The organism is Variovorax sp. SRS16, from assembly GCF_901827165.1.
Classification (GTDB): domain Bacteria; phylum Pseudomonadota; class Gammaproteobacteria; order Burkholderiales; family Burkholderiaceae_C; genus Variovorax.
Window position 1 is genome coordinate 505,977 of the sequence record NZ_LR594668.1, and the last position, 54,494, is coordinate 560,470.

The 54,494-nt window shown below is 63.2% G+C and carries 58 protein-coding genes and 3 pseudogenes (1 of these 61 only partly in view); 19 read left to right on the forward strand and 42 right to left on the reverse strand.

The genetic code is table 11. From position 1 onward, the window contains the following. Both E5P2_RS34640 and E5P2_RS34645 read right to left on the reverse strand, forming a co-directional pair. Positions 1–173, reverse strand: partial view of a TRAP transporter substrate-binding protein gene (locus tag E5P2_RS34640; RefSeq protein ID WP_162571568.1) — the 5' portion only. 847 nt of this gene lie to the left of the window's left edge; the window shows 173 of its 1,020 coding nt (coding positions 1–173); its start codon is at positions 171–173; its stop codon lies beyond the left edge, outside the window. A 56-nt stretch (positions 174–229) separates the two neighbouring features. Continuing rightward, entirely contained in the window at positions 230–1,711 is a 1,482-nt protein-coding gene (locus E5P2_RS34645; RefSeq protein ID WP_162571569.1) for a mannitol dehydrogenase family protein, read from the reverse strand. 135 nt (positions 1,712–1,846) lie between these two features. Here E5P2_RS34645 and E5P2_RS34650 point away from each other — a divergent pair, with 135 nt between their 5' ends. From E5P2_RS34650 to E5P2_RS34665, 4 genes are all read left to right on the forward strand, one after another. Further along, complete coding sequence (locus E5P2_RS34650) at positions 1,847–2,617, forward strand: GntR family transcriptional regulator (RefSeq protein WP_162571570.1); 771 nt, start codon at positions 1,847–1,849, stop codon at positions 2,615–2,617. Between the two features lie 287 nt (positions 2,618–2,904). Beyond that, positions 2,905–3,681: an enoyl-CoA hydratase/isomerase family protein gene (locus tag E5P2_RS34655; RefSeq protein WP_162571571.1), complete on the forward strand. Its 777-nt coding sequence runs from the start codon at positions 2,905–2,907 to the stop codon at positions 3,679–3,681. Between the two features lie 24 nt (positions 3,682–3,705). After that, the gene (locus tag E5P2_RS34660) at positions 3,706–4,713 is read left to right on the forward strand and encodes a Bug family tripartite tricarboxylate transporter substrate binding protein (protein WP_162571572.1); all 1,008 of its coding nucleotides are present in this window, start codon (positions 3,706–3,708) and stop codon (positions 4,711–4,713) included. 117 nt (positions 4,714–4,830) lie between these two features. After that, on the forward strand, positions 4,831–6,057 hold the full coding sequence (locus E5P2_RS34665; protein WP_162571573.1) for an acyl-CoA dehydrogenase family protein: 1,227 nt from the start codon (positions 4,831–4,833) through the stop codon (positions 6,055–6,057). 82 nt (positions 6,058–6,139) lie between these two features. Here E5P2_RS34665 and E5P2_RS34670 read toward each other — a convergent pair whose 3' ends face one another. Then, positions 6,140–7,108: a Bug family tripartite tricarboxylate transporter substrate binding protein gene (locus tag E5P2_RS34670; RefSeq protein ID WP_162571574.1), complete on the reverse strand. Its 969-nt coding sequence runs from the start codon at positions 7,106–7,108 to the stop codon at positions 6,140–6,142. A gap of 202 nt (positions 7,109–7,310) precedes the next feature. Between E5P2_RS34670 and E5P2_RS34675 the strand changes: the two genes are divergently transcribed. Next, on the forward strand, positions 7,311–8,540 hold the full coding sequence (locus E5P2_RS34675) for a CaiB/BaiF CoA transferase family protein (RefSeq protein WP_162571575.1): 1,230 nt from the start codon (positions 7,311–7,313) through the stop codon (positions 8,538–8,540). 11 nt (positions 8,541–8,551) lie between these two features. Further along, the gene (locus E5P2_RS34680; RefSeq protein WP_174262743.1) at positions 8,552–9,157 is read left to right on the forward strand and encodes a glutathione S-transferase family protein; all 606 of its coding nucleotides are present in this window, start codon (positions 8,552–8,554) and stop codon (positions 9,155–9,157) included. Between the two features lie 74 nt (positions 9,158–9,231). On the opposite strand, the gene E5P2_RS34685 is transcribed toward E5P2_RS34680, so the two are convergent. From E5P2_RS34685 to E5P2_RS34705, 5 genes are all read right to left on the reverse strand, one after another. Next, entirely contained in the window at positions 9,232–10,986 is a 1,755-nt protein-coding gene (locus E5P2_RS34685) for a tannase/feruloyl esterase family alpha/beta hydrolase (RefSeq protein ID WP_162571577.1), read from the reverse strand. After that, complete coding sequence (locus tag E5P2_RS34690; RefSeq protein ID WP_162571578.1) at positions 10,983–11,816, reverse strand: amidohydrolase family protein; 834 nt, start codon at positions 11,814–11,816, stop codon at positions 10,983–10,985. The genes E5P2_RS34685 and E5P2_RS34690 overlap by 4 nt, the downstream gene beginning before the upstream one ends. Next, positions 11,813–12,385, reverse strand: a complete 573-nt coding sequence (locus E5P2_RS34695; protein WP_162571579.1) for a carboxymuconolactone decarboxylase family protein — start codon at positions 12,383–12,385, stop codon at positions 11,813–11,815. Before E5P2_RS34695 ends, E5P2_RS34690 begins: the two co-directional genes overlap by 4 nt. Before the next feature lie 108 nt (positions 12,386–12,493). After that, positions 12,494–13,462 (reverse strand): LysR substrate-binding domain-containing protein, encoded by a 969-nt coding sequence (locus tag E5P2_RS34700; RefSeq protein ID WP_162571580.1) that lies wholly within the window; start codon positions 13,460–13,462, stop codon positions 12,494–12,496. Between the two features lie 72 nt (positions 13,463–13,534). Continuing rightward, positions 13,535–13,729, reverse strand: coding sequence for a hypothetical protein (locus E5P2_RS34705; RefSeq protein WP_162571581.1), 195 nt, complete (start codon positions 13,727–13,729; stop codon positions 13,535–13,537). Between the two features lie 94 nt (positions 13,730–13,823). Here E5P2_RS34705 and E5P2_RS34710 point away from each other — a divergent pair. After that, positions 13,824–14,587, forward strand: a protein-coding gene (locus E5P2_RS34710) for an IS5 family transposase (RefSeq protein WP_162571582.1) whose coding sequence is annotated in 2 segments (ribosomal slippage) — positions 13,824–14,139 and positions 14,139–14,587 — 765 coding nt in all. Because the reading frame shifts where the segments join, the coding sequence is not laid out codon by codon here. A gap of 210 nt (positions 14,588–14,797) precedes the next feature. After that, on the forward strand, positions 14,798–15,055 hold the full coding sequence (locus E5P2_RS34715) for a hypothetical protein (RefSeq protein WP_162571583.1): 258 nt from the start codon (positions 14,798–14,800) through the stop codon (positions 15,053–15,055). A gap of 61 nt (positions 15,056–15,116) precedes the next feature. Here E5P2_RS34715 and E5P2_RS34720 read toward each other — a convergent pair whose 3' ends face one another. From E5P2_RS34720 to E5P2_RS38465, 3 genes and pseudogenes are all read right to left on the reverse strand, one after another. Continuing rightward, entirely contained in the window at positions 15,117–16,628 is a 1,512-nt protein-coding gene (locus tag E5P2_RS34720) for a diguanylate cyclase domain-containing protein (protein WP_162571584.1), read from the reverse strand. Between the two features lie 46 nt (positions 16,629–16,674). Next, the gene (locus E5P2_RS34725; RefSeq protein WP_162571585.1) at positions 16,675–17,199 is read right to left on the reverse strand and encodes a hypothetical protein; all 525 of its coding nucleotides are present in this window, start codon (positions 17,197–17,199) and stop codon (positions 16,675–16,677) included. Between the two features lie 185 nt (positions 17,200–17,384). After that, positions 17,385–17,510 (reverse strand): annotated as a pseudogene (locus E5P2_RS38465) (hypothetical protein); the annotation flags it as partial. 93 nt (positions 17,511–17,603) lie between these two features. Between E5P2_RS38465 and E5P2_RS38050 the strand changes: the two are divergent. Both E5P2_RS38050 and E5P2_RS34735 read left to right on the forward strand, forming a co-directional pair. Next, positions 17,604–18,164 carry a hypothetical protein gene (locus E5P2_RS38050; RefSeq protein WP_232081005.1) on the forward strand — a complete coding sequence of 187 codons (561 nt, stop codon included), beginning with the start codon at positions 17,604–17,606 and terminating at the stop codon, positions 18,162–18,164. A gap of 16 nt (positions 18,165–18,180) precedes the next feature. After that, positions 18,181–18,624 (forward strand): hypothetical protein, encoded by a 444-nt coding sequence (locus E5P2_RS34735; RefSeq protein WP_162571587.1) that lies wholly within the window; start codon positions 18,181–18,183, stop codon positions 18,622–18,624. A gap of 46 nt (positions 18,625–18,670) precedes the next feature. On the opposite strand, the gene E5P2_RS34740 is transcribed toward E5P2_RS34735, so the two are convergent. The 24 genes from E5P2_RS34740 to E5P2_RS34855 all read right to left on the reverse strand — a co-directional run bounded on the left by E5P2_RS34740 (position 18,671) and on the right by E5P2_RS34855 (position 42,257). Continuing rightward, positions 18,671–19,240: a hypothetical protein gene (locus E5P2_RS34740; protein WP_162571588.1), complete on the reverse strand. Its 570-nt coding sequence runs from the start codon at positions 19,238–19,240 to the stop codon at positions 18,671–18,673. A gap of 78 nt (positions 19,241–19,318) precedes the next feature. Further along, complete coding sequence (locus tag E5P2_RS34745; protein WP_162571589.1) at positions 19,319–20,980, reverse strand: hypothetical protein; 1,662 nt, start codon at positions 20,978–20,980, stop codon at positions 19,319–19,321. 23 nt (positions 20,981–21,003) lie between these two features. Next, the gene (locus tag E5P2_RS34750) at positions 21,004–21,582 is read right to left on the reverse strand and encodes a type 4 pilus major pilin (protein ID WP_162571590.1); all 579 of its coding nucleotides are present in this window, start codon (positions 21,580–21,582) and stop codon (positions 21,004–21,006) included. 74 nt (positions 21,583–21,656) lie between these two features. Further along, positions 21,657–22,781 carry a hypothetical protein gene (locus E5P2_RS34755; protein WP_162571591.1) on the reverse strand — a complete coding sequence of 375 codons (1,125 nt, stop codon included), beginning with the start codon at positions 22,779–22,781 and terminating at the stop codon, positions 21,657–21,659. 3 nt (positions 22,782–22,784) lie between these two features. Then, positions 22,785–24,503 carry a GspE/PulE family protein gene (locus E5P2_RS34760; protein ID WP_162571592.1) on the reverse strand — a complete coding sequence of 573 codons (1,719 nt, stop codon included), beginning with the start codon at positions 24,501–24,503 and terminating at the stop codon, positions 22,785–22,787. Beyond that, entirely contained in the window at positions 24,503–24,973 is a 471-nt protein-coding gene (locus E5P2_RS34765) for a hypothetical protein (protein ID WP_162571593.1), read from the reverse strand. The genes E5P2_RS34760 and E5P2_RS34765 overlap by 1 nt, the downstream gene beginning before the upstream one ends. A gap of 16 nt (positions 24,974–24,989) precedes the next feature. Further along, positions 24,990–26,321 carry a type 4b pilus protein PilO2 gene (locus tag E5P2_RS34770; RefSeq protein ID WP_162571594.1) on the reverse strand — a complete coding sequence of 444 codons (1,332 nt, stop codon included), beginning with the start codon at positions 26,319–26,321 and terminating at the stop codon, positions 24,990–24,992. Between the two features lie 8 nt (positions 26,322–26,329). Next, positions 26,330–28,219 carry a hypothetical protein gene (locus E5P2_RS34775; protein WP_162571595.1) on the reverse strand — a complete coding sequence of 630 codons (1,890 nt, stop codon included), beginning with the start codon at positions 28,217–28,219 and terminating at the stop codon, positions 26,330–26,332. Beyond that, on the reverse strand, positions 28,216–29,100 hold the full coding sequence (locus E5P2_RS34780) for a toxin co-regulated pilus biosynthesis Q family protein (RefSeq protein ID WP_162571596.1): 885 nt from the start codon (positions 29,098–29,100) through the stop codon (positions 28,216–28,218). Before E5P2_RS34780 ends, E5P2_RS34775 begins: the two co-directional genes overlap by 4 nt. A gap of 21 nt (positions 29,101–29,121) precedes the next feature. Beyond that, entirely contained in the window at positions 29,122–29,640 is a 519-nt protein-coding gene (locus E5P2_RS34785) for a lytic transglycosylase domain-containing protein (protein WP_162571597.1), read from the reverse strand. A 129-nt stretch (positions 29,641–29,769) separates the two neighbouring features. Continuing rightward, on the reverse strand, positions 29,770–30,510 hold the full coding sequence (locus E5P2_RS34790) for a TraX family protein (protein ID WP_162571598.1): 741 nt from the start codon (positions 30,508–30,510) through the stop codon (positions 29,770–29,772). Beyond that, complete coding sequence (locus tag E5P2_RS34795) at positions 30,507–31,127, reverse strand: TrbM/KikA/MpfK family conjugal transfer protein (RefSeq protein ID WP_162571599.1); 621 nt, start codon at positions 31,125–31,127, stop codon at positions 30,507–30,509. The genes E5P2_RS34790 and E5P2_RS34795 overlap by 4 nt, the downstream gene beginning before the upstream one ends. A gap of 7 nt (positions 31,128–31,134) precedes the next feature. Further along, positions 31,135–32,730: a P-type conjugative transfer protein TrbL gene (gene trbL / locus E5P2_RS34800; RefSeq protein WP_162571600.1), complete on the reverse strand. Its 1,596-nt coding sequence runs from the start codon at positions 32,728–32,730 to the stop codon at positions 31,135–31,137. Then, positions 32,724–32,960: an entry exclusion lipoprotein TrbK gene (gene trbK / locus E5P2_RS34805; RefSeq protein WP_232081006.1), complete on the reverse strand. Its 237-nt coding sequence runs from the start codon at positions 32,958–32,960 to the stop codon at positions 32,724–32,726. The genes trbL and trbK overlap by 7 nt, the downstream gene beginning before the upstream one ends. Then, on the reverse strand, positions 32,957–33,730 hold the full coding sequence (trbJ, locus tag E5P2_RS34810) for a P-type conjugative transfer protein TrbJ (protein WP_269475718.1): 774 nt from the start codon (positions 33,728–33,730) through the stop codon (positions 32,957–32,959). Before trbJ ends, trbK begins: the two co-directional genes overlap by 4 nt. Next, entirely contained in the window at positions 33,730–35,121 is a 1,392-nt protein-coding gene (locus tag E5P2_RS34815) for a TrbI/VirB10 family protein (RefSeq protein WP_162571601.1), read from the reverse strand. Before E5P2_RS34815 ends, trbJ begins: the two co-directional genes overlap by 1 nt. Positions 35,122–35,123: 2 nt before the next feature. Further along, on the reverse strand, positions 35,124–35,597 hold the full coding sequence (locus tag E5P2_RS34820; RefSeq protein ID WP_162571602.1) for a conjugal transfer protein TrbH: 474 nt from the start codon (positions 35,595–35,597) through the stop codon (positions 35,124–35,126). Continuing rightward, positions 35,594–36,499 (reverse strand): P-type conjugative transfer protein TrbG, encoded by a 906-nt coding sequence (trbG, locus tag E5P2_RS34825; RefSeq protein WP_162571656.1) that lies wholly within the window; start codon positions 36,497–36,499, stop codon positions 35,594–35,596. Before trbG ends, E5P2_RS34820 begins: the two co-directional genes overlap by 4 nt. 247 nt (positions 36,500–36,746) lie before the next feature. Beyond that, positions 36,747–37,475 carry a conjugal transfer protein TrbF gene (locus tag E5P2_RS34830; protein ID WP_162571603.1) on the reverse strand — a complete coding sequence of 243 codons (729 nt, stop codon included), beginning with the start codon at positions 37,473–37,475 and terminating at the stop codon, positions 36,747–36,749. Further along, complete coding sequence (locus tag E5P2_RS34835; RefSeq protein ID WP_162571604.1) at positions 37,472–40,033, reverse strand: VirB4 family type IV secretion/conjugal transfer ATPase; 2,562 nt, start codon at positions 40,031–40,033, stop codon at positions 37,472–37,474. Before E5P2_RS34835 ends, E5P2_RS34830 begins: the two co-directional genes overlap by 4 nt. Further along, positions 40,030–40,341 (reverse strand): conjugal transfer protein TrbD, encoded by a 312-nt coding sequence (locus E5P2_RS34840; RefSeq protein WP_162571605.1) that lies wholly within the window; start codon positions 40,339–40,341, stop codon positions 40,030–40,032. The genes E5P2_RS34835 and E5P2_RS34840 overlap by 4 nt, the downstream gene beginning before the upstream one ends. A gap of 3 nt (positions 40,342–40,344) precedes the next feature. Next, complete coding sequence (locus E5P2_RS34845; protein WP_443083583.1) at positions 40,345–40,698, reverse strand: TrbC/VirB2 family protein; 354 nt, start codon at positions 40,696–40,698, stop codon at positions 40,345–40,347. A gap of 57 nt (positions 40,699–40,755) precedes the next feature. Beyond that, positions 40,756–41,715, reverse strand: coding sequence for a P-type conjugative transfer ATPase TrbB (gene trbB / locus E5P2_RS34850; protein ID WP_269475719.1), 960 nt, complete (start codon positions 41,713–41,715; stop codon positions 40,756–40,758). A 179-nt stretch (positions 41,716–41,894) separates the two neighbouring features. Beyond that, positions 41,895–42,257 carry a transcriptional regulator gene (locus tag E5P2_RS34855; protein WP_162571606.1) on the reverse strand — a complete coding sequence of 121 codons (363 nt, stop codon included), beginning with the start codon at positions 42,255–42,257 and terminating at the stop codon, positions 41,895–41,897. A gap of 249 nt (positions 42,258–42,506) precedes the next feature. Between E5P2_RS34855 and E5P2_RS34860 the strand changes: the two genes are divergently transcribed. The 4 genes from E5P2_RS34860 (at position 42,507) to E5P2_RS34875 (ending at position 46,181) form a co-directional block, all read left to right on the forward strand. Beyond that, positions 42,507–43,124, forward strand: a complete 618-nt coding sequence (locus E5P2_RS34860; RefSeq protein ID WP_162571607.1) for a type IV toxin-antitoxin system AbiEi family antitoxin domain-containing protein — start codon at positions 42,507–42,509, stop codon at positions 43,122–43,124. After that, the gene (locus E5P2_RS34865) at positions 43,121–43,966 is read left to right on the forward strand and encodes a nucleotidyl transferase AbiEii/AbiGii toxin family protein (RefSeq protein ID WP_162571608.1); all 846 of its coding nucleotides are present in this window, start codon (positions 43,121–43,123) and stop codon (positions 43,964–43,966) included. The genes E5P2_RS34860 and E5P2_RS34865 overlap by 4 nt, the downstream gene beginning before the upstream one ends. A 295-nt stretch (positions 43,967–44,261) precedes the next feature. Continuing rightward, positions 44,262–45,293 carry a tyrosine-type recombinase/integrase gene (locus tag E5P2_RS34870; RefSeq protein WP_162571609.1) on the forward strand — a complete coding sequence of 344 codons (1,032 nt, stop codon included), beginning with the start codon at positions 44,262–44,264 and terminating at the stop codon, positions 45,291–45,293. Between the two features lie 342 nt (positions 45,294–45,635). Continuing rightward, the gene (locus tag E5P2_RS34875) at positions 45,636–46,181 is read left to right on the forward strand and encodes an H-NS family nucleoid-associated regulatory protein (protein WP_197908655.1); all 546 of its coding nucleotides are present in this window, start codon (positions 45,636–45,638) and stop codon (positions 46,179–46,181) included. 231 nt (positions 46,182–46,412) lie between these two features. Here the strand turns inward: E5P2_RS34875 and E5P2_RS34880 are convergent, their stop codons facing one another. Then, positions 46,413–46,754: a hypothetical protein gene (locus E5P2_RS34880; protein ID WP_232081008.1), complete on the reverse strand. Its 342-nt coding sequence runs from the start codon at positions 46,752–46,754 to the stop codon at positions 46,413–46,415. Positions 46,755–46,838: 84 nt separating this feature from the next. Continuing rightward, positions 46,839–47,177, reverse strand: a complete 339-nt coding sequence (locus E5P2_RS34885) for a hypothetical protein (RefSeq protein ID WP_162571611.1) — start codon at positions 47,175–47,177, stop codon at positions 46,839–46,841. A gap of 59 nt (positions 47,178–47,236) precedes the next feature. Between E5P2_RS34885 and E5P2_RS34890 the strand changes: the two genes are divergently transcribed. Beyond that, positions 47,237–47,398, forward strand: coding sequence for a hypothetical protein (locus E5P2_RS34890; RefSeq protein WP_162571612.1), 162 nt, complete (start codon positions 47,237–47,239; stop codon positions 47,396–47,398). A gap of 34 nt (positions 47,399–47,432) precedes the next feature. Here the strand turns inward: E5P2_RS34890 and E5P2_RS34895 are convergent, their stop codons facing one another. Then, positions 47,433–47,759, reverse strand: coding sequence for a hypothetical protein (locus tag E5P2_RS34895; RefSeq protein ID WP_162571613.1), 327 nt, complete (start codon positions 47,757–47,759; stop codon positions 47,433–47,435). Positions 47,760–48,347: 588 nt separating this feature from the next. On the opposite strand from E5P2_RS34895, the pseudogene E5P2_RS38325 reads away from it, so the two are divergent. The 3 genes and pseudogenes from E5P2_RS38325 (at position 48,348) to E5P2_RS34915 (ending at position 49,828) form a co-directional block, all read left to right on the forward strand. After that, positions 48,348–48,856: pseudogene (locus E5P2_RS38325) on the forward strand (helicase C-terminal domain-containing protein). 278 nt (positions 48,857–49,134) lie between these two features. Further along, a pseudogene (locus E5P2_RS34910) lies at positions 49,135–49,496 on the forward strand (type II toxin-antitoxin system RelE/ParE family toxin). 5 nt (positions 49,497–49,501) lie between these two features. Beyond that, the gene (locus E5P2_RS34915; RefSeq protein ID WP_162571616.1) at positions 49,502–49,828 is read left to right on the forward strand and encodes a helix-turn-helix domain-containing transcriptional regulator; all 327 of its coding nucleotides are present in this window, start codon (positions 49,502–49,504) and stop codon (positions 49,826–49,828) included. 208 nt (positions 49,829–50,036) lie between these two features. On the opposite strand, the gene E5P2_RS34920 is transcribed toward E5P2_RS34915, so the two are convergent. Beyond that, on the reverse strand, positions 50,037–50,372 hold the full coding sequence (locus E5P2_RS34920) for a hypothetical protein (RefSeq protein WP_162571617.1): 336 nt from the start codon (positions 50,370–50,372) through the stop codon (positions 50,037–50,039). Between the two features lie 125 nt (positions 50,373–50,497). Between E5P2_RS34920 and E5P2_RS34925 the strand changes: the two genes are divergently transcribed. Next, positions 50,498–51,043 carry a hypothetical protein gene (locus E5P2_RS34925; protein ID WP_162571155.1) on the forward strand — a complete coding sequence of 182 codons (546 nt, stop codon included), beginning with the start codon at positions 50,498–50,500 and terminating at the stop codon, positions 51,041–51,043. 115 nt (positions 51,044–51,158) lie between these two features. Here the strand turns inward: E5P2_RS34925 and E5P2_RS34930 are convergent, their stop codons facing one another. The 3 genes from E5P2_RS34930 to E5P2_RS34940 all read right to left on the reverse strand — a co-directional run bounded on the left by E5P2_RS34930 (position 51,159) and on the right by E5P2_RS34940 (position 54,032). Further along, complete coding sequence (locus E5P2_RS34930) at positions 51,159–51,518, reverse strand: HVO_A0114 family putative DNA-binding protein (protein WP_162571618.1); 360 nt, start codon at positions 51,516–51,518, stop codon at positions 51,159–51,161. Further along, positions 51,515–51,871 (reverse strand): toxin-antitoxin system TumE family protein, encoded by a 357-nt coding sequence (locus tag E5P2_RS34935; protein WP_162571619.1) that lies wholly within the window; start codon positions 51,869–51,871, stop codon positions 51,515–51,517. Before E5P2_RS34935 ends, E5P2_RS34930 begins: the two co-directional genes overlap by 4 nt. Before the next feature lie 751 nt (positions 51,872–52,622). Beyond that, positions 52,623–54,032, reverse strand: a complete 1,410-nt coding sequence (locus E5P2_RS34940) for a replication initiation protein (protein WP_162571620.1) — start codon at positions 54,030–54,032, stop codon at positions 52,623–52,625. Between the last annotated feature and the right edge of the window lie 462 nt (positions 54,033–54,494).

A 54,494-nucleotide genomic window follows, 5' to 3' on the forward strand; every position in this document is an offset into this window, starting at 1 on the left:
GCCTCGGCAGCCTCCTTGATGCGCAATGTGCCCGGATGGTCGGCCGGAAAGGCGGTGCCGTACTTGAGCTTGATCTCGCCGTCGGCCAAGGCGAATCGGTGCAGCGTGACGGCTGCGCCTGCAGCGGCGAGCGTGGTGGCGAATTGCCGGCGGGTGGGGGCGAAGGATGTCATGACGATGTCTCCGTGGGGTCTTCGAGTGGCGAGGTGCGAGGTGCGAGGGGTTGAAGTCAGCCGGCCAGCAGCGCGGTCATGCCGCCGTGGCGCAGGGTGGACAAGTGGCCGGCCAGTCGCTCGGCGAAAGCGGGCGGCCAGGGCTGGGTGCCGAATACGGGGCCGTGGGCCAGCGCGGCGTTGGCTGCGTCGACGTCGTTGGCGGCCTGGCGCACACGCGCGGCGAGCGCGTCGGCACCGGGGTCGCTGATGACCAGTGTGGTGCCGCTGTCGCTGCGGCCTGTGGCCAGGTAGTGCAGCCAGCTCGCGAGGGCGCGCTCGAGCTGCGGACGTTCGACGCCGGCGGCCAGGCTCTCGCGCAGGGCCGGCAGCCAGCGCACCGGAATTTTCTGCGTGCCGTCCATCGCGATCTGCTGCGTACGGTGGGCCAGTGACGGATTCTCGAAGCGCTCGAGCAGGTCGTGGCAATAGGCCAGCACGTCGTAGCCCGGCGGCGGTGCCACCGTGGCGTGCAGATCCTCCAGCATCAGGCGGCGCGCGAAGCGGCCGGTCAGCGGATGGGCCATGGCATCGGCAACGGTGTCCAGTCCGCACAGCTGGCCTGCATAGGCGAGGGCCGAATGCGTGCCGTTGAGCAGGCGCAGCTTCATGGCCTGGTAGGGCCGCACGTCGCTGGTCAGCAAGGCCCCGGCATCCTCCCATGCGGGCCGAAGGCCGGCAAAGCGGTCTTCGATCACCCACTGGGTGAAGGGCTCGCAGACGATCGCGGCTTCGTCACGCAGCCCGAGGCGCGCGGCAGCCCAGTCGAGCGAGGCCGGCGTGGCAGCCGGCACGATACGGTCGACCATGCTGTTCGGGCAGCCGATGTCCGATTCGATGCGGCGAGCGAGTCGGGCGTCGAACAGGTCGGCGTACTGCACCAGCAGCCGGCGCAACGTGTCGCCGTTGCCGGCCATGTTGTCGCAGCACACCAGCGTCAGGGCCGAGCCGGTCGGGCGGCTGCGAATGCCGGCTGCCAGCACGCCGAGCGTGGTGCGGGGCGATTCCGGATGCGCGATGTCATGGCGCATGTCGGCGTCGTCGATGTCGAGGTCGGCCGTGGCCGGGTGCTGGCTGTACCCCTTCTCGGTCACCGTGCTGGTCACGATGGACACCGAAGGATCGGCGATGGCCGCCATCACCTGCCCCAGATCCCGCGGCGCGAACAGGGCGCCGCGCAGCGCACCGACGACCCGCATGCGCGCTTCGTCGCCGTGCCGTGCGGTGACGGAATAGAGGGTGTCCTGCCTTGCCAGCACGTCCGAGACGCGCGGATCGCGCAGGCTGACGCCGAGGATGCCCCAGCGCAGGTCGCCTTGCGCGATCACGGCGTCGGTGTAGAGCGCCTGGTGGGCCCGGTGGAATGCGCCGAGGCCGAGATGCACGATCCCTCGTTGCAGGCGCGTGCGCTCATAGCCGGGACGCGCCACCGCGTCGTGCGCAAAAAGCAGGCTGCTCGCCGAAAGGCGCGGGCTGTCCTGGATTGCGCTCGAACTCATGCAAGGGTCTCCGTTCTTACCACAGTACCATGGTAGTCATGGCACTTTGAGAAAGTCTAATGGGCGAGCTGCGCCCCAAATTAGCGGGTAAACCCGGCATTCCGCCAGGTATTTTTGTGCACTACCATGGTGGTCATGATTGCCACGTCCCCACCCGTGCCGCCCCGCCACCGAGGCAAGGCGGAGCCGGCACCCGCCGAAGGCCCCTTGGTCGCGGCGCTTGCCGGTTTTCAACTCGATCCGGCACGCTCCTACACCGCACAGGTGCACGACCTGCTGTTGCAGGCCATCGTGCGCGGCACGCTCCCTCCGCGCACCGCACTGTCCGAAGCCACGATCTCGAAGTTGATCGACGTCAGCCGCACGCCGGTGCGCGAGGCGCTGGCACAGCTGGCCGACGAGCAGATGGTCCTGATCTACCGGCAGGTCGGCACGATCGTGGCGCCGGTACGCATGCAACTGCTCGAAGAAGGTCGTTTCGTCCGCAGCACGCTGGAATGCGCCAGCCACGTACAACTGGCGCAGACCATCACGCCCTCGCAGCTCGAAGAGTTCGGGCAGATCGTCCAGCGTCAACGCAGCGCAGTCGAGAGTGGGGAGGTCGACAGGTTCTCAGAGCTTGACGAGTTGATGCATCGCCGCCTGTTCGAGTTCGCGGGGCGTGGACACGTCTGGGAGATGCTCGAACCCATCAAGCGGCAGTTCGACCGGGTGCGCTGGCTGCTCCTCGGCCACGTGGGCGGTCATGCGGAGCGTGCATTGCAGGAACACGAGCAGATGCTGGCGCAAATGGCATCACGCGACGTGGCAGGCCTCGGCGCGAGCGTGTCGTCCCACATCAACCACATCACCGCACACCTTGCGGCGCTTCGCGAACTGGCGCCTGAAAGCTACTTCTCAAGTTGACCGGCGGCTATAGCGTGGGCGGATGGAAAGGTGCGTGACCGCTATGCGGTTGCGGATTCAACCGGTCGTCGCCCCGCTTGCTTTCAGGCATACATGGCAGTACTGGTTCTAGTTCTAGACAGCCAGTTTTGGCGCCGGACAGCGCGCTCCCGCCGCTTCTGCCAACACGTGACTTGCTGAAAAGCGCATACCAGCTCTGTGGGAGCGATGGCTTCGTCGTGGCTGGCCCGTCACTAGACTGGCAGCACCGAACAAGACGAGCGCGTCTCGCGCCGGAAACGGAGACCATGAACGACCTGACCCAACTCAACTACGAACTGAACAACTTCGTAGCCACCCTCACGCTCAACAGCCCGCCAGTGAATGCGCTCACGCGCACGCTCAACGACGAACTCACGCTGGCCCTCGACCGCATCTCCGAGATGGACGAAGTGCGCGTCGTCGTGCTGACCGGCGCGGGCAAGGTGTTCTGTGCCGGCGCCGACCTCAAGGGCCGCGCGTCGGTCATCAAGGGGCCAGGCGACCTGCCGGCACACTCGAGGCGGACGCGCGAATGTTTCCATGCGATCCGGGAGTGCGCCAAGCCAGTGATCTGTGCGATCAACGGCGCCGCGCTAGGCTCCGGGGTGGCGATGGCCGCGTCCAGCGACATCCTGATCGCATCGGAAAAAGCATCGCTCGGCCTGCCCGAAGTCGACGTGGGGCTGCTCGGCGGCTGCCGTCATGCGATGCGTTTGTTCAGCCACTCCCGCTTGCGGCGCATGATGTTGACAGGCATGCGCGTGCCGGGCGCGGAGCTCTATCGCCTAGGCATCATTGAAGAATGCACGACGCCGGATGATCTGATGCCCAGGGCGCTGGAGATCGCGGCCACCATCGCGTCCAAGAGCCCGGTGTCGACACGCATGGGCAAGCACACACTGAACGTCATCGAGGACCTGAGCCTGCGAGACGGCTATCGCTACGAGCAGGACATGACGGCGCTGATCGGCAAGACCGACGACGCCAGGGAAGCGCAGCGCGCGTTTGCGGAGAAGCGCCCTCCGGTCTTCACGGGACGCTGAGCCATGGCGGCTACGGGTTCACCCATGCATCCCCGCGGGCCGCGCAACCTGCACCCGACCCGGCGCGGTCTGCTGTTGGCTGGCGCATCGTTCGGGTTCTCGGCGCTGGCCCTGCCCGCCCGTGCGACCGGGTATCCGGAAAAGCCGGTCCGCTTTGTCGTGCCGTTCCCCGCAGGTGGCGCGACCGACCTGATGGCGCGCACCTTGGGGCAGAAGCTTGCAGAGCGAATCGGCCAAGCCGTGATCATCGACAACCGCGCGGGTGCTGGCGGGGGTATCGGCGCCGAAGCAGCGGCAACTTCGGCCCCCGACGGCTACACGCTGCTGTTCGCCACCATGGGCTCTCTCACCATCAACCCGAGCCTGTACCAGAACCTGCGCTATGACCCGGTCAAGAGCTTCGAGCCGATCACCCTCACACACAGCACGTCGAACCTGCTCGTGGTCAATCCGAATGTGCCCGCCAAGTCGGTGGCCGAACTCATCGAGCTTGCGCGCAAGAAGCCTGGCGAGCTGACCTATGCATCGGCGGGCAACGGCACCACCAGCCATCTGTCGGGTGAGCTCTTCAAGAGCCTCGCCAAGGTCGACCTGACGCACGTTCCCTACAAAGGGAGCGCGCCGGCGATGACCGACTTTCTCGGCGGCCGCACTTCGATGATGTTCGACACCGCGTCGAATTTCGTCGAATACGTCAAGAGCGGCAAGGTACGCCCGCTGGGACTCACCGGCCGCAAGCGCCTGCCGATCATGCCGAACGTGCCCACCATCTCCGAGACACCTGGCATGGGCGACTACGAAATGTCGCTCTGGCTCGGCGTACTTGCACCCGCCGGCACGCCGGCCAACATCGTCGTGAAGTTGCATGACGAGATCGGTGCGGCCATGTCGTCGCCTGACATCGTCCGGAAGATGGCCGATGCCGGCATCGAAGTTCGTCTCAGCACGCCGAAGGAATTCGCGTCACTGATTCGCGCGGATACAGCGAAGTGGTCAGAGGTGGTAAAGCGCTCCGGCGTACGCCTCGACTGATGTCCGATCACCAGCCGTCTCGTCGCGCGCGAGACGGCTTCTTTCCATTGGCAGCGTTCTAATCTTGAACAGCAAGCGTCAGGACCGGACGCGGCCCTCAAGACTGAAGGACACACCATGTTTGCCGAACCCTCCCCCAAGACACAGGACCTGCTGCAGCGCATGCGGCAGTTCTTCGACCAGCACATCTATCCCAACGAGGGACGCTACCACGAGGAGATGGACGCCTTCCGTCGCTCGGGCAATGCCTGGCAGGTGTCGCCGCTGATCGAGGAACTCAAGCCGCTCGCGCGCGCCGCCGGCCTCTGGAACATGTTCCTGCCGCACGAGCATCGCGGGGTGCCGGGCATCTCGAACCTGGACTACGCACCTCTGTGCGAACTGATGGGCCGTGTCTCCTGGTCAGGCGAGGTGTTCAACTGCTCGGCGCCCGACACGGGCAACATGGAAACGATCGAGCGCTACGGCACCGAGGCGCAAAAGGACCAGTGGCTCGAGCCGCTTCTCGCCGGCCAGATCCGCTCCGGCTTCCTGATGACCGAGCCGGCCGTGGCATCCTCGGACGCCACCAACATCCAGTGCACCATCACGCGCGAGGGCGACGAGTACGTCATCAACGGCCGCAAGTGGTTCTCGTCCGGCGCGGGCAGCCCGCGCTGCAAAATCTTCATCGTGATGGGCAAGACCGACCCTGACGCGCCGCGCCATGCGCAGCAGTCGATGGTTCTGGTGCCGCGCGACACGCCCGGCGTGAGCGTGTTGCGCCACCTGTCGGTGTTCGGCTACGACGACGCACCGCACGGCCACATGGAAGTCTTGCTCGAGAACGTGCGCGTTCCAGTGCGCAATATCCTGCTTGGCGAAGGCCGCGGTTTCGAAATCGCCCAGGGCCGCCTTGGCCCAGGACGCATCCACCACTGCATGCGTTCCATCGGCGCCGCGGAGCGCGCGCTGGAGATGATGTGCGATCGGCTTCGTTCGCGCATCGCCTTCGGCAAGCCGCTGGCCGAGCAATCCGTCTGGCATGAACGCATCGCCGAGTCGCGCTGCATGATCGATCAGGCGCGGCTGCTGACGCTGAACGCTGCTTACAAGATGGACACGGTCGGCAACAAGGAAGCGCGTGCCGAGATCGCCATGATCAAGGTGGTCGCGCCCAACATGTCGTGCAAGGTGGTCGACTGGGCGATCCAGGCCCATGGCGCGGCCGGTCTCAGTCAGGACTTCTGGCTCGCCGAGGCGTATGCGCACCAGCGCACCGTGCGCATCGTCGACGGTCCGGACGAAGTGCACCGCAATGCCATCGCCAAGCTTGAATTGGCCAGGTGGCCTGTGGCGGCGTAAACGACAAAGGCTTCAGCGCTCAAACGAGCGCTGAAGCCTGCGAATGAAATGGCCAACTCGGCCGATCCACCGGCCGCTGCACTCAATCCATCTTGGCGCCCACCGCCTTTGCCAGCGCGCCCCAGCGCTCCGACTCGGCGGAGATGAACGCTCCGAATTCCTCGGGCTTGCTGCCGACGACTTCCACGCCTTGCAGGTCAAACTGCAGCTTCAATTCTGGCGAGCGCAACGCAGCGTCGAGGGAGGTGTACAGCTTGTTGATGATCTCGGGCGCTGTGCGAGCCGGGGCGAGCATCCCGTACCAGTTGTAGGCCTCGGCCTTGGGAAAGCCCAGCTCGCCGACCGTGGGCACATCCTTGAGCACTGGAATGCGCTTGGCATTGGTCACAGCCAGCGCGCGCAGCTTGCCCGACTGGATGAAGGGCAGCACCACCGGGATGTCGACCATCATCATGTCGACCTGCCCGCCCATGAGGTCTGTCAGCGCAGGTGCCGCACCGCGATAGGGGATGTGGGTGATGTTGAGCTTTGCTTCGCGCTTGAGCAGCTCGGCTTGCAGATGCGGCGTGGTGCCGCTGCCGGCCGACGCATAGTTGATCTTGCTGGCATCGCCCGTGGCCGCCGCCTTCAGGTCTGCGAATGTCTTGAACTTCGAGTTGGCGGACACGACCAGCACTGCGGGTACCTTGAGCGCCTGGGTCACGGCCACCAGATCCTTCTGCGGGTTGTAGGGCATCGACGGCACGATGTGCGGCACGATGGCCAGCGCGCCGGCAGAGGAGAACAGCAGCGTGTAGCCATCCGCCGGCGACTTGGCAACCGCATCGGCGCCAAGCAGGCCGCCGGCGCCGCCCTTGTTGTCGATGATGATGGACTGGCCGAGCGATACGCTCAGCCTGGAGCCTAGCGCACGCGCTGTCTGGTCTACAGGGCCGCCTGCGGGAAAGGGCACGATCACGCGGATCGGCTTGGTCGGGTAGGCCTGCGCCCATCCTGAAGTTGCGGCCAATGCAAAGACGAGCGCCGCGGCAGATTTGAAAAGTCGATTCATGGTCAGTGTCTCCGGTTCGTAGTGAATGAACTTTAGGAACATGGGCGAAGCCTGGCACCGGTCTCCGGCGCATACCTGCTATGCGGCCTGATCCTGTGCAGGTCGCAGGTATGCGGCGCGGCGCATCACAGCGTTGTCGCCGAGGGCGTAGTCCGGAACGCATCGCAATTCCAGAATCGTCTTCAACCATAGGAGACTTCGCATGACCACCGCCAAGGGCCCGCTGTCGCACGTCAAGGTGCTCGACCTGAGCCGCATACTCGCCGCCCCCTGGGCCAGCCAGATCCTCGCAGACCTCGGCGCCGACGTGATCAAGGTCGAACGGCCCGGCGCCGGCGACGACACTCGCACCTGGGGCCCGCCGTTCCTGAAGGACGCAGAAGGCAAGGATACGAAAGAAGCCGGCTACTACCTCGCCGTCAATCGTGGCAAGCGCTCGATCACCGTGAGCCTCGAAAAGCCCGAAGGGCAGAAGATCGTCAAGGCGCTGGCCGCTAAGGCGGACATCGTGCTCGAGAACTACAAGGCGGGCACCTTGAAGCGCTTCGGGCTCGACGAGGCTTCGCTGCGCGAGATCAACCCGCGCCTCATCTACTGCTCGGTCACCGGCTTCGGCCAGACGGGGCCGCGGCGCGACCAGCCCGCGTACGACTTCCTGATCCAGGCCATGGGCGGCCTGATGAGCGTGACCGGCGAGAAGGACGGTCGCCCGGGCGGCGGGCCGCAGAAGGTCGGCATCCCGATGGTCGACCTGATGACCGGTATGTACACCGCCGTTTCAGTGCTGGCCGCTTTGGCACGGCGCAACGAAACGGGCGTCGGGGACAACATCGACATCGCGATGCTCGACGTGCAGGTCGCCACATTGTCCAATCAGGCGATGAACTACCTGGTCTCTGGCGAGGTGCCGCGCCGCAACGGCAACGCGCACCCCAACATCCAGCCGCAGGACGTGTACGCCTGTGCCGACGGCGATGTGATCCTGGTGGTGGGCAACGACGGCCAGTTCGCGAAGCTGTGCGAGGTCTTCGGACGGCCGGACTGGATCGCCGACGAACGCTTTGCCACCAATGCACAGCGGGTGCGCAACATCGGCGAACTGTCGGGCATGCTGCGCGACGTGTTCGCCGAGTGGAAGCGCGACCGGCTGATCGCAGCGCTCGACAAGGTGGGCGTGCCTTGCGGCCCCATCAACACCGTGGCGGACGTGTTCAAGGAACCGCAAGTCAAGGCGCGCGAGATGCTGCGCTACGTGCCGCACCCGAGCGGGGTCGACGTGCCGCAGGTGGTCAGTCCGATGCGCTTTGCCGAGTCGCCGCTGCAGACACAGGCCGCGCCGCCGCTGCTCGGCCAGCACAGCGATGACATCCTGGCGGAGCTGGGCTACAGCCCGGCATGCGTCGAATCATTGCGTACTGCGGGAGCGATCTGATGACGGCAAGGATGAAACTTCACTGGTCGCCCAAGTCGCCCTATGTGCGAAAGGTGATGATCTGCGCGCACGAACTTGGCATGTTGCCCAGGCTCGAACTGGTGCGCTCGGTTGCGGCCATGCTCAAGCCCAACGAGGCCATCATGGTGGACAACCCGTTGTCGAAGATCCCGACGTTGGTGCGCGAAGACGGCTCGACGCTTTTCGATTCGATCGTGATCTGCGAATACCTGAACGATCAGGCCGGGGGTTCGCTGTTCCCGATGCAGGACGAAGCACGATGGCAGGCGTTGCGCTGGCATGCGCTGGGGGATGGCCTGCTCGATGTGCTGATCCTGTGGCGCAACGAGCGCGAACGCGAGCATCCGTTGCAGGCGCTGGCGGATGCCTTCGAGCTCAAGACCCGCGCCGCACTGAAATTGCTCGACGCAGAGGCCGACGCGATCGGCAGCGCGCCGTTCTCCATCGCGCACGTGACGCTTGGCTGCGCCCTTGGCTATCTCGACTACCGCTTCCACTCACTGGGCTGGCGTGCGCTGGCGCCCCGTCTCGCCGACTGGTTTGCAATCTTGCAAGCCCGCCCCTCCTTCCAATCCACGGAACCTGCCGATGGCTGATCGATACGCCTCACGCTGTGGCGATGCAGCGTTGATCCAGGCCCGCCATGGCTGGCGGTCTCGGCGCCTGCCTTCTATTCACAGCGAAAGTTGGCGGCATCGTTGATGTCCCCGGTGCCCTTGTAGCGGGCCTGGCGCGGATAGGTGCACAGCGGTCGGCTGCGTGCATCGACATTGAAATAGCCCGGATTACTGGCCTTGGCGACAACGCTCTCGGGCGCCGTGCCCCCCTCTACCCATTGCACCAGCTGCGGCAGCATGTCGAAGCTGTCGGTGGCGGGGCCGCCGCGGCAATGGTTCATGCCCGGTACGACGTACATCCGAGCGAAGTCCTGCGCATTGCCGCCCGACTGCCTGGCGACGCCCTCGTACCAACGCAAGGTGTCGTTGATCGACACGGAAGAATCGGCGCCGCCGTGGTAGACCATGAGCTTGCCGCCTCGTTTCCGGAAGGACGACAGGTCGGTGGTGTCCGTGAAGTACATGACTGCGGATGACGGTGCATAGACCGGCGTGGCGCCGGGCGCGGACGTGCTGTAGATCCTCGCCGGATCGGTGTCGAAGTCGTAGGCCAGCGAGAAGGGCAACGCATCCGCGCCGGTGAATGGGAGCTTCGGCGCGGAGGTGTAGAGGACCGAGATGGCGGAAACGTACGAAAGCTTGATCGCGTTGTTGGCTGCGGCGTTCGCCGATCCGAGCCACCAGGAGCGCCACGTCTGGTTGTAGCTGTTGTCCTTCGCGGACACACCGCCCATGCCCGGGTCCCAGGGCCAGCTCGCGTAGAGCTGCCGGCCCTTCGAATCGACGGCACCGGCATAGGCGGTCTCCAACGTCTCGATCTGATCAGCCGACAGGCAGCTGTCGGTCTTGGTCTGCGCGCATTGCATCGCCAGCAATTGCGTGTGAACACGTGGCCCGGTGCAGGCGGGCAGGTTGACGACGATTCCATCGGAGAGCCCGTCGAGCGCATCGCATGCCTTCAGCACTGCATTTCGCACGAGCAGCAAGTCGAGGTCGCTGAAGGTGAGGCCGATGGCTGGTTGCCCATCCGGAAGTGTCTTGCCCGTGCGCCGGGCCAACCCGGCAAAGAGTTTCGTGGTGTAGATGCCCGCCAGCGGCCCCAGCGGCAAGTGCAGCGTCGGATCGCCGGCAATGATGCCATCGTAGTGTTCCGGAAAGCGCTGCGACATCAGCAATGCTTCCCGACCGCCTTCGGAGCAGCCCTGGAAGTACGCATAGCGCTGCGGCTGGCCATAGTAGGTCCGCGTCAGCAGCTTGCCGACGCGCGTGACCTGATCGTAGGCCGCGTAGGCGAAGGCCATCCGCGCTTGTGGATCGAGGCCGAAAGCCGCCGTGCCGCCGGCGTCAGGTCGACTGTTGAGTGCGTTGTCATGGCCGGCGTCGGTGCCGATGGTGGCGTAACCCTGCGCCATCACGGCGACAGGGTCGACCAGCACACCGTTGGTGCCTCCACCGCCGCTCATGTAGAAGCGCCGGTTCCAGTCTTGCGGCATGCGCAGCCGGAACCGCGTGGCGTAGTGCTGGCCATCGACGCCGACCCGGTCATCGATGTCGCCATCGATGCGGCAATGCACCGGCTGCGTTGGCGTGGCCGCTTCGAACACCGCGGCAAGAATGCGCGTGTTGGGCGGCAGGGCGACGCCCGTTGCCAGCGCGCTGCATGCCTGGGGGGTGTTCACGGCCGCGCCGTCCGCAACGACGTCGCTGCTGCGGCTGCAGGCGCTCAGCGCCAGCGCGGCTGCAACGGCAGTGGCGAGGACCGACAGCGTGGCCTGCGGAAGATGCGTCGTCGCGATGGGCGCGTTCATCGGTAAAGGCTTTCCGGGTTGATGCGCAGCACCTTGTCCGCGACCGCTGCGCTCCCCGCCCAGTCCTTGAACATCGCAAGCAATTGCGCGGCATCGGGCGCGGGGGTCACGCGCAGGTGCGGCCAATCGCTCCCCCAAACCAAACGCTCGGGGTTGACTTCGATCATCCTTTGCTGGAACGGTCGCCCCGCTTGTCCGTCGAGCAAACCGAGTAGGTTGCGGTAAGCGCAAAGCTTGACCCAGACTTTGCCGGTTGCGAGCAGGTCGAGCAGCGTGCGGAACCCCGCATCGTCGACGCCGGCGTTCACGTCGAAGCCGCCCATGTGGTCGATCACGATAGGTATGGGCAAATTCAGCAACTGTGGCGCGATGGCCGGCAAGGCTTTGCAATCGGTCCAGAGTTCCGCGTGCAGACCCGCATCTGCCAATTCCGGAGCCAGCGCACACAGGTCGTCAAATGACGCGCTCCCTGGGAAGTTGGTGCTCGGGCCGCTGCGATGACTGAAGCGTGCGCCACGCACGCCGCGCTCACGCAAGCCGCCAAGTGCCAGTGCATCATCAGGTTGCACCACGACCACGCCCCGCAGGGCGGGCTGCGCGGCCAAGGCATGCAACAGCAGCGAGTGGTCTTTGCCATACGCACTTGGATGCACCAGCACGCCATGGCCAAGATCAAGTCGTGAGAGCAGCGCCAGATATGCTGACTCGATGGCTTCAGGCGGCGTGTAGCTGCGCTCGGCCGCCAGGGGGAAGGAGTCGTAAGGACCGAACAGGTGGGCATGGCAATCCCAACCCGCGACGCCACTGCCAGCGCTTGCCGAGTCGATCATTGCAATGCTGCTTTTTGAGGCAACGGGAACGCGGGCGGCACGCCTTCCGGCAGCGGAATCTCGTGGCAATTGAGCGTCATCGCGACCATCGTGTAGTAGCCGACCAGCGCCGTCAGCTCAACCACGGTGCGCTCGCCGAAGCGTGCAAGAGCGACCGCGTAGGTCGCGTCGGATACGGAGTTGTGGCGATTGAGCTCGACGGCGTAGTGGTAGACGGCCGCGTCGTCTGCCGACATGCCCGGCGGTTCGGTCTGCGCGAGAAGCGCTTCAATGATCGGGAGCTCGATGCCGGCCTTTTCTGCCTCGGCGCGGTGGGCGTACCACTCGAAAGGCGAACTGCAGGCACGACCGGTGACCAGGATCGCAATCTCGGACAGCCGCGGCTGCAGGGTCGTGCCGTAGCGCAGCAGGGCGCCGATCGCCTGCCATTTGTCGGCGAGCTCCGGGTTGTGGAGTGCGGCCCGAAGCGGACCCTGAAGGCGCCCGCGCGGACCGGAAATGATCTTGTCGTAGACGGCGCGCTGCTCAGGATTCATCGTCTCAGGCGCGGGCAGGGAAATTCTTGGCATGCTGGTGGCTCCTGTGGTCGATCGTTGCCAACGAGCTTAGGGGACAAGCACAGGCTGCGCATCTGCGCGCACCGCAACGCTGCTATGCGCGCGCGTGCAAGGCGCAGGCTACGTAGGACCGCCGAAATGCCACATGCCGGTGCGTGCGCTGTCTTCCACGATGCTGACGATCTCCGATGCGACGGCCGACACGGCCCGGCCAGGCCCCTTCGTGCGCGCCAATGCCATGGAAACGATCCGTTGCAGCGGTGGCGAAATGATCCTGGCGGCTTGCAGTCGGCCTTCCTGCACCTCCGTCCATACTGCGTGAATGGGCAAGACGGTGTAGAGCTTGGCCTCGGCGACCGTCGATCGCATGAGGGGAAGCGAATCGGCTTCCAGAGCCGGCGCGAGCATGATGTGCTCCTGACGCGCCATTGCGTCGAGCGCTGTGCGAAGTCCGTTGGGCGCGCTTGGCAGAATGAACGGCAGCTCGTGCAGCGAAGAGAAGGGGATCTCGGGCGCCTTGGTCAGCCGGTCGCCTGCCGGACCGATGAGGTAACTGTCAACGGTGGCCAGCGCTTGCTCCTGCTCGTGCAGCACGTTGCCGTACCGATAGAGGATGGCGATGTCGACGCGCGCATCGGCCAGCCATTCCTCAACCTGTCCGCTCGAGCCCTCTAGGATCTTCAGTTGAATTCCCGGGTGACGCTCGCGCAATTGCTTGAACAGGCGGCCAACGATCGGATTGGTGATCGAGGGCAACGATCCGATGGTGACCCGGCCGGAAGGCTCGCGCGCATCACCGTGGATTTCCAACTCGAGTTGCTCCGCATCCGAAAGCAGTGCCTTCACCAGCGGGAAGATGCGCTGCCCTACATCCGACAACGCCACGCCGCGGCCGGTGCGGTTGAAGAGGCGAGCCTTGCATTCCCGTTCCAACGCATTCAGGTGACGACTCAACAGCGACTGGTTGCTGTCCAGAAACAGTGCCGCGCGCGTCAGGCTGCCGAGTTCGGCAATGGCGAGAAACGCGCGCCACTTCTGCAGATCGGATGTGATGTCGAGCTGGATCTGGGTGGCTTTGCCGGATTGCATGGGACTTTGCTCGCAGCGTGGGATGCGCGCGATTGTCCCCTGTGCAAACGGCAGGCGAATGCCGGCTTTCCCTCAGAGCGCCCGTTGGTTTGTGCTTCTGATCAAGCCATCGCCCTGAGCCGTGGGCTGCTCGCCCGCACGGATCCTGTTGTGGTGACCGATCGCGATCGCGATCACGGTGACGGCGCCGACGATCATCAGTGCAGCAATGTAGTACTGTCCCGCTGCGAGGGTTTTGGTGTACTCATTCAACCAGCCGATAATCACGGGCCTGATCAGGCTCCCGACTCCCGCCAGCATGCTGACTAGGGCGTGTTAACACTAATTGAGCAACCCATGGCTGTTGCGAGATACTTCATCCATGGAGATCACCCAAGCCCAATTTGCCCAGATCGAGCACTGCTTGCCGCTGCAACGCGGCAATGTCAGCCTGTCGAATCTGAGTGTGTTGAACGCCATCCTGTATGTCGCCGAGCACGGCTGCAAGTGGCGCGGCCTGCCCAAGCGCTTCGGCAACTGGCACACCATCTATACGCGCATGAACCGCTGGTCCAAGAGCGGCGTGTTGGACCGTGTGTTCGAGGAGTTTCAAAAAGCCCAGGTGGTGCGCATCCGAATCGAGGCTGTGTCGCTGGACAGCACCATCGTGAAGGTGCATCCCGATGGCACGGGCGCGTTAAAAAAAACGGCCCCCAGTCGATCGGCAAATCCAGAGGCGGGTGGACCACCAAGATTCATATGGTTGCCGCGGATGCTCGAACGGCCGTAACGTTCTCGCTGTCGCCTGGCCAGGCCCACGATGCGCCCGAGGGGCGCGCCCTGCTCAGCCGCCTGGGTGCGCCGGATCGACCGCTTCATTTGCTCATAGACCGCGCCTACGAAGGCAATGAGACTCGGCAGCTCGCGCTTGATCTGGGCTTCATCCCCGTGGGGCCACCTCTGAAGACTCGAATCGAGCCTTGGGAGGACGACCGAGAGATGTACAAGCGTCGCAACGAGGTCGAGCGACTGTTCCGGCGCCTGAAGGGCTACCGCCGCATCTTCTCCCGCTTCGAGAAACTCGACGTGATGTTCATCGGCTTCATCAGCTTCGCGTTGATCGCCGATGGGCTCCATTTGTGTTAACAGACCCTAGTACGTGCCGCGACCATCGAGCCCATGACGACATGCGGCCAACGTCGGATGTGCCAAACCGCTTCGCATGTTCCGGCTGCAAAAGCCGGCGAACAGAGTGTCAAGGACGCGTGCAGCTTCAGGGCGTCCGCCATTGCCCCAACACCCGTCGGCATGGTCTGATGTCATGATGCCGCCAGATCTTCTATCTGGAGTACTTTGATGAACAAAGCCCTGATCGCGCTCGCGACCTCGCTGACGGTGCTCACGACCGCTTCGGTCCACGCGCAGATAGGCAAGGCCGCTTCCGAAGCGACCGATGCTGCGAAGCACAAGATCGACGAGAAGCGTGCCGACAGCGAGGCCAAGAAAAGCGGGCCTGTCGGCAAGGCTGTGAATAGCGTCAAGTCTGGTTATCACAAGAACCGGTCGAAGAGTTCGGCCGGCAAGGCCAAGCAGGCGTTGAAAAAAGCCGGTTGACCGACTGGCTCGGCCCGCTGCAATGGGCAACGACGCGCACTGAGCTTTGCCGTCCGCAGCTTCAGGTTCCCGCAGTGTCGTCCGCGGGCGCGGCGGCTTCGGGACCTGCCCGCCCGTGCGTCCAGAACCTGAAAGTGCCGCGGCCATCGTGCTTGGCCCGGTACATCGCCTGGTCAGCGTTCCGCAGTAGCGCTTCGATGTCGCGTCCCGCCTCCGGAAAGATCGCAATGCCGATACTGGCCGATGCGTTGCAGGATCGTTCCCTGATCTGGTACGGGGTCGAGGCGGCGACCATCACCCGTTCGGCCACCGCGCCGACCTCGGCCTTACCGTCGAAATCGTCGATCAGGACGACGAACTCGTCGCCGCCGAGACGGGCCGTCACGTCGGACAAGCGCAGACAGCGTCGCAGGCGCTGCGCGAAGGCGGCGAGCAGCAGATCGCCCGCGTCGTGACCCAGCGTGTCGTTGACTGTCTTGAAGCCATCGAGGTCCACGAACAGCAGCGCCAGCGGCGTGCCCTGCCGCAGCGTCTTCGCGAGCGCGTGCTGCAACAGTTGCATGAAGAGATTGCGATTGGGCAGGCCGGTCAGCGCGTCGAAGTGGGCCAGCTGGCGGATCCGGTCCTCGGCCGCCTTGCGCTCCGTGATGTCCATGACCGTGCCGCGCAGCAGCGGACTCCGACCCCTGCTCGTCACCGGCTTCGCCAGTGCGTGGACCCAGCGCACGGCGCCGGAGGGCAGCGCGATGCGGTACTCGGCGTCGAATTCTTCCAGGCCCTCGACGGCCCGGTCGATGAGCTGGACATAGCGGTCGCGGTCCTCTTCGTGCACCAGCGAGCGGAACTGGGCACCCACCATGGCGCTGTTCGCCGGATCGAGACCGAAGATGCGATAGGTCTCCGTCGACCATTCGACGGCCTGCGTCGCGGCATCGAAGGACCAGCTTCCGAAGTGCGCGAGCCGCTGTGCTTCTGCCAGCGTGCGCTCGCGGTCTTCGACCGTGTGCAGGGCGCTTTTGAGTTCCTCGCGCAGCGCACTGATGTAGCCGCCCATCAGGGCGAACCAGGGCATCGCCACGGCGAGCACGAGCAGTTGCGTGACCTCCAGCCTCAGATCGAGCGTCTCGGGCTTGAAGATCCGCAGCAGGACGATCACCCCGGCATAGCCGGCCACGACCCAGGCCGCGTAGACCAGCAGGGCGCGCGTGCGCAGGCGCAGGACGCCGAACATCAGCACCATCGTCAGCAGGACCAGGAAGACGGCGCGGCCACCGTCCGCGACGAATGCGGCTGTCAGCAGCGTGAGTGACGCCGCCGCCATCTGAGGCACCGTCAGGCTGGCATCGACGGCCTGTCGGTTCAGGCCTGTGCGAAACAGCGCGTAGAAGACGGCGACCCAGCCCACGATCAGCGTCGTGATCAGTACGAACGGACCGGTGCGCAGCATGCCCAGCAGATGCCAGGCCAGCAGCAGGACCACGACCAGCACGCTGGTGCCCGCCGCCATGAGGTAGCTGCGCACGCGCAGGATCTGCCGGCTGTCTTCGCGCGCCAGGGATTTGGGGTTCGACACGCCTGGATCATCGGTCCTCTGAGCCGCCACTCAAGGGGCCCGCAGATCAGATGGCAGCGACGATAGTGACGAAATGCTTCGTCGCCCATGTTTTCAGCTCATCGTCGATCCGGCAGACTAACGACGGTGGCTGCTTCTTGGCCCCTGCTCCTGACCGCCTTGTCCACGGCAGATACGAAAGGCCGCCTCCGAAGCCACCGACACCACCAGGCACAAGATCGGCGAGAAGCGCGCCGACCGCGCGGCCAAAGCATGACACCGGCACAGGCGCCGTCGCTCCAGGGCGGGTTGGCGAACAGGTGGACGCCGGCCTGGAAGCTGCCCTGCGTGTGGGATTCTCGACCTGCATCACGCCGCCCTGGCTGCCGGTGATGCCGCCAATCACGCGGCCCCAGGCATGCCGGTTGGCGCCGCCCCAGCCGTTGGCCGACGCATCGGCGCTGCCGGCCGTTGCCGCTGCCATGCCTCGCTCGTCGCACACGCGGGGATGCAGGTCTCCGAGCATCGCCTGATCGCCCTGGCGCAGGACGATCGGCAGCACCGCATAGAGCGGCACTTCGGCGCGGTACATAGTGCAGCCGGTGCCGCTGGCACCCCGGTCGCCGTCGCGGCGGGGCTTGAGTGCTCAGGGACCAGCTGCCGGCCTGGCCATTGGCATCGGCCGCGAAGAGCAGATACTGGAAGGCGCCGACGTCCAACTGATCGCCGTTGAGCGTGAGTGCCGTGCCGTGCCGCGCTGGTGCTGGTGCTCGTCGCGCCATTCTGTGCAGAAACGACCGCGATGCCATTGCCGATGGTCCGTGCGCCCAGGCCGCCGAGATTGATGATCTGTAGCGGGGTGTGGCCGCTTGCCACTGCGCGGGGGCCGCTCTGGAGCAGACGGTCTGAGACAGCTGTTGCTGTTAACCAGAGGCGTGCCCATCTTCAGCACACCGTTGTTGTCCACGCAGGACGCCGCTCAGGGCGAGGTCGGTGGTGCTGGCCGCCGTCAGGGCGGCATTCACTTTGGCGTTGCTGGCCAGCGTTGCGGGCGCGCTGTTGAACAGCGTCGATGCGCCGTTCCTCGAACGCGCGCCCCCCTTCGCCGTCTCGCGCTTCACATTTGGCAAGGCTGTTCATCGGCCGCTCCCAGATCTGAAAGTTCAACTCATCGACGCAGCCTGCCACCTCGATGCGACGCGCATGGCACGTGCGCTACGCCTTCAGGCCGACCAGGAGGCAAGCAGCGACCCACGTCCAAAGAGTACTGGTTCCTCGGCCGTACTCAAGCTGCTGGTACGTAGGAATCGAGATGCCAAGAAGAGCGGCCATGTCTGCTTGGGTCAATCCACGAGCTTTGCGCGCTGCGCGCAGGCGAGCACCCATTTCCTTGACGGCTTGCGATATGTCTTCAGTTTGGGTGAGACGTTTCGTCATCGAAGCCACGAGTCTACGACGTTCGGCTTACAACGCCGAGAACATAGCAAGTGCATTTGCTATTGCAATATGAGACAATCCACGACAAATTGCCATCGTCTCAACGCTAATGCGTGTTGAGAAAACAAGGCTCAACATGAAACGCATTATCATTAAATTCTTCTTCTCTTCCTTCATGCTGGTTGGTGCGGTGGGCCTCACGGATGCAAGTGCTGCGCCCGTTGGCGAGTGGAACTTTAAGCTCACGCCTAACACATTTGCGACAAACCGATATTCGGACACGAATGCCGGTTATCGTGCCGCAAAGGCTCAACTCTTTCAGGAGGGATCTGGCTACACGTTCCGACTCCTGGGGACTGGGGTTGACGAGTGCTTCGAGCGCGAGATGCCCGCCCAAGTAGAGAAGACGGTCGCGACTACTACGATCATTCCGCGGCCCTTGATGCGCGCCTGCCCTGCTGTTCGCATCATCATCTTCAACGATGGCAGCGGTGGCTATGCAGAAGCAAAGGTTGGCAGGAAAGACAACGCCGCTTGGGCGAAGTTCGAAGACGTCGACTTCGGCCTTACCCCTCGCTGAAGGCTTCCAGGCGTTTTCACAAAAGGCCCGAGGGGCCATTTCTTGACTACATCCCGCCGCCGTTGGGGCCGCCGCCAGCTTGTTCGGACGTGTATGTGCTCAGAACGTACTTGCCGCTGCCTGCAGGACAATAGAAGACGTACGACTCGCCGGGATTGCCTCCTGAGATTGGTACAGCTTCGACACCTGGCCAACTCCACACGCATGCGAACACTTCTCCGCCGGCGTTCAAACTCGGAAAAGTCGTTTTCATGAGAGCCGTTGCAAAACCGCCCCTCCCTGCCGAGTTCTGCGCATTGATGGCTCGCGCCTGGGCATCGGCGGCCAACCCGTACGCAGCCCCTGCATAGTTGCTTGCACCAACTGCGGTGTTGTAGCCCGCATCAGCATAGTTGTACGCGGCGCCTGCATAGTTGTATGCAGCGTTCGCTGTGCTTTGTGCGTTATTGACGTTGTTGGTGATCGTGGCCTGATCGACGGAGATGACAGCTCGGCGACCCGAGTCCGCGGAGCTGGCGGGAATCGTTTGCGCCGTCGTCATGCCGCAGAGGCTTGCAACCAGCACGGTCGTGGCCATCATGTATGCGATGGAGTTTCTTCTTCGGGTGATATTCATGATCGTTCTTGGTTGCTCGCGTTTGCGCCGAGAGTTCGAAAGGTTCCAGTTGGACGAGGGATTGATAGGTCGCCTTTCTCACGGGTAGTAGCAGTAGATTTGCAAGAGGGCCGAGGCCGAAGGGTTCGCGGCGAGCGCGTTGCCATGGCCGCTCGTGAGCTGCACTGTCCATGAGCCAGCGCTGTCGATCACGAAGCGGTTGAAGCCGCCGTCGTCGCTCGACTCGACCTTGGGCACCAGCAACGGGATCGGCACCGGCGTCTGGCCGGCAGCGGCCGTGCACGTCGGCTTTGCGATCACGCTGCCATGGACAACTTCGTAGGCCGTGACGAACACGAGGGACGAAGTGACGTCCTGAAGCCGGAACCAACGAGCCGGGCCACCTGAGGGATTGGCGCGACACACGAGCGCAGCAGATCCGGCGCCTGGCGTCGGGACCGTGTAGCCGATCGCGCCGGGCACCGAGCACACCGCGCCCACAGTCGCAGGAGGCAAGAAATCACTCAAGAAATTCCACGTGCCGTTGAAGCAGAAGAGCTGCCGCCCTTGGTTGTCCATCGCGCCTTGTCCAGCCATTGGGCAAGCCGCGCCTACAACTGCCACAGTCGCCAACGGCGTCCAGATGCCGCCCGCGCAGATGACCAGACCGGAGAACGCTGCATTCGAACCGGAGATCGCGTTTGGCGTCGAACAGGCGGTGCCCGGCGTGTAGGCGCCGGTTGGAGCGAGCCGATCGCCGGCGACCTGACCGGAGGTTTTCACCATCGCCTCAACACCGCCGCCGCCCGCTACGAGCTGCGCGAAGTTCGTGTTGTTGCCGGTGAACGATGCCGGTGCGTCAGAGGCGAGGACGCTGCCGCTGGAGACGACATCAATCGCGCGCACGCCGCCCGAGTAGCCGCTCGGCAAGTCAGTCGGATCGAGGCAATTGAATCCGCCCCGGCCGTCCTGCTGCAGGCGCACGCAATTGTTGACGTTCACGTCGCCCGTGAATGTCGAGGTGCCGCCTACGTTGAAGTTCTGCGCGATGGTCAAGTTCCCCTGAAAATTCGGATCACGCGGATCGTTCAATACCAAGAAGCGACCGAAGCCGATGGACCCAAAGCCAATGCGCGCGCCCACGACGCCCGAAGGAGTTCCTAGGACGGGATTGGTCAGCGGCGCGCCGTTGACGGCCATCATCGAAGCCGGGTTTGTGTTCAGGGCCACCAGCACGTCACCGCCCGCCGTGTCCATGAGCGAGCCGACCTGGACGCCGGCCATTTCGGTGGTGCCAGGCTGGCGGATGGGCTGGTCGATGTAGACCATGCCGGTCACATTGCACGCGACGCCGATGCAGCCCGCAGGGATTTTCTCAAGCCTGACCCGATATGTCCCGTCGTTGATCTGCGCCGTGGCGCTGGTACCAGGCGGCAGATACTTCATCGCGATCAAGTTCGCAATGGTCGGTGCCATGGACTGGCCGTTGGTGGATCCTGGCGCCAAGGTGAGGCCTTCGTGGGTCGCCGGCTGGTCAAGCTGCAGCTGCGCGTAAGCATCCATCGTGTAGTCGTTCGCCGCCTTTTTGATGAGGGACAGCACGTCCCCCTGCAGGCGCCCTGTAACGATCTTGCGCTGCAAGGCTTGCGCTTCGATCTGACCCGCAGCAAGGATGGCGACGATGACCAGCGCGAAAAGCGTCGACAGGAGCGCAAAGCCCGCCTGATGCGAGCGGAAGCACCTCGATGGATTGGGTCGCATGTGCGTGCCAGATGAGGTCGAACTTACTGGCCGCGACCGAACGTGAAATTGATGTCGTTGGTCGAATTCGAGTCGCAGGCCTGCGCGAGCGCGGACACGTCGACGGCCACGTCGGCAGCCTTCACCACCGTCGCGCCGACCGCCATGCGCCGCGTCATCGTGTCGCTGCCGAGGACCAGGTCCTGGCAGTCCTCTTGACGTACGCCGCCGTAGGTCACGGTCATCGAATCGTTGGGCGAGGTGATGGTCGCAGGCGTGAACTCGATGACGCCGTTGTAGACGTTCTGAGCCGTGTTCGTACCGGCCACGCGCAAGCGCGTCGGCACCACGCCCGACTGGACAGCGATGGCGGTGGTCACCGCGCCGTACTGGTTGGCGTTGCCATAGAGCTTCTGAACGCCCGCGATGATGGTTGCGATCTCGGATTGCGCCGCTTCGATGCGTGACTTGCGCTTCGAATCGTTGTACTGGTTGTAGATCACTGCTGCGACGGCCGCTGCGATAGCCAGACCAAGCAAGACGGACATGACGCTCACGCCGCGCTGCTGGCCGCTGGTGGCACGACGAAGAATGCGGTTGCGGAAAGACACTTGGGTAAACATCGAGAAAATCATTCAGAGAACAGGAGGAAACAGGAGGGGAAAGAAGTGTTTGAAAGGTGACAGGTCGCAGCCGACTAGTTCTGCTGCACCCGATGCAGAAGACGCGTGGTCGGATCGCTGCTGCTGGCGAGCGAACTCGCGATCGACATGGTTCCTATCGACAGGACCACCGCGACGGACACGAAGACGCTGAGCAAGGCCCACTTCATGGCCTCCGCGGACAGCTTCACGCGCTTTTCCAAGCTCGCGATCTCGCTGGTGCCGAGCACGATGAGGGCTTCGTCGAACGACCGATTCGAATCCGTCAAGCTCGCCAGGCGGGCTCGCACCGCTGGCGGCATGAGGCCGCGCCCGAACGCGGCGATGTAGTCGGTCGGGTTGTCTTCGATCGAACGGAGGATCCGCGCGATGTGCCAGCGCAGCCAAGGCTGGGACGGCGAACGCAGCGCTTCAAGCGCCTCGACCATCGTGCGGCCTGAGCGGATCATCATTGCGACAGCGCTCAGGACGACGGCCGCGTTGTAGTCGCGGTACAGGCTCAGCACCGGCCAGTTCTCCACCCGCAAACGGAGGTTGCCGGTCCAGCGGGGCAGCGCGTAGATCGTGCCTGCGATCGCCGCGACCGCGGCGATGGAGATCCCGACGGCATAGGTCGTCACCGTTTCCGCGAGCCAGCGAGCGAAGCCGTTGAACCCGTTCCAGACCTCAGGGTCCGACCCACCGGCAGCGATGCCAGTGACGATACCCGAGGTGATGTACGTGATCGCCGCAACGATAGGGATGGCGACCAGAGGCACGATCAGCTCGAAGCCGATGACACGAAGCGAGCGCTGCTGGAATTCAACCGCGTCGGCGCAAAGCAGCAACGCCTGGGCCTGACTCGCGCCAGCGTCGTCGACCGAGCGCATCAGGAGCTGGTCGGAGGGCGGCGCAATTCCAAGCACGATCTCGGAGAGCGTCGCGCTCTGGCCAGCTGCCAGGCGCATTGACATGGCCTGGTAGACACGCACCGCCGTGCTGTCCTTGAAGATGCGGGCATTGGATGCAGCGCGCTCCAGGAACGCACCGATGCCGACTCTGCGCGTGATGTTGTCGGACAGATCGCGGTAGAAGTGCGAGCGGTTGAAGGACCACAAAAAGCAGTGGAACTTGAAGACAAGACGGTTGAGATTCATGGCCATGTTCAGATTCATGTCCATGTTTCAGCTCGGTTGCTTGCGCCTGTTGGCGTGCAACATGAACCGATGCCACGTGTCGAAGCGCGAGCACTGACGCGCATCGACTTGGCCCGCGAGCGCCTTGTACAGCGTGTGCTCGAAGACCGTCTTGCCGGTCATGTCCGGGTCATCGAATCGACCGTTCGAGCGCGAGCGATAGACCTCGACCGCATCGGTATCGCGCCCTTCGCGGATCGGCCTCAACCACTCTTCATCGGGCATCAGCATTTCTGCGGCGACCGTGAGGCCGACCGTGCCACGCTGGCGGCATTCCGTGCAGCCGCCGATTCTCTTCCAGCGCATGGGTGCTGCGTCGATGCCCAAGGTCTTCATGTGGCCGGCGATCGTCGCAACGCTTAAATCGTGCTGGGAAGCCTCGGTCGTACCCATGCAACAGGCCGGGCAAAGCTTGGCCACCAGCGCCTGGTAGGCAAACAGCGTTGCAATGTTGGGCGCCGTGAGGATCTGCCGGCTGAAGCCGATCTCAGGGTTCACCAGGCGCGGCACGATGCCGGAGAGCAGATGCGCATGCACGGTCCCCAGCGCCATGTGGCCCGTCTCGGCGAGCTGCTGCGCCGCGTTCGCGCTGAAGTGATCGCGGATTTCGCCGAGCATCACGATGTCCGGGTCCGAACGCATGAGTGCGCCGATCGTCTCGGCGTACCGCTTGGCGGATTCCTTGCCGTCGCTCAGATCACGTTGGATCGGGATCTGATGAGCGCCTCGGATCGGGTACTCGACCGGATCCTCGATGGTCGATACGGCGCTTCGCGGCGTGTTGGGGTTCAGCTCGATGAATGATTTCAGGAGGGTCGACTTGCCGGAGCCGGTGACGCCGGCAATGAGGACCATGCCCGAAGGCGTCTGCATTGCTTGCTCCCAGAGCGCGACGTGCGAAGGCGCGTAGCCCAACTGCTCGAAGGTCAGCGTCGGTTGGTTCTCGTCGACGTGAAGCAAGCGCAGGACGGTCTTGGGGCCTTCGTTGCCCTTCATCGACTGGAAGCGCAGCTTGAGGCTCAGCCCTCTTTCCGAGTACGGCACCATGCAGTACAGGAATTTTTCCTTGTCGAAGAGGGAGTCTGACCCCGACTTGCTCTGTTGATCGTTGTTGAAGAGCGAGGCCATGCATTGCTCCATGAACTTCGCGGTGTAGCGCCCGCCATTCGGACCCTTCATCGCTTCGAGTTCGCCGTCCACGCGCACGCGGACAACGCCGATCGAGCCGCGCACCTCAAGGTGGATGTCGGTCGCCCGGTTCTGGACGGCGTAGGCCACCCACTCTGCCGACTCCTTCATGAATTCGTTGCCGGCTCGGGCAGACCGATCCACGTCACCCGCTTCTCCGGCGCCCTGGTAGATGTCCCGGATGACAACGGGATCGGCAGTGGCGACGCGAAGCGCGTAGTTATGCTCCCGCAGCTTGCCCTTGATGGATTCCAGCTGGGACCGGTCCACATCCGCCTGTACGACCAATGCGATCCGGCCAGGCTGCTCCACGACCACCACCTTTTCGCGGACCTCCTGTGGGAGCGCGATCAGCGGTCGAATCCCGGCGCTCAGCGCCTTTTGGAACTTGGGCACGTCCGCAAACGTCTTGAAGTGCGACAGCTCTTCAATGGCGATCGGCGCGACAGTGCGCGCGATCGGGGACGGCGCCAGCGCAACGCCGGCGCTCGCTGCGTCTTCAACTTTGCGGAAGAACATCAGATGGCCTCCCCGACATTGAGGGTGCGGTTGCCGCAACGCGCCTTCTCGCGCACGTCCGCAGCGGTGCAGGCCTTCGAGAGGTGGACGCCGCGTTGGTCGATCGCCACGATGCGTTGACCGTAGAGGTTCATCCCGACCAGCGCCAGGGCCAGCCGCTGCCCTTCGGCCAGCTCGGCAATCCAGACGCCGTTTCTGGCGTAGAGCGAATGCAAGACGATTTTCGGCCGCGAGGCCTCTGCCCTCTTGCGGGCGATCGCCTTGATTTCCTCCTCCGACAGCTTCACCGGTTCGGCTTGCTTCGAAGGAGCCGCCAGGAGGATCTCGGCCGCTGCCGCCTCACGGCGCAGCTTGGCGATTTCCGATTGCTGCTTGAGACGTTGGGCATCGGCCAGCTCGCCGATGGTTTGCGCGCCGCTGGGGAGCGCGGCAGCCGCACCGATGGCGACAACCAGCAGAGCGCCAGCCACCTTGGCTCGAGCACGTTCAATGGTTCGTGACATAGTAGTTTCCGGTCAGGCGCGCCTTCGCGCGGGAAAGGGGTTCTTGCTTGGCGTCGCCAACTTCGATGCGCCAGCTCGTCCAACTCACGTTGCTGGGCGCCGTGCTGATGGCCTCGGCGAGCTGCGGCAGTGCGACCGAGCTGACTTCGAACTTCCCAGCGGCCAGGGCTTGAGGGTGTTTGAAAGACTGCGGGACGCCGGGTGCCTGCGGCCAAAGCATGGGCGGCGTCAACTGGACAGCCAGCCCGGCCACGAGCCAGGTTTGCAGCTTCGAGGCATCGGCGCCTTGCAGAAACTGGCTGAGCGCCGGCAGCTGGGTGGCCGGATCCAGGCGCTCAGCCGGCAGCGCCTGCTTCCAGGTCATGCGCGCTTCGTTCAGGTTGATGTCGGACGACGGGCTGAGTTCAAGGAACGGCATCGCTGCCTGCAGGCTCTTGTAGGTGCCCGTACTGCGAAAGAACACGACCTCGCAGCCAAGGCCGAGGCTGCAGCCCACCCGAGTGATTCGCCAGCCCTCGGGTGCCAGCGGAAAGCGTTGTACCGCCTCGGCCGACGCCTGCAGCGCCTCGCGTTCGACACCTACCGACTGCCGCGCTGTGGCCAATGCGTTGAGGTACTTCGGGATCGGATCGGCCGCGCGCTGCCGCGCAATCGCTTCTTGCCGGAGCTTTGCCGCCTTGTACTTGGAGTAGTACATCCAGCCCGTGGCGGCACTGAGCACGAGGATGGCCAGGATGGAGAGCTTCGCAGCATCCGCGGGAATTGGCTTCAGCGCGGTGACCTTGCTCGTCGCCTTCGAGATCCGATCGAGCAGGTTTTGCGTGAGCTGCGACGACGGATACTTTTCCAGGTCATCAGAGAACACCGAGATCGCCGGATGCTCTCTCATGAACTGCAGCGTGCTCTCGAACGCTTGCTTGCCGTCCTCTTCGATCTTGTCGAAGATCGGCAGGCCGTTGATGACGACGACGACTGCGAACTTCCCGTCGCCCGTCTGAACATTCAGGAGGGCGGTTTCGTGCTGCCGGGACCATTGCGCAAAGGCCGCTGCCAGCGAATGCGAACCCTTCAGAGGTTTGGCGCCTTCGACGCTCGAGAACAGGCCAGCGCTCACGCGCTGGATCTGCAGGCGCTTGCCTTTGACCTGAACCCCTTCGGATAAGCGAGCCGTGGCAAGCGTCGCGTGCGTCGCGCCGCGATGCCTGGCTTCTTCGCGCAGGTTCCCGTCAACCGATCCTGACGCGGGCAGGAGCCGCCAATCGATGCCGCCGACAAGGCGCTTTCCCTGCGGAGTTTCGAAAACAATGCTCGGCATTCAGTGCCTCACAGCTGGACGGCGCGCACGACGATCATGAAGTCCTCGCGCTTATAGCCGAGCTTGCGGCTGCCGCCCGCCGCAACTGGAACGCCATTGGCCAGGGTGCGCGTGTCTCCAACGGAGACGCGGCGCGACAGGCCGGTGAGGACCATCGCCTCGCCGGGATTGAGTCGCACCGTCGTCTGGTCATCGGTGCCAGAGGTCACGGGGGTCTGGACTTTTTGGAAGGTTGCGCCCTCGCCTGCTGACACGTCGAACAAGCTGAGTAGCTCGGTCAACGAGACGCCAAACTTGAGGAGGATGACACCGTTGTCGAGGATCGCCGGTTGAACGAGGAATTTGTCGCCGGTGACGATGGAGCTGGTTTTCAGGCCCGGGGCGCCAGAGCCCACGGATGAAGCCGTTGCCGGTGTTGTTTCGGACAGGTAACCGTCCGTCTTGAGGTTGGTCTTGCGAGCCCACTGACGGTTCAGCGCGATCATCGAGACGGGCCGGTATTGCGCCGTGTCCGAGATCTGGTTGAGCAGCGTAAGAACTGCCGACGAATCTCCGAAGCGCGCCTGCGTCGCGCTCGACCCGGCGGATCCGCTTGCCGGTTGAAGGATGGAATAGCCGACGCTGCCACCGAGCGAGCCGGAAAGCGTGGCCGGCGACTTGACCGCTGCACCCCAGGTACGTGCCAGGTTCTGGTAGACCACGCTCCAGTCGACACCACGCTCGTCGTTGTCATTCGTCGTCACGCTATAGACGTCGATCTGAATCTGGGCCTGCCGCATCATGGCGGCTTCTTCATGGCGCAGCACGTCGCGCACGCGCCCCATGACATCCTTGGTCGCCGTGACCGTGAAGCGGCCCGAGCCCTCGCTGAGGACAACAGACCCGCCCGTGGGCACGACCATCCCTTCAATGGATTTGCGCAATGACTCCAGCGCGGCGATTTTTCCGCTCTCGGTCACATCCAGATTCGTCGTCGTTGAGCCGGTATTGCCCGCCGCGCCGCTGCCACCCGACTGGCCCGTATTGGTCGCCCCAAGGCTCATCTTGTAGTCCTGCGTTCCTACGAACGCGGCCAGCTCGAACGACTCGCTGATGAATCGCTCGATGACCACGACGCCGTCGCGATACGACCAGCTCAGGTTGAGGCGACCCGTGACCTGATCCAGGAACGAAGACAAGGTGCCATCCCAGCGCATATCGAGCGAACTCACATCCGTCAGAGGTTGACGGAAGGGGTTTGCTGGAGCGTTGCCGTCGAAATCTCCTGCCAATGGCGGAACAATCGACGCAACGTTGGGCGCTGGCACCGCTGGGGCGCCAGGCCCGAGCGGCCTGGGTGCGACAACCGGCGGCTGCGCGCCGTTCCGCGGCACGAGCGGTGGAACGATGACGCCGCCAGCGAAGGGTGCGACAGCGAGCGGCATTGGCCCTGCGAAATTGCCTTGAGGGTCAGAGGCGCCAGCGCCGCCGCCGTAGACGTCCTGCTTGACACGCACCGGAACGTTCGTCAACCGCGTCAGGCGCTCAGCGATGACTGCAATGGAAACGCGCCCGTTCGTCGCACGGTCATCGAAGTTGAGCTTGAACGTCTCCGAGAAAATCGGGGGAAGGACTTCATCGCTCTGGACGGCCGTCATGCGGGCACCAATCCATGCCCGCGTGGCGTGCCGCCCCACCGGCGTGTTGCGTGCGTAGGTGGCTCGCGCATCGGCGTCGGCCGGCGAACCCACCGTGTCATCGACGACGGGCATCGGCGCCTGTCGCGTGCCTCGCATCACCGTGGCGGTTTGCTCGCGAACAACGGCGCCGTCTTCTGCGATGCGCTTGGATGTGCCGCAAGCGGCGAGCATGCCCATGCCGACGAAGGCAAGAGCCAGACGAGTGAGGGTGCGCGTCATTGGCATTCCTTGGCTTGATCGCCCTTGCGCGTCACGCGGGCCAGTGGCGGGGTGTTGGGGTAGAAGCAGACTTCGAGGGGATACGAGCTGTAGGCAATGCCAGGCGACGAGAGCTGCGCCGTGACGGCGTCCTCGAACGAGCCCGTGAAGCTGTCCGGCGCTTCCACCATCACGTGCTTGTCGGCATCCCAGCGGACCTTCCAGCCCGCAACCGCGGCCCATCGTTGGAAAGTGGTCGCGAGGTTCAGGTCCTTGATCTGGACGCTCCAGGTTGGACCTGTCGGTGCCTTCACAGGCGTGGGCTTTGCTATTTGGGAGATCTTTTCTGGCTCGGGCTTGCGCTCGGCAACAGCGGGCTTCGTGACAGTCGTTGCCACATTCGTCAGTGTTGGCGCGGTTGCTGCCACAGGGCCAGGAGCGGATGTGGGTGCCATCGTCGCCACCGGTGCCGGAGCTGCTGCTGAAGTAGGCATCAAGCCCGTAGCGGCCGGGCCAGATGTGCGAGGCATCGTCACTGCTGCAACGACGGCTACGGGCGCACTGACTGGCGCAGCTGCTGCGACTGTGGGCGTAGGATCGACGGCCTTCACAGCCGGCTTGGGCCCAGGAACAACGTCGATCAGACCGGCGTCCCAGCGCGGACGCAACATCAAATTGCTCTTTGCTGCGGCTTGTTTCAGCGCGGCCATCCAGTCGACCGAGTCGTCCCATCGGAGGACGGTATCCGCAGGGATGCGCGAGTCGACGTTGACCTCGAACGGCTCTGGAACGATCTTCGCCAAGGCGCGGTGCAGGCTGTCTTGGCCTGCGGCCACGCTCTGTGCCGTACACGTGCTGCACACCACGAGTGACGCGGCGAAGGCCAGAAGGGGCAACTTCATTGAAGTGAATTCCTGGGAGAGTTATCGGCTCGCGGAGCGTTGTGGCTGAAGCGGCGGGCGCGTCGACTGAGCCGCTGCGTTGGAGACGTGCCTGACATAGCCGTTGGAAAAGCCAGTGACGTAGTTGCCGCTGTTGTAGGAAGAGATCGCTGCGCGCAGAGCGTATTGGCCAGGTCCGAACTTGCGGACTGCGCGCAGATATTCAGAAGTGAGGATTGCGCCGCCTGCGCCGATGTTTTGGCAGGGCTCGAAGGCCGATGCGGGCGTCAAGCCATAGCGCTCGAAGTTGCTCGAATTGACTTGCGCCGGGCCGGCGTCGAACCGATACCCGTTGGCGTGCATCCACGTTGCCCAGGCAATCGCCTCCTCTTTGCTCCTGGGCTGACGGCTCAGATTGAACTTGCCCTGCGGGCTGCGCACGAGATAGCCAATGACGTGAGGCTTGAAGCCCGATTCGACCCGAAGGATGGCTTGCATGGTGCTTGGCGCGACCGTCGGCGCGCACCGCGCGACCAGGGCAGCCACATCGGCCGATTCCATCCCGAATACCGGCAATGCCGCAAGGGCGCAGCACGCCAACACAGCGCGGTGAACCGCTCGGGCGCGCGTGACTTGATCCGTCGCAGATCCAAACAACTTCAAAACCCCGGTTCGTATTGCTTGCATCGCCTAGAAGAACAAGTAGCCAGCCTTGGCCATCGGGATCCGGATGAGCCACAGGGCCACGAGGTGTGCTGGGTAGAAGGCATAGAAGATCCACCACACGCGAGGTATGGCGAGGTCGATGCGCGACAGGACACCCAGGAGCGGAAGCGCGGCCAGTGCCCAGAAATTTCTGTTGATGACCCAAAGCAATGCGCAGCACGCGAAGGCGAAGATCAGATCTCGCCAAGTTGACGAACGGGCGAAGGACCAGACCGCGATGGCAAAGCCGATCGCCGGCCACCAGAATTCGACCAGCGCGCCGCCGATGACGATCACCGTCAGCGCCGCTGCGTGCTCTCCTCGCTCGAGCAAGTACATCGCGGCCGTCGACGCCAGCAGCATGAACATGATGTTCAGTGGATACGTGCCGCCGAGGAGCCCGCCCAACGCCAGGAATGCGGGCGTTGCCAGGAGGCCGACCACGGCCAGGCGCCGCATCGTTCGCTGATATGCGCCACGAGTCATCGCACCCGGGCGGGCAAGGTTGTAGGCCAGCACGAACGCGAAGAGCGGCGCGGCCAGTCGGCCCAGCTCGAAGAGGTATGGCAAGGTCTCGTTGAAGAGGTACTTGTTGACGTGATCGCCTGTCATCAGCACGAGCGCCAGCCACTTGATGGCTTCGAGCGTTCCATCGGCCACGTGCAAGCGCGGCACCGCCGTCGCCGGAGAGGCCGCGGCCTGCAGCTGAGCCGAAGCTGAGTTCATCGCTGCCACCGGCTGGTCGGCAACGACTGAGTACCCGAACTCAAAAGCGCGTTCGCGTCCTCTTGCCGGATGCGATGGTTGTACTCACTCAACGCTTGCTCGTACTGGGCCGCCTCTACCCAGTAGCCGCCCCTGTCTTGGCGTCCAACATAGCGCGGCAGCGCGATCGTCCCGCCCGTGTACGCATGGTTCATGTACGCGTCGCAGTACGATGGCAAGACGTTGCTGATGGAGATCCGCACACCATCGCCGACTTCGACCGGAGAGGTTTCGCGGTTGGCCTGATTGATCGACGCCGCATCGCATCGCCCTGCGCCATTTGCGATCGACGCAACAAACGACTGCATGGCCGGGGTCTGGCTCCCTGCAGGGCATTTGTTCAAGAATGCGGCGCGCGCTTGCACCGTCTCACCTGGCTTCTTGCCGACGATGCTCAGGTAGCGCAGGATTGCCAGGTTGCATTCATGCGGGCGTTGGCTCGTCGCCAGGCACATGATCGCTTCGCACGCGAGACGCGTGTCGCCCTCAAGGATTGCGGGGGCCTGCGCCGCCGAGGGCAAACACAGCGTGGAGAGGATGGCGCAGGCTGCGCCTGCAACGACGTGTTGGGTGTCCATGGTTTCCTCAGGACGCTTGCTTGCGATCACGGAATTCGGCGACTTCGGCTGAGCCTTCGTCGCTGCTGGAGGCGGTGGTTGGGGTATCTGGTGAGGAGCTCGGCGTGCCCTCGTCCGCTGCTTCGTTGCTTGGAATCCAGAGCTGTTCTTTTGTCGGGCTGCGAATCTCCTGGGCGAGCTGGCCAAGGGCCGTTTCCGACCCGCGTTGCTGTGCGGCATTCCAAGCAGACACCGTCTTGTTGCGTGCCATGCGCCCGACACCCCGTGCGAGTTGGCCAAGGGCCGAAGAACCACCTTGTTCGGACGCCGAGCTATCGCCTTCTTTTGCGCCGCTGCCGCCGCCCTCCCCTTCGACAGCTGACGCAAAATCACCATCCTTGACATCACTGGAGCCCGCATCGCGCTCACTTTGAGAGGACGATCCACCGCCATTCGCGGCCTTGCCCATATCGCTCATGGGTGACTGCGAACCACCGCCCGAGCCTCCCATCGCCTCACCCAGTGATGGCGCGCCGCCATCGCCGCCTGCGCCGCTACCGGCGCTCATCCCCATCGCGGATGCGCCGAAGTCCGAGCCGCTGCTACCTGCCTGTGACGCCGCCTTGAACGCCGCCGACAGCGCTTGCGATCCGCCGAGCGCTTGCGATGTGCCTGCCGAGACAGCGGCACCTGCTGCAGCCACTGCAGCGCCTGCGATCGCGCCTGCACCAAGCAATGTCCCGGCTCCAAAACTTCCCGCGTGGGCGGCACCGCCGACGCTCGCGCCGGTGATGATCCCGGCGATCAGGCCGGGGATCTTGCTGACCAACGCCAGGAGGACAATGGAAGCAACGAGCAAGACCGCGAGATCTTTCATCGTGGCGTCACCCATCTGCGCGTAATAGTCGTCGATGAACCCTTTGCCGATGCCCACCAGAAGGACCATGCCCATCAGCGAGGCCGCGACGCCGAGGACCGTCTTGTAGTAGTTGATGGCCATGTCCGAAGTCCAGCGCGATCCGCCGAAGCCGAGGAAAAAGGTCCCCGCGTAGGCCAGGATCCATCCGCTCACCAGCAGCACCACCATGTTCACGGCGACCAATGCCAGCGCACCCAGAATGATGATGCCCATCAGAATTCCGCCGAGGCTCACGGCAGGGCTGAACATGGAACTGTTTTCTACGACCTTGGAAAAGACATTGAAGCCCACGTCCACGATGCCCGACGGCGTGATACCGGCTGCGCCGGAAGCCTGGCCACCAAGCTGTTTGAGGGAATCCATGATCGAAATGGCGAAGCTCGGCCCGTTCGTCAGGATCCACAGGTAGAAGCCTGTGAAGATGGTGAAGCGTGCGAACTCGGCGAAGAACTCGCCGATGTCGGCTTTGCGCAGCGCCATCATTCCGAAGGTCCAAACCATGCTGATGACCGCGAGCGACCAGAAGAGGCGCGCCGCTGCATCCGAGATCGTGGCCGTCCAACTCGCCGCAGCGCTTTGGAACCGGTGCGTGACGTCATCCAGCACGCCGACGTTCGCTGCCGCTTGCGCGTGGCTTGCAACGACAAGCAGCGCGACGAACAACAGCAAGCCGGCCTTGTTCGAGCAGGCCTCGCGCGTCACCATGTCTTCGCCTTGCTGGCCTGACCGAACGACGACGGCCGTGTAAAGCACTTGTCGGCAAATGGCGTCCTCATCTGGTCAGGCAACGCTTTGATCGAACTCACCTTGCAGGTTTCGTCGTTGACTTCTGGCATCGCCACTTTCGATGGCGCCGGGTTGCATGCCGAGAGAGCCATCAATGCCAGGATCACAGCCGCGCTTCTTCCAAGTTGCTTTCTGTTCACGGCGTTCACCAGCTGGTCATCGGGGTGGTCCGCACGTAGCTGCCCCCGGTCTGCTTCGCGTCCGCCGCAGCGCGCAGGGCCTCAGCATCCGCTTGTGCCTGCATGCGGGTTGCCATTGCGTTTTGCTGCGCGATGAGCAGACCGCGAATCTGTAGCAGCTGATTGCCTGAGTTCGCGGCGATCATGCTGGCGTTCTGGATGGCCTTCATTTGGCCATCGGCCGTTTGGGCGCTCGACTGCAGCCGCTCCAGTTGCCGCGCGTCGGCATCGAGTGCCTCCTGCTGCTTGTCCAGGCCACGCATCATGGCGTCGTTCGAGCGCTTTTGCGCTTCCGAGGCGAAAGCCTGCTGTCCCTTGAGCTTTGCCCACTCCGCCGCGCTACACCCTGTCGGCTGAAAGCAAGGGGAGGACTTGTAGTAGTTCGTGTTCTGGAACTTGGCCAGGTAGCTGTCGATGCTGCCGAGCTGGTTCTTGTAGTACGCGTACGTGTCGATGGCGCTTCGCAGGCTGCTCATCGTCGACTGGGCCTTGTCCCAAACGTACGCAGCGGGCGCCGCAGTGTTCTTCAGCATGTTCTCGTACTGGTCGAGCTGCGTCTTGTATTGCTCAATCTGCTTGGCCGTCTGCGCGACCTCTTCGGATGCCGTGATCGTGTTTTGAATCACGTTGGTGATGTCGATTGTCGGAATCCCCGCGCAGGACGAGCCCATCGCGAGACACAGCGCAACCAGCGTGGTTGCTCTTGCAACTAGTTTTCTCATGTTCTTTCGCCTTAGCATCAATAGTCGAACGAGCGATAGGGCCTCGTGAACGTCAGGTCTTTGACCGCCACGACGTTGAAGCGATACCCAGGCCGGATCTCCAGCGTGGGCGCGATGTTCAGGTTCTTTGAAATCATTTGCGAAGTGACTTGCCCCAGTTCTTGCCCGAGTGCCTGGCTGAGCACACTTGCAGCGGTCGGTGCGCTGTTTGGCGTCGTCGTGCCGCTGCTGCCTTGGCTGTATGTCACGCCCGCAATCACGCCGGACATGAGCAAAGCGGAGCTGAAGATCCGGACGTAGTGGTTGTTCACCTGATCGTTGAAGCCGGCATAGCCCGCGCTGTCGGCTCCAGGCATAGCACCGATGTCCATCGCCTTTCCGTCCGGAAAGACAATGCGCTGCCATGCCACGAGGACGCGCGACTGTCCATAAATCACGTTGTTGGCGTACGAGCCGACGAGGCGCGCGCCCTGTGGGATCAGCAGGTACTTGCCAGTGGGGGTATCAAACACGTTCTGGCTGACTTGGGCGACGATCTGGCCTGGCAGCTCCGAGTTGATGCCGGAGATCAACGTTGCGGGAATCACGAAGCCAGCGCGAAGCTCGTACTTCGTCCTCGGACGCTCGGGAGAGGAATTGAGCTTCCAACGATCCTGCGATCCGGAACCAGAACCGGAACCGAATTGAGCGATGTCGTTCGAAGGCGCCGCGCCGGCGGACGACAACGACCCAGCCGCGCCGGCGCTTCCGGCGCCGATGCCCGAGGCCTGCAGCGCAGCGACACGGGCCTTATACGCAGCGATGGGATCGCCGGCATTCGCCGAGTCGGCTTGCTGACGGAGTGCGGCCAAGCGGGCCAACTCTTCCTCGGTGGACGACGCAGGCGTCAAGCTGGACCGATCGTTCGGCATGCCATGGGCGCCGCGTTTCGGCAAATACTGGACGCCCGTCTTTGCTTTCATCGCAGCTTCGAGCTGCTGGCGCCTTTCCTCGGCCGTGCGCTCGGCAAGCTCATCGTTCCGCGTGCCCATTCCGGTTTGGGGGAACTGTTGTTCCATGGGCTGCAGCGGAGGAACGACCGGCGCTTGTCCCAGCTGCGCAGGAGGCGCTTCAGCCGCATTGGCAGGCATCGGCGGAACATCCAACGCCGAGGCCGGGACGACGCCATCCGTCCGGTCGCCCGCGATCTCCTTCGCGAACATGCTGCTACTGCCAGCCTTTTCGTTCGACTCGACGGGTTGGTCTTGCTGCTGGGCGCGATCCATCGCAACGAGCGCCATCACCAGCAGGAACATGCCGACGACACCACATGCAATGTAGACCGGGATGCTGTTCACGCGGCGAGTACCCGCTGCCTTGGATACCTGTCCCGGCGACGCGTCGGGGGACATTCGATCGGACGTCGACATTCCTATTCCTTCCGCAACCAGGCACCGGCCGGCAACGCTGTTTGGTTGTGAGCAAGGTATGCGCGCGTCAAGGTCCTGCCGCCCACCGTGAGGACGACGCGATAGATGTCGCCGGCGCCCGGCTGATCGACGACGTAGCTCAATCCGAGGCCGTCATGTTGCCCTGCCGCTGAGCGAGCGGAAGACCACAGGAACCGGTCCTCTGCGAGTGGCTTGAACTCCAGAACGGCGTAGCCCTTGGCGCGGAGAGCTTCGACAAGGCTCACGCCGAAAGCGTCCTCGGCCTTTTGCTCAAGGTTCAACTGAGTATGCGCAGGCGGATACAGAGCCGTGAGCTGGGTGAGCGAATCGACGACGAAACGTGCGTTCGCTTCGGCCGGTACATTCGGCGCGAAGTTGCCGGTCGACGGCTGCTGTAGGTTCGCGCAGCCGGCGAGCACGCCGCATAGAAAAATCCCTAGGAGGGCCCATTTCATTGCTGCTTGCCCCGGGTGATCGTGATCCGGTCCTGCGAAGCGCCGGCACCGGCAATCAGGATGGCCTTCTCGAACAGCGCATCAACCACGAATCGATCGTTCTGAACGCGATAGTTGACCATCGCGGTTTCTTCATCGGTCCAGATGCCGCCGTCTTTGCGCACGAGCAGCAGCGTTGGCGCTTCGGAAGCTGCCATTGACGTGGGCATTTGGATGAACGTCTTTTGCCCGTTGTTGTAGACGCGCACCGGCTTCCATTTCGCCGAGCCTTCGACGCGATAGTCAAAGCTCAGGTCATTCATCGATTCGTCGGTAGAAGGGATCGTTGCGTCTGCTTTTTCCGTGGCCTCGCGCTTCGTGATCGCGTCCCACTTGGCAGCAGCTTCCTCGGGGTAGATGAAGGCGATACGCGGAATGAATTCTGAGCGATGCGAGCGCAGGCGCAAGTGGTACGTGCGGCGGTTCGTCGCGACCATCAACGTCGTTTCGAGATCGACGTCCATCGGCTTGATCACCAGGTGCATCACTTCGGTGGCGCCGCTGCCAGAGACGGCCGGCTCGACCACCCAGCGAGCGGTGTCACCCAGGTGGACTGCGTTGACCGTCTCGCCGCGCTGCAGCTCGATATCGCAAACCTGAAACACTGCGCAGACGACGCTGGGCTGCGAGGCACCGAAGAGAAACCGAACAGTGCCATCCGGGCCGGCAACGGAGTTGAGGCCGTTGCTGGCGCTGCTTTCCTTCCACCGGCGAGCGATGGCAAGAGCGGCCTGCTCTTGGGCCGTCAGCGTCGGGCTCGAGCCGAGCGCCAAGCGCGCTGACGTCGAAGCCTCGGCGACCAAGGGAGGCGAACGGACATCGGCCGCTTGCGCCCTGCCACGGCGATGCGACGCCGACGCCATAGGGGCAATCCTCGGCACCTGCTGCACGGGCGCGGCATCGAGGGCCGCCGGTACGTAGCCGGCAGACGCAGAGGGTATTGAAAGGTTCGGCGTGGCGACGGCTGCTGGCGCGGCCACCATGGCCGGCACGGGTGCAGCGAGCGGGTCTGCTGACGGTCCTTCGAGATTGGGCGGAGTTGCCGCCATCGTGGTCAGGGGCAGCAGGCCGAGAGCAAAGGCTGAGATGTACTTTTTCATGATGAACGTCTCAAACCTGTTTGGACCAGGAGAAATCGCGCACGTAGATCCCCATGGGGTTGTTTCGGATCTGCTCTTCGGTCGTCTTTGTCGACGGTGGAACGGTGAACACAGTGACCAGCGCGCGCATGCGCGAAGGAAGTCCCTTGGCCACGCCCTGTCGATCGCGGGTGACCTCCCGCCAGTCGACTTGCCAGGTGTCAGGGGTTTGCGGCAGCACGGAGAGGATTTCGATGCTCACCGTCTCTTTTTCAGCGCGCTTGAATGGACTCGCATCTGCAGTGCCGTTGAGCCATTCGTTCATCTTGGCCGTGGCCGGATCGTTGGGTCCTAGGAACGCATAGAGGCGGAAGACCGCCTTGCGTTGCAGGGCGATGTCTGGCGTCACCATTCGCGCGTCAGAGACGAACGCCGCGACCGTGGCATGTACGACGCGCTCGTCCACCGGCGCGGCGCGGCCGGCTTGCTGCACTGCGACGGCCTGGCCGAGCCTGTCGACCTCTACGACGTAGGGGACGAACTTCGACTGGGCGCCGATGTGGGCCATGCCGCCAACGCCTGCCAGGGCAATCAGCATCGAGAGAATGCCTACCACCTGCCAGGTTTGGCGCGAGGACACGACCCCGCCCACGTGATCGTTCCACGTCCTGCGTGCCGCAAAGTACGGGTTCTCTTGCATCTGAGCGCGTGGAGCTTTGGTGCTCGGTGCCGTCCGTCTCTTCTTGAAAGGATTTCTCATGCTGCAGCTGCTGCGAGTTCATTCATGTTCAGGTTCTTGAGTGCCAGCCATTCGGCCACCCACCCGTCGCCATGGCGGGTTTCGAGCTTCTTGATGTCCGCCACCGACTCCTTGTCGGTGTGCCCGACGAACGCCAATGAGAAGGGCCCGAGGGCGAGGTCGAAAAGCCGTCGCCCCTTTTCCGAAACGCTGTAGTAGTGGCGCTTGGGAATCGCCGTGGCCAGGATTTCGATCTGTCGGGTGTTCAGCCCCATGCGGCGATAGAGTGCCGAGGTGTCCTCATCCCGTGCGTAGATGTTGGGCAGGAAGACCTTGGTTGCCGTCGACTCGACAATCACATCCAGGATGCCGGAATTGGCGGCGTCCGTCAGGCTCTGAGTGGCCATAAGAACCATGCAGTTCGCCTTGCGAAGCACCTTGAGCCATTCGCGGATCTTTTCTCGGAACACCGGGTGACCTAGCATCAGCCAGGCTTCGTCGAGCACGATCAGGGCGGGCTGGCCACGCAGCGAACGCTCGATGCGTCGGAACAGGTAGAGAAGCACCGGCAGCGCATACCGATTTCCGAGGTTCATCAGCTCCTCGATTTCCAGGACCGTGAAGTCCGAGAGCTCCAGCCCGTCGCGATCGGCGTCGAGCAAGTGACCCATCGCGCCGTCAGCGGTGTAGACGTGCAGAGCTTCCCGCAGAGCATCATCTTGCAGCGTGACGACGAATTCGGAGAATGTGGTCGCGCCACTCCTGCTCATGGAGACGATGGCGTTTCCGATCTCGTTGCGCTGCGTGGGCGTCGTCTTGACGTCGTTGAGTGCGAGCATGGTGTCGATCCACTCCATCGCCCAGGCGCGATCGCTCTTCGTCTCCAGAAACTGCAACGGGCTGAAGGCGAGCTTTTCATCGTCGGCCGCAACCGTGAAGTGAAGGCCGGTTCGACCGCCCGTCGCCGCCCTGACTGCAGCGGCCAAGGGATACATCGACATGCCTTTGTCGAACGCGAAGATCGACATGCCTTGATAGCGCCGGGCCTGAGCAACGATCAGCCCCAGGAGCGTGGATTTGCCGGCGCCGGTGGGACCAAAGACAAAGGTATGGCCCAGATCGCGCACGTGCAGGTTGAAGCGAAACGGTGTCGCGCCGTGCGTCACGCAGTGCATCAACGGCGGCGCCATCGGGGGATACATCGGGTTGGGCGCCGAGTTCTGACCGCTCCAAATGGTCGACGTGGGCAAGAGATCCGCCAGATTCATCGTGTTGAGGAGCGGGCGGCGGACGTTCTCCACGCCATGGCCGGGCAGGCTTCCCAGATACGCATCCATCGTGTTGATGGTTTCGATGCGCGCTGCGAACCCGAGTACGTTGATGGCCTTTTCAATCTGACGTGCGGCGATATCGAGTTTGGCTCGATCCTCGTCCATCAGGACGACAACACTGGTGAAGTAGCCGGCCGCCACCATTCCGGAATTGACCTCGGCGATGGCTTCCTCGGCGTCGTTCACCATGGACATGGCGTCCTGGTCGACGCTTCCCGTGTTCGTGTTGAAGACCTGATCGAAGAAGCCACGGACTTTTTGCTTCCACTTCTTGCGGAACTTCTCCAGATGCGAAATGGCTTCGTGCACGTCCATGAAGATGAAGCGCGAAGACCAGCGGTACTCGCAGGCCAGCTCGCCGAGCGCGGTGAGGACGCCCGGGTAGGACTCCGGAGGAAAGCCATCGATCGCCACGACTCGCACGAACTTTTTGCCAATGCGCGGCACCACCCCGCCCCACAGCTCCTGTCCGCCGATCAGCGCATCCAGGTACATGGGGTTGGACGGGAGCTGGATCGGTTGATTGATGCCTGTGATGCAGAACTGCAGCCAGCGCAGGAAGTTGTGGTGTGTGACTTCGCGGTCGTTTTCCTGAACCTTCTTTTCACCGACCAGGCGCTGAAGGCTGATGGCCGAAGACAGGCGGGACTCGATGCTCAGGCACTCGCGCTTGAAGCTTTCGACGAGCCCCGCCGTGCAGGCCTTGTGGCCGGGCGCCTTGACGTCGTCGTCGAACATGAGTTCAACAAAGCGACGCTGCGCGAGCATCGGCGGGAAGTAGGTGACGGTGATGACGAAGTAGCCTTCGTACATCGTGCCGAGCCCTTCGAACAGGCGACGGCGCTCCTCATCCATGGCCGCAGTGACGGAGTCGCCGAAATGCGAGAGGCCGCGATCGGAGTAGGCCGGTGCTGGTCGACGTACAGCGTCGACGTGGACCATCCAGCCGCTTCCAAGGCCGGCGAGCGCTTGATTGATGCGAAACGACACCGCCTCGCGTTGCTCCTCGGTGGCGCTGGCGTTGTCCTCGCCCTGGTAGAGCCACGCCGCCATGAACGAGCCGTTCTTGCAAACAACAACGCCATCGTCGACCAGGGCGGCGTAGTTCAGCAGATCGGCCAAGCCTGCATCCTTCGAACGATGCTTCTTCAGGCGAAGCTCGCTGTCGACGGCGCGAATGCGTGCCCACAGAATGAACAGGAGGAGCGCGCCGAGCAACGCGATGAAGACCGTGATTGCGGGGATCACTTGTATGGGTTCCCTTGCATCGCCGTGTTCTCACGGAACGGTGTTGCGCGTGGAGGGTAGAAGGCCCGATAGCGGCGATGGCGCAGATACACGTGACGCATCCGTGGATCGGCTTTTGCCATCAAGCGAAAGAGGAAGAGCGATGCGAACCAGAGCACCAGGCCGAAGACCGTGGCGCGGACTTCCTGCGCACTGAATACCAGCGCGAAGGCAAGCAGACCAGAGAACATGACCAGCTCACGATCCCCGCCCATGAAGAGGTTGGTTCGGTTGCCGACCCGTCGAATGGGAACAGTGCGCAGGGCCATCGCTCAGGCCTGCGTGCTGTGGACGAGAACCGAGCTCGGAGAGACTGCGCCGAGGACAGCGCCGCGCCCGAAGAATGTGCTCATCATGTTCTGGGCTCCGACGAGGAGCGAGATCACAAGCACCAAGAAAATCAGCGTGCGGAAGAAGCCATTGAGGTCGCCGCCGAAGATCAGTCCGCCGCCGGCGATGACGAGGCCGATGATGGCAAGCGCGAACGCGACGGGCCCCGTGGCCGATGCCCGCAGCTTGTCGAGCGAATCTTCATAGGGGAGCGCTCCGCCTGTCCCTGCCGAGGCGTGCGCGTGCTGCGACAGGATCATCAACAGGATGAACAGCGCCGCGACGATGCCCAGCATTGCGGTGCGGTTTGCGCGCATGGGTTGATGAGGAGGGGTGAACATGACAGGGGTCCTTCAAAGATTGCGGGTAACGTAGGCGCCATCGGCGTAGCCGGAAACCTCAAGAATTTCCTGGATGCGTCGATCGCCTTCGGGCGTGCGGGCGATGTGAACAATCACGTGAACGGCCTCGCCTATCAGCGGTTCAATGGGCTTCGGGGAATCGGGATGCATGCTCACAAGCATGGCCAGGCGCGTGAGGCCCGCGCGGGCGTTGTTCGCATGCAGGGTGGCCGCGCCGCCTTCGTGGCCGGTGTTCCAGGCCTGCAGCAGGTCGAGCGCCTCGGGGCCGCGGACCTCGCCGACGAGGATGCGGTCCGGGCGCATGCGCAGCGTCGTCTTGAGGAGCATCGTCATGCTCACGTCCACCGTGGTGTGGAACTGGACGTGATTGATCGCGGCGCACTGGATCTCGCCCGTGTCTTCGATGATGACGATGCGTTCAGTCGGATCGAGCGCCACCATGTCATCGATGATCGCGTTGACCAGGGTTGTCTTGCCGCTGCCGGTTCCGCCAATCACGAGGATGTTGCGATGCCCCCTGACGGCCGCACGGATGACGTCGCATTGCTGCGCAGTCATTGCGCCGTTCGTCACGTACTGGTCAAGCGTGAAGATCGCTACGGCTTTTTTGCGGATGGCGAACGTGGCTTCGCGCACGACGGGCGGCAGCTGGCCAGCGAAGCGTGATCCGTCGAGCGGGAATTCGCACTCGAGCATGGGTTTGAGTTTCGTGATTTCGCGGCCGTGGTAGCCCGCCACGGTCTTCATCACCGACTGCGCTTGCGAGCCGCGCATCGAGCCAATGTGGCGCATGCCCTCGCCGAGGCGCTCTTGCCAGAGCTTTCCGTCCGCGTTGAGCATGATCTCCACGGTGCGCGGATCGTTCAGGGCGCCCATGAAGACCTCTCCGAGGTCGCGCACGAGCATCGCCTTCGCCCGCGTCTGCTTTACCGAAATGTCGTCCTCTGTCACAACCTGCATCCTGATTAACAACTGGACGCATTATTACACTTAAACTAACGATATATCGTTCATTAAGAGAGATTTTTCGTGCATACGACGACCAGCATTGCGCCGTGCGGGGCAACGTAGCATTCGAATCGACGGGGTTTTAGCCGCTAAAACGCGGCTGGCGCTTACGCCCTGGTCTCTCAGGTGCGCTGGAGGCGCTTGCGGGCGACCTCGCCCCACTGCTTCACCTGGAACGCCTGCACGCTGGGGAGCACCACGGAGACGCGTTCGAAACCGGATGGAAGACTACTCTTGGTGGAGGCGCCTTTGAGGGCATCGAGGGCCTCGCGGTCGAGATCTGTTGATTCCAGAAGCAGCGGGAGCGGTGTGTCGAGTGCATCGGCAATCAGCTCCATCAGTTCGAGGGAGGGGTTGGCCTTCCCATTCGTCAGGTCCGACAAGTAGGAGATGGACACCCCTGCTTTCTCTGCAAGCTCATGCTTGGTCATGCCTTGCTCGTGGAGTAGCCGCAGAACGTTTGTGTAGAAGATGTGGATGTACACGGATGCCAGGCGCCAATGATTGAACGTGATCACAGACTTTAGCCGCTAAAGTTCTTGCGGAGGGTGACGCACGTCTTTGGCTACTTTCGCCCGCGCAATGGGTCGTCGGCCACTCGCCTCACATGACGAGCTAGCTGCTGGCCGCGCGCTGAAAGCGCGCACCTGGCGCACCCTATCGGTGTTCCGGCCGCAGATGCGTTATCTAGTCATTTATTGACAAATGAATAATTATTGCAACATACTCTAAGAATGGCACTCCGCTCGGAATCAACGCTGGAACAGGCCGCCCTGGCGCTCGCCGAGCGCCAGCCGCTGCTGCGCGCACGCGATCTGGCTGAGCACGGCGTGGCGACGATGGTCCTCAGCCGGCTGGTTTCGGCCGGCAAGCTCGAACGAGTCGCCCGCGGCATCTACAGCCTGCCGGGACGCGCGCTCAGCGAGCACCGGTCCCTGGCCGAGGTCGCCCTGCGCGTGCCGCGGGGCGTGGTGTGCCTGCTGTCGGCGCTGCGCGTCCACGACATCGGCACGCAGGCGCCGTTCGAGGTCTGGATGGCGATCCCCCATCACTCGCCCACACCCCGCCTGGACCAACCGGCGCTGCGCGTGGTGCGCATGTCGGGGGCGGCATTGACCGAGGGCATCGAACCGGTCGTGATCGATGGCGTGAATGTGGCCGTATTCAATGCGGCCAAGACGGTGGCCGACTGTTTCAAGTACCGCAACAAGATCGGCCTGGACGTGGCGCTGGAGGCGCTGCGCGATGGCTGGTCGCAGCGCAAGCTGACCATGGATGCGCTGTGGCATTACGCCACGGCGGATCGCGTGGCCAATGTCATGCGGCCCTATCTGGAAAGCATCACTGCATGAGCCGCAACCTCGCCGCTTCCATCCTCTCCCGCTTGAAGCAGCGCGCCGATGCCTCGAGGCAGGACTTCAACCTGACGCTCACCCACTATGGGCTGGAGCGGCTGCTGTACCGGCTGTCGGTCTCGCCCCATGCGCCTAATTACCTGCTCAAGGGCGCCCTGCTGTTTTCGCTGTGGTATGACCAACCGCATCGGCCGACGCGCGATGCGGACCTGCTGGGGTTTGGCCCGGACGACATCGACTCCGCAGTTTCGGCGTTCCGCGAGATCTGCGAGATCACGGTGGAAGATGGCATCGCGTTCGACCCGGCCTCCGTCAAGGGTTCGGTGATTCGCAAGGAAGCGGGCTACGGCGGTGTACGGATCGACCTGCAGGCGAAGTTGGACGGTGCGCGCATCGCACTGCAGGTGGACATCGGTTTTGGCGATGTGGTCACGCCCGTGGCGGAATCGGTGAGCTACCCGGTGCTGCTCGAGGGCCTGCCCGCTCCACACCTGCGCACCTATCCGAAATACACCGTGGTGGCCGAGAAGTTTCATGCGGTGTGCCTGCTGGGCATGGTCAACACGCGCATGAAGGACTATTTCGATCTGTGGGTGTTGCTGCACGAAGGTACCTTGGATACCACCGAACTGCGCCGCGCAATCGAAGCAACGTTTGCGCGGCGGAAACTGGCATTGCCCAGCACCCTCCCCTCGGGTTTGAGTGACGCATTCGCGCAGGATGCGGCGAAACAAAGACAGTGGGCCGCATTCCTGCAAAAGAATCGATTGGAGGCACTGGACCTCGCCGAGGTCGTCGCGTTTTTGCGCGGCGAATTCGAGAAGCTGGGAGCTGCATGAAGAGCCTGATCTGAAGAAAGGCGGGGCCTTTTTGGTTGGAAGCAAGGTAGATCGCCTTGCAGCGCTACAGGATTGATTACGGCCAGGCAGGCGTGGCGCCTCGCGCAACGGCCAAGCAGAAAGAACCCATGCTCAACGTGCTTGATGGCATGACGGGATTGCGCCAGTCGGCGGCATCGTGCCACATCAATTTACGCTAACGGCATACACTTCTTACACCTAAAACCAACGTCCGTCTCACACGTGCCTCACCGCCCCGATACATAATCAAAAGAAGCGCCGTTAGCGTATTTAAATGTCCACTTCATCCCTCCCCCTTTTCGACGAAACGCCCGCCGAGAGCCATCGTCTTGCGTTCGAGCAGTGGCTCGATGGCCAGCGCGCTTCAGGTTCATTGCGCCAGCCGGCGTCGGTCCAGGTCTATCGCGACATGTGGGGTGCGTTCGCGGCCTGGTGTCTGGGCCAGTCCCCCGCCGTCACGCTGGCATCGCTCGACTTGCAGGATCTGCAGGCCTTCCAGGCAGCGCGCTTCGGCCGCAAGAGTTCGGATCTTTCCCTCTCACCCCGCCACGCACTGAAGCTGGTGCGCCTCATCGATCGGGTGCTGCGCCACCATGCTGCAGAGACCGACATGCCGCCGAACACTGCAGCCTCAGACTGGCTCGAATCGCACCCCGAGGTGCGGTATGCCGAGTCCGCCCACGCCGATCCATTACCAGAGTTCCTGTCGGTCGCCGAGGCCAGGCATCTGATTACCTTTTTGTCGAACGCGCGGCCGCGCCCCGGGCTTTCCGCTGCAAGAAGAGATGCCCACGCAGCTTTCACATGGCAAGAGCTTCGCAACCGGACCGCGGTGGCATTGCAGTTGGGGGGCGGGCTGACGCCCGGCGACGTTCGCGCCCTGACGTTGGCTTCCCCCGTCTCGCGCGGTGGCCGCGTGCGAGATCGGCCCTGGAAGGTTGCCGTACCGGGCGACGGCAACTCGCTGGCGCGGGAGACGCCGATCGCGTCATGGGCGGGCGAGCTGCTTCAGCATTGGCTGCAGGTCCGGCGCGAGGCTGCGATCGAAGGCACCTTCCTGTTTCCGTCGACCCGCGCAGGAAAGCCCTGGGGGAAAGAGTCGCAGTACAAGTGTGCCAAAGCCGTGCTGGAAGATGCAGGGCTCGATAGCAACGAGGGCGGCTCGTTCCGGCTGCGGCATACGTTCGCCTTGCGACAGCTGCGGCGCGGCTTCGAGCCTGAGATGGTGGCTCGTTGGCTGGGTGTCGAGCCAGAGGTGATGGACAGGTACAAGCGTGTCGTGACCACACCGATCGACGTAGTCTGAACCAGGTCGGAGCTGCGAACGGTCGCCCTCCCCTGCGGGATGCCGATCAGATCTGTGTGGTCGCACAGTCGACCTTCGTGACTCTGGCTTCGCTCCATGCCACGAGCGTGCAAGCCCTTCGGGTGCCCCATTTTGGAGTGAGGAAAGCAAGAGTTTCTCGCCAGCGCCGCGTATTACCTTGAAGTGATTGTCAATTCGCGCGGAGTCGTGACTGGTCACGCGGATCTGATTCAGCAAATAATCCATCGGCATCTAAATCATCGCGCTACCGTTCGGAGACTGGCAGAATCGCGGCTGGGGAGTTCGAGTACGCTCCCCCTCAATAACTCAAGAAAGCAAGCAATGGCACAAACCTATAAGCAGATCCAAAAACAGATCGATCAACTCCAGCGCCAAGCAGAAGTGATGCGCAACGGTGAAATCAAAGGCGTGGTCGAGCGTATCAGGGTCGCTATCGCGCACTACGGTCTGACTGCGGCGCATCTGGGACTCGGCTCTGAGCCGGGCAACGCCACCGGAAAACCGAAGACTGCGGCAGCGAAGTCTTCTACCAAGTCGAAAGCGAAGTTCGGCGACGGCAATGGCAATGTGTGGTCAGGCCGGGGTCCACGTCCGCATTGGCTGCGCGATGCCTTGAAGGCAGGACGATCGATCGACGAGTTCCGGGCTGGGTCGAGCGCCAAGTCGAAACCAGCTGCTGCGGCAGCTGCGCAGGTCGAAGCGGCAGCTCCGGCCGCCAAGGCGCCCGCGAAGAAGTCCAAGCGTGCGCCATCCAAATTCCACTACAGCGATGGCGCGGGGAACTCGTGGACCGGCCGCGGTCCGAAGCCCGGGTGGCTGAAAGCCGCCATCGACAGCGGCAAGTCGCTCCAGGACTTCGCGCAATAGATGTACCGTCGCGAGAAAGGTCGCTGATCGTGGGGCCCAAATCCCCACTCGATTGCCAAGACCTGCTCGCTTTACGTCGGCCAGACTGAGTCAACTCCGAGGCCCGCGCGGCGCGCTTCCGAATTGCCTGCCAGCCATTCATGCGCCGCAACCGCATCGCTAGCACCTGCATTTACGGTTATAGATGCGCTGGTGGTTAAGCAGCGAAAGCTGCGCTGGCTTGCTGAATGCTTAACAAAGCGCAGGGTTCAGCAGATCGATGCCTGCGCCCTTGCATTTGATCCATGGCCCGGACGGATGTCCGCGACCATCCCATGCCAACAGCGCGGCCCGGGCATCGGCCTGATGCTCATAGCAGTATCGGCGCTGATATCCAACGTCGTCCAAGCCGACGACCACAGCCGTCGTGAAATTGAATCGCTTGACGGCGCAGACCTGATCACCGATCGCACGGACGTCTGCGTATCCACTGGCGATCAGCATCTGAACCAGATTCGACGAAGCAGCGGGCGGCTCGAGCGCTTGAGAACCGACCGATTTGCGGGGACGCGCGGTAGCAGTGATGGACGGCATGCCGTTATTGTGGGTTTTTCTTTGTGGCGAAACGACATCGCGTTGCACGACACGTGGCGGTGCTCAGTGACCCCTGAATCCAGCTCACCCTTGGATAGCCTTGGCCGCACGACGATAGATCAGGATCATGGTCGCCAAGCCAACCGATGACACCAGCGTCGATGCGAGCGTAAGCACATAGACCAAATCCGGAATCTCCTCGCCTGTTGCCGAAATCACGAGGAATATCGTCAAGGCCCAAAGCGCACCCCATCGCAGAATGTAAATGTCCATGTACGTCTTCAACCAGACAGCATTTCGATAGTTGATCTCTCCCGCCTCTTCAGAGGTCGCCCCGCCGGGCACAACCTCCAGAAAAGTACGAGGCGACCAAAAGCGCCTCCAGACGGAGGTATCTTGGGCTAGCTGGTGAGAAACGGTCATAGGAGTGCAGCCTATCCTCTTCGTGCAGGGTGACGGCGCCATGCTTCCATCATCTTGCCATGCCAGAAGCCTTGGATATCGGTCTAGCCACGGACGCCTGCGATCTCGATGGTTCGGCAGTGAGCTTTCGCTGTGCCGCCGCCGATACGTCCGCCGAGACATTCAATTTCCCCACACCATATGGCGTCGGCCTCATCGTCGAAGGGACGCCGCCGACCTGATTCACGGCTTGAGAACCGCGCGTCATTTCGACTTCTACCTCTCTATGGTCCGCACGGTGCGCGGCTCGGAAAGAGGCGCCCCGTCCGCGCCCAAATGACGGCGCCGCACCTCGTTCGCCGCTTGTTCAGCGGCCAAGATGAATGTCGTTTGACCGGCCATGCTGCTTGACGCCATCCAGCGATCGCGCACGTCGCCATAGACGAGCCGATCGGCACCGTCGATCACCGAAACACCCACCGCGATCTCAAGACGTTCTGAACGAGGAGCACCAAAGGCGTCGCCACCTGGCGATGCCAGCGTCACTGCACCACCCAGCTTGTACATGTTTGACGGCCCGGACTTCACCGCGACGGTGTCCATCGTGGCGAAGCCCAAAGCCCTGGACAGCGGACCGTGCGAGCTATGCGTCGATCAAGAGGTGGCTCTGAAAGCAGGTCCACCGCGGCATGCGCGGCCCACCCAAGACGCGCCAGACACCCCACCCTCCACAAGCACCACGAATGCCTTCGTTCCGGTTTCCGCGTCGGAGATTCGGAAGGCGCCTGCGTGTCGTCCCGCACGAATGAGCGCGACCGCGCGAACCTGGGGCAGCCCGACCGGCGCAGCCGGGCAAACCCAGCCGCGAGGAACGTTTCGCTCGCTGCGAGTTCAGGATTTCTCATGGCCAAAGAGCAGGATCTGGACCTTCACCCAACGGTGGGAGACGCACCATCGCCCCACGGCGATTCGTCGATCATCTGAAATGCCGACTACGCTCGTGTGAAACAGCGACTACGCTCGCCTGAAATGGCCGACGACGATGACCTGAATTACGCATCCAGCCGCTCGCCCGCGCTTGTGGTCATGTGGAAATCCAGCGCCACCTTGGACCCGATTTGGCGGGCGCAAGCAGAGGTGTTGGTGGTCAATATTGAATCGGCGCCGACACTGTTCACCTCCAGGGGCCAGATGGAGGCCCGCCACGCTGCGCTGCCGAAAGACTTGAGTGGGCAGGTGCAGATGCAAGGCGAGTGCTCGCGCAACGCGTGGCTCGCGGAGCGCGGCCGTCGCGTTGCGCGCGGCAAACGCAGCATCATCTTCGGGTTGCAATCGTTCGGTGAAGGCATCGACTTGCCGGGGCCGCTGTGTGAGCACGTGGTGATCGACAAGCTCCCCTTCACCCCACCCCAACTCCGGTGGAGGAAGCGTTGGCCGAATGGTTGAGTGGCCAGGGACGTGACCCGTTTGTCGCGATCGCCGTGCCGCGCGCGGCGATGAAGCTGGCCGAATGGGCCGGCCGCGGCGTGCGCACCGTGACCGACCGTGCCGTGATCACCGTGTGCGATACGCGCGTCGTGACGATGCGATACGGGCGCGAAATCCTGGCTGGGCTGCCGCCATTTCCCGTGGTGCGCTCGAAAATCGTCGCACCAGCCACGACAGACTCTGGCTCAGGTGTTGGCGCTCCGCTGACCTGAGGTGGCGATGGCGGCTGTCGATCAGCCGTCGACAGTGAGCGGCGAATGAACATCGGCGCCGCCAGATTTCGCGCACCCTAGTGACTGGCGGGCGCCAATCAAAGGGCCGAAGCCCCGCGCGCTATACAAGCCGTGCGGGCGGCGAGGATCCGGCGCGTGGGTCATTTCCGGACCGGCCGCAACAACGGCATGATCGCTTGCAGCCGGGCCACCGGCCCTGGGCACCTGCCCCGGACGAGGCGCTTGCCATTTGGGTAACCTATACGTCACCATTGGATATGGGCATTCAAGTCGACGAGTATCTGCGCGAGACGGATCAAGCCCCTACAAGACATGGTTCGATGGCCTGGATGCGCAGGCTGCAGCCAAAGTGGTGACGGCCAAGCTGCGACTCGAACTCGGCAACACCTCGAGCGTGAAATGGTTCGATGGGCTTGGTGAGTACGTCATCGATTGGGGGCCCGGATACCGCATCTATCTGGCCAAGGACGGTGACCGGTTGATCGTGCTCTTCGGCGGCGGAACAAAGCGCGGTCAGCAGCGCGACATCGACAGAGCCAAGATGCTGCAATCCGAATACAAGGCCAGAAAGAAAGCCGCTACTGCAGCCGCAAGGAAGTTCGGCAAACACAAGAGGTGAAACAGATGGCACTGACCCGCAATTTCAAACACACGGTGATCGAGCGCGTGGAGCGAGATCCTGCCTTCGCCAAGGCCCTGCTGGACGAAGCGGCTACGCTGTTCCTGAACGGCGAGGCTGAGACCGCACGCCTGATCCTGCGCGACCTGGTCAACGCGACCCTCGGTTTCGAGCAGCTTGCGCAGGCGACTCACAAGCCAAGCAAGAGCCTGCACCGCATGCTGTCACCCCAGGGTAATCCGAGCATGGACAACCTGGCCGCGATCTTCAGCGCTGTTCGTCAGCGCCTCGGCGTGGGATTCGAAGTGCATGCGGTGCAGGCCCACGCATAGAGGCACCGTGTTGATGGAGCGGGCGAAAGTGGCCGGCGCCAACTACGAAGGCTTCTGAATACGGCAATGGGGGTCGGCAGACCCGCGGCAGACGGCCATGATCGCAACAATTGGATGCAATGACCACCCGCCCGCTCGGCATGCCGCGCGGGCGGTCGAAGCAGGAGACCATGAGGGCGGCCAACTAGCGGCCTTGGGCCTTGCGATCTCACCCTGTATCGGATCCCTCCCGAACCCCTTTTGCAAGCCATGGGGGAGTCACCTTGATGCACGGGTGATCCGGATGCAACTCGACATCTTCGAACACAGCCGCGAGGTGATGCTGAGAAACGACGCTGTGCATGCGCTCGAGCGGCGCGACGCGTCGGCCGCTCTGCAAGCTTGCGATCGCCTTTCCTCGGAATATCCGGCCGACGAGTCCTTGCCGTCGCTGCGCGTTCTCACCGGCCACATCGAGGCCGCCGAAGTCGGCCGGCACGAGGCGTTTCGCGACCACGTATCCCTGCGCGAGGCGCGACAGATGTTGCAGGAGACGATCCGTCACGCCGCACAGCGCACAGTCAGCGAGGCGGTGCCACCGTCTGGCTCGCTGCGAGCTGGCAGGAACTCGCAGGCCGCGCCGGATCGCTGGCCTTCGATGCCCGGGATCCGCAGACCCATGCGGCGAAGATGTGGCTGCGTGCAGGCAACTGGGAGGCCGCCGCGCAGGCGGTCGCCACCATCGAATCGTGGCGACGGAAACCGGCGCCGCTCGCCTGGATGGCCGAGGCCCGTTTGCACCTGCTCGGTCTGCGGGCGACCTGGCCGCTGCTCGCGGAACTGGGGTGGCTGTCGCCGGCGCTGCTGGAAGACATCGTGCAACGCTCGCCCGACCCGCTCTTGCCGAAATTGATGCGCAGCTTCGAGGCGAACTTCGACGCGTCCTCCATTTACCTCAACCAGGTGCTGGCGCGCGCCGAGGTCGACAGCGGCTACAAGCCGGCGCGCAAGCTGTGGGCTCGCACCCGCAACGGCCACTATCTGCCCAATCCCGCGATGCAGCTGCGCCGCGGCGACGGCTGGCAGCCGGTCTACGAGGCACTCAAGCTGGACTGGGTCGACCGCGGGACCGGTACGGACGATACGTTCAGGACGCGGCCAGCTTTGGCCGTGGCGAGAGCGAGCGAGCGTATGGCGGGGCGTCGCGCAAGAGTTGTTCTGAGCGCCGAGGCTTGAGGTGATTGAAGCCAGCGATGCGTCGATCAAGAGGCGATAGTGCTCGATCGGCCGGCGCGTCATGCCGCGCACCGCGGCAAGCTCACACGAGGTTTCTGATGGAACGTGCTTTGCCCTACGACAGCGTCATTTCCAACTGCACTTCGCGGTAAGGCACCTCGGGGCGAAGTCGGCCGTGCTCACCCTTCTTCAGTCGCACCAGGCCGTAGCGCTCCATCGTCTTCAGGGTGCGCGAGAGGTTGCCGGGCGTGCGACCGGTGCTGACGGCCAACTCGTGCAGGGATGAAGGGTGCGTGTCGGCGATTTGCGCCAAGAGCGCGCGGTTGCGGTTAGACAGCAGCTTGGCAAAGCTTTCGGGCGAGGTAAACCACACCTTGGGATCGCTTGCCTTGGAGCGCAGTTCGCCCCTCGCGATGGCCATCGTGCGCGCCTTCATGTCCTCATACGAGGCGATTCCGACTTTCAACGTCTTCATGTCCAAACTCCTTTTTCTCGCATCACCGATTCGACTTCCTTCCAAAACGCAGCAACCAGGGTCGCGGCATCCGTGTAGTCATAGGGTTTGACCGTGCGCAGCCGGTGCTTGTGGTCCTTGGCCTTGTGCGCCCTTCCTTGCTGGGCCGTCACGTGGTGAGCGTTGTCGAAACCAACCAGGCGTTCACCATCGGGGCCGTGCATGGTTAGCGTGTAGTCGAGGCCATGCGGCTTATCCCTAGTGGCTGGCACCTGATGCACCGCGAACTTCACCCAGTAGCCGGCCTCGTCGATCACCAACACCTGGCCGTTCAGATCCAACAACGTGTCTAGAGAGGGATCGCGGCGCGTCATACTTATCATTATCACATACTGATAACAATGTGCTCCCTTTGTCATCCAAGGCGGGGCACCGGCTCCTACAACTGGGCACGACGTACTCGGTGAAGTCGAGCATGACAACACCAAGCGCGTACTGTGGGTGCAGCGGTTGCGACACATCCCGGGGCAGTTCAGTTGCACCACTGCTTAGCAAGACGATCTGGCCAAGCGCTATCTCGCCAACGGGCTCTCGCGCAGAAACCACCTTAAGCGCTCGTTGCTCTCATGGTTCAGGAGGACGGATGATCGTTATTTCGTTTATGACGAGGCGTCGGCGCTGGCCTGCAACCTCAAATGGGATCGGCTGCGCTGACCGGTCATGTGCTGTATAGTTTTTTGAAAGCGACCGAACCATGGGCACTCTTTTCGCACACCCTGATTTTCCGGAGCTGCCGTTGTCTTCGCACCCCGCTGAGCGCAGCGCGCAGCTGCGAGTGCTTGACGACGTACTCGCGGTGGTCGAACGTCGTCATCGTGAGGGACGTGTGGGCAATTGGAGCGCCCTTCCCCGCTTTGCAGAATCGCCAGCGGTAGTGGAAGCGACAGCTGCTCACTTGCGCAAGGTGCCCTTGGAAATACGGACTTCGGCTCCTTCGAGGAGCTGAGTGGATAGTCAAGCAGCATGGCCGGACAGGATGAGTGTCGCCGTCCAGGCAGATCGTCGCCGAAGTTACCGGCGTTGTCGTGCGTGGCGCCCTTCACCCTCACCCATGCCGAGCGATCCTCAGTGCACCCCCGCATCGCCGAGCCGCGCGGCGACCGTGAGCAGGTCTTGATCCGTGGGAACGTTCCAAGCCTTGCCGATGGTCGCCTCGGCGTACATCGCAAGGAATCTGCGTTTGACTAGGTCGTGCGTCCAACCGTCCGTCTTCAGACGCTTGATCATCTGTGGATGAACCGGTCCTGCGCCTTGGCGCACCAACTCTTCCATCGCCCGGAGGATCTCGCCGGCTATCTGGAATTGCTCAGGCGCAGAAAGTTTGCGGAAATCGTCCTCGACCGCCTTGAGCCGTGACGCCCTCCAAGCCGTTTCGTACGCCTCGCGCCGCCGACCCTGAATGTCTTTCGACTCTCGACTTTCTGGATCATTGCGGGCCTCGGCTGCCACGGCCCGCGCGCTAGCGCGCTCAGCGTGCCCGGGCATCAACGAAAGCAGGTAACGCTCCGGATCGCGCACTGGCTCAGGAAATGGGGTCTCAATTCGTCGCCGCAGATCCGGGAGCGCCGTGGCCAACGCCTCGGCGCCAAACGCGTCGACGATCTTCTCGACTCGAGCGTCGCTGATGCCCAGTTCCCGGGCCTGTCGAACCGACTCGAGATCCGCTTTTTCCGGGGCTTGCTCGAGGGCCAGTTGGCGCTGCTCGTTGGGTCGAATAAGAAATTGGATCTCGTGGATGAAGCGGCCCTGCTTGTGCTCCTTCAGCTCAATCTGAAGATCGGTCACCGCGTTGATCTCCGCGATCGCTGGCTTCAATACGTCGCGCTTGAAGAAGGAGTAGTCCAGTTTCTCCAGGCGAACGGCGTCAGGCGACCTGCCTGTGATCGGGTCGTGCCACCAACGCCATTCCTTGCGCGGACTCTGCCCTACGTTCTTGTAGCGGTTCGCCACTTCGTAAAGGCACACGGCCGCATAGGTGCGCAGCTGCGCGATCATCGCCAGGTTCATCCGCGCGAACACGCGCGGATTCAGGAGTTCGTGTCGAAGCGCCGGGGCAAACGCCCAAGAAATCCACACCTGCCCGCGGACCTTCTCAATCGAGGCCTGGGCGAGCAGGCTGCAGCCGATCCATTTGTCGCCCTCTCCTGTCGTTGGTGACTGCCATTCCACCGTGGTCGTTAGCATCGCCCGGAAGTGCTTCTTGATCAGCTCGAGATCGTTCGAGTCGTACTCGAGAATGTGAACGACTTCGCTCAGCGGCGCGCGGTGCACCTCGACGTCCTTTCCCTTCCTCAACTCCTCCTGCGCAAGACAGAGGAGGACGTTGTATGTCTTCCGGCCCAGCACGGTGATCGGCTGCGACCGTGCCGACATCGCAAGTGTGCTGACAGGTTTTTTGAAAACCCGGTCGCCCTCTGGCCGATCCTGAGCTTGGACCTCGTCTGACGATTGGAGGGAAATCGACGTCTTCTGCACAACCAATTCCTTGAATGCGCGTCAATGTAACCCCGATTCCGCTCAGGTGAACGCATGATTTCATGTGTGGACCGGTCACCTCCGTGTTTCGAGTCTCCCAGCGAGAAGCGCGCAACCGCACCTTCGGCAGCTTCAAAATCCTGTTGAAGCTCATGTCAAGTTGCATGTTGGAACGGTCGCAGGAGGCTCGGAATCCCGTCGGAGCTCATGTGACGCGCTCTTGAGCGGTATTCTCCTGCCGGCGAAGTCCCTGCTGCGTGCCCTGCGTGGCCTTCTGCTCACTCCCGAATCCACCCTGCTGGGCGCCTGAAGAGCCTCATGCATCGTCCTGAATCGACTCGACCTAGCTCCTGTTGAAGCTCGGCTTTCTCCTGTATCTGCTCGCAAAAATGACATAAGTCTTTGATTTATAACAAGAAAATCGCCCATAAATGCATTAGAGGGTATTCAAGAGTGTTAGAC

What these genes read in the sequence shown, in the direction of transcription:
- E5P2_RS34680 (WP_174262743.1), top strand. Translation starts at nt 8,552, where the DNA reads ATGAAACTTCACTGGTCGCCCAAGTCGCCCTATGTGCGAAAGGTGATG.
- trbL (WP_162571600.1), bottom strand. Translation starts at nt 32,730, where the DNA reads ATGGTGACGCGCGAGGCCTGCTCGAACAAGGCCGGCTTGCTGTTGTTC.
- E5P2_RS34885 (WP_162571611.1), bottom strand. Translation starts at nt 47,177, where the DNA reads ATGACCGTTTCTCACCAGCTAGCCCAAGATACCTCCGTCTGGAGGCGC.
- E5P2_RS34860 (WP_162571607.1), top strand. Translation starts at nt 42,507, where the DNA reads ATGGCACTCCGCTCGGAATCAACGCTGGAACAGGCCGCCCTGGCGCTC.
- E5P2_RS34750 (WP_162571590.1), bottom strand. Translation starts at nt 21,582, where the DNA reads ATGTTTACCCAAGTGTCTTTCCGCAACCGCATTCTTCGTCGTGCCACC.
- E5P2_RS34760 (WP_162571592.1), bottom strand. Translation starts at nt 24,503, where the DNA reads ATGTTCTTCCGCAAAGTTGAAGACGCAGCGAGCGCCGGCGTTGCGCTG.
- E5P2_RS34815 (WP_162571601.1), bottom strand. Translation starts at nt 35,121, where the DNA reads ATGTCGACGTCCGATCGAATGTCCCCCGACGCGTCGCCGGGACAGGTA.
- E5P2_RS34870 (WP_162571609.1), top strand. Translation starts at nt 44,262, where the DNA reads ATGTCCACTTCATCCCTCCCCCTTTTCGACGAAACGCCCGCCGAGAGC.
- E5P2_RS34865 (WP_162571608.1), top strand. Translation starts at nt 43,121, where the DNA reads ATGAGCCGCAACCTCGCCGCTTCCATCCTCTCCCGCTTGAAGCAGCGC.
- E5P2_RS34890 (WP_162571612.1), top strand. Translation starts at nt 47,237, where the DNA reads ATGCCAGAAGCCTTGGATATCGGTCTAGCCACGGACGCCTGCGATCTC.
- E5P2_RS34895 (WP_162571613.1), bottom strand. Translation starts at nt 47,759, where the DNA reads ATGGACACCGTCGCGGTGAAGTCCGGGCCGTCAAACATGTACAAGCTG.
- E5P2_RS34690 (WP_162571578.1), bottom strand. Translation starts at nt 11,816, where the DNA reads ATGATCGACTCGGCAAGCGCTGGCAGTGGCGTCGCGGGTTGGGATTGC.
- E5P2_RS34670 (WP_162571574.1), bottom strand. Translation starts at nt 7,108, where the DNA reads ATGAATCGACTTTTCAAATCTGCCGCGGCGCTCGTCTTTGCATTGGCC.
- E5P2_RS34875 (WP_197908655.1), top strand. Translation starts at nt 45,636, where the DNA reads ATGGCACAAACCTATAAGCAGATCCAAAAACAGATCGATCAACTCCAG.
- E5P2_RS34795 (WP_162571599.1), bottom strand. Translation starts at nt 31,127, where the DNA reads ATGGACACCCAACACGTCGTTGCAGGCGCAGCCTGCGCCATCCTCTCC.
- E5P2_RS34665 (WP_162571573.1), top strand. Translation starts at nt 4,831, where the DNA reads ATGTTTGCCGAACCCTCCCCCAAGACACAGGACCTGCTGCAGCGCATG.
- E5P2_RS34735 (WP_162571587.1), top strand. Translation starts at nt 18,181, where the DNA reads ATGAAACGCATTATCATTAAATTCTTCTTCTCTTCCTTCATGCTGGTT.
- E5P2_RS34845 (WP_443083583.1), bottom strand. Translation starts at nt 40,698, where the DNA reads ATGCTGGGCATCGTCGCGGCGCTGTTCATCCTGTTGATGATCCTGTCG.
- E5P2_RS34675 (WP_162571575.1), top strand. Translation starts at nt 7,311, where the DNA reads ATGACCACCGCCAAGGGCCCGCTGTCGCACGTCAAGGTGCTCGACCTG.
- E5P2_RS34785 (WP_162571597.1), bottom strand. Translation starts at nt 29,640, where the DNA reads ATGGAATCGGCCGATGTGGCTGCCCTGGTCGCGCGGTGCGCGCCGACG.
- E5P2_RS34650 (WP_162571570.1), top strand. Translation starts at nt 1,847, where the DNA reads ATGATTGCCACGTCCCCACCCGTGCCGCCCCGCCACCGAGGCAAGGCG.
- E5P2_RS34935 (WP_162571619.1), bottom strand. Translation starts at nt 51,871, where the DNA reads ATGACGCGCCGCGATCCCTCTCTAGACACGTTGTTGGATCTGAACGGC.
- E5P2_RS34725 (WP_162571585.1), bottom strand. Translation starts at nt 17,199, where the DNA reads ATGTACCGCGCCGAAGTGCCGCTCTATGCGGTGCTGCCGATCGTCCTG.
- E5P2_RS34655 (WP_162571571.1), top strand. Translation starts at nt 2,905, where the DNA reads ATGAACGACCTGACCCAACTCAACTACGAACTGAACAACTTCGTAGCC.
- E5P2_RS34775 (WP_162571595.1), bottom strand. Translation starts at nt 28,219, where the DNA reads ATGACGCGCACCCTCACTCGTCTGGCTCTTGCCTTCGTCGGCATGGGC.
- E5P2_RS34930 (WP_162571618.1), bottom strand. Translation starts at nt 51,518, where the DNA reads ATGAAGACGTTGAAAGTCGGAATCGCCTCGTATGAGGACATGAAGGCG.
- E5P2_RS34830 (WP_162571603.1), bottom strand. Translation starts at nt 37,475, where the DNA reads ATGAGAAATCCTTTCAAGAAGAGACGGACGGCACCGAGCACCAAAGCT.
- E5P2_RS34915 (WP_162571616.1), top strand. Translation starts at nt 49,502, where the DNA reads ATGGCACTGACCCGCAATTTCAAACACACGGTGATCGAGCGCGTGGAG.
- E5P2_RS34660 (WP_162571572.1), top strand. Translation starts at nt 3,706, where the DNA reads ATGCATCCCCGCGGGCCGCGCAACCTGCACCCGACCCGGCGCGGTCTG.
- E5P2_RS34715 (WP_162571583.1), top strand. Translation starts at nt 14,798, where the DNA reads ATGAACAAAGCCCTGATCGCGCTCGCGACCTCGCTGACGGTGCTCACG.
- E5P2_RS34645 (WP_162571569.1), bottom strand. Translation starts at nt 1,711, where the DNA reads ATGAGTTCGAGCGCAATCCAGGACAGCCCGCGCCTTTCGGCGAGCAGC.
- E5P2_RS34820 (WP_162571602.1), bottom strand. Translation starts at nt 35,597, where the DNA reads ATGAAATGGGCCCTCCTAGGGATTTTTCTATGCGGCGTGCTCGCCGGC.
- trbJ (WP_269475718.1), bottom strand. Translation starts at nt 33,730, where the DNA reads ATGCTAAGGCGAAAGAACATGAGAAAACTAGTTGCAAGAGCAACCACG.
- E5P2_RS34770 (WP_162571594.1), bottom strand. Translation starts at nt 26,321, where the DNA reads ATGCCGAGCATTGTTTTCGAAACTCCGCAGGGAAAGCGCCTTGTCGGC.
- E5P2_RS34925 (WP_162571155.1), top strand. Translation starts at nt 50,498, where the DNA reads ATGTGGCTGCGTGCAGGCAACTGGGAGGCCGCCGCGCAGGCGGTCGCC.
- E5P2_RS34755 (WP_162571591.1), bottom strand. Translation starts at nt 22,781, where the DNA reads ATGGACATGAATCTGAACATGGCCATGAATCTCAACCGTCTTGTCTTC.
- E5P2_RS34695 (WP_162571579.1), bottom strand. Translation starts at nt 12,385, where the DNA reads ATGCCAAGAATTTCCCTGCCCGCGCCTGAGACGATGAATCCTGAGCAG.
- E5P2_RS34745 (WP_162571589.1), bottom strand. Translation starts at nt 20,980, where the DNA reads ATGCGACCCAATCCATCGAGGTGCTTCCGCTCGCATCAGGCGGGCTTT.
- E5P2_RS34740 (WP_162571588.1), bottom strand. Translation starts at nt 19,240, where the DNA reads ATGAATATCACCCGAAGAAGAAACTCCATCGCATACATGATGGCCACG.
- trbG (WP_162571656.1), bottom strand. Translation starts at nt 36,499, where the DNA reads ATGGCGTCGGCGTCGCATCGCCGTGGCAGGGCGCAAGCGGCCGATGTC.
- E5P2_RS34880 (WP_232081008.1), bottom strand. Translation starts at nt 46,754, where the DNA reads ATGCCGTCCATCACTGCTACCGCGCGTCCCCGCAAATCGGTCGGTTCT.
- E5P2_RS34840 (WP_162571605.1), bottom strand. Translation starts at nt 40,341, where the DNA reads ATGGCCCTGCGCACTGTTCCCATTCGACGGGTCGGCAACCGAACCAAC.
- E5P2_RS34700 (WP_162571580.1), bottom strand. Translation starts at nt 13,462, where the DNA reads ATGCAATCCGGCAAAGCCACCCAGATCCAGCTCGACATCACATCCGAT.
- E5P2_RS34790 (WP_162571598.1), bottom strand. Translation starts at nt 30,510, where the DNA reads ATGAACTCAGCTTCGGCTCAGCTGCAGGCCGCGGCCTCTCCGGCGACG.
- E5P2_RS34780 (WP_162571596.1), bottom strand. Translation starts at nt 29,100, where the DNA reads ATGAAGTTGCCCCTTCTGGCCTTCGCCGCGTCACTCGTGGTGTGCAGC.
- E5P2_RS34685 (WP_162571577.1), bottom strand. Translation starts at nt 10,986, where the DNA reads ATGAACGCGCCCATCGCGACGACGCATCTTCCGCAGGCCACGCTGTCG.